Source organism: Williamsia sp. M5A3_1d, from assembly GCF_053345315.1.
The window spans coordinates 799,142-856,812 of record NZ_JBKEZX010000003.1; the positions used below are offsets into that span (position 1 = coordinate 799,142).

Here is a 57,671-nt window from a genome sequence, read left to right on the forward strand (position 1 = left end):
CCGCGGTGCAGTCGATGACGCTCTCCGAAGGGCTCGATGTCCTGTCGGTGACGCAGGTACTGGCCTGGGATCTGCCGAACACCGACGCCCTGCGTGACGACATCGAACGGCTCTCGGCGCAGATGAGTTTCGGTGCCATCAAGCGTGCCTCGACCGATGTCACCACCGATGTGTTGGCGCACTACACGTTTCCCGCGGGCACCCTCGGCGACGCGGCGCTGCTGACGATGGTCCACCTCGTGCTGTCGACCGGCACCGAGATCTCCGGCGAACTCACCAGCTGAGATCGACGCGCGTCGGCGCGCACGAGGTCGACCGGCTCGCGTTGGAGATCAATCCTTGTGGTGATGCGCGGACCGGCGTGCGTCGCTGTACTCGACGTCATGACCACCACGCCGGCCGCCCCGCTGGCACCCGCGCAGCGATCGCTGGCGCCGGACCTCGCCCGCGGGGTGATGCTTCTCGCCATCGCGCTCGCGAACTCGCACTACTTCCTCACCGCGCCCGAGATCCGCGGAGGATATCCGCAGTCCGAGTCGATCCTCGATCGCTCTGTGGCATGGACGTTGTCGACGTTCGTCGACGGACGCGCCTTCCCGATGTTCGGATTCCTGTTCGGTTACGGGGTCGCGCTGTTGGCCCGGCGTCACGGCGAACTCGGTCGCCGCGGGGTCCGACGCCTGCTCCGCAGACGCGCCGCCGCCCTGATCGCCGTCGGGGTGATCGACGGGTTGCTCTTCTTCGTCGGCGACATCCTGGCGATGTACGGCGTGCTGCTCTTCGCCGGCATGTGGGCGATCTGGTGGGGCGACCGGGTGCTCATCGGCCTCGCGGCGCTGGTGTTCGCCATCGGGTGCGTGCCCGGTGGCGTCGGCAGCCCGGTGAGTCCCGACGGTCCGGGTCCGGAGATGCTCCCGCACGACATCACCGCCCTCCTCGCCGAACGCCCGCCGGCGATCGTCTTCGTCGCGTTGCTGGGACCGGTGGGTTTCCTCGGGCCCTTCCTGCTGGGGCTCGTGGCCGGACGACATCGCATTCTCGAACGGGCCGACGAGTACCGAGTGCTCCTGGCGTTCACGTCCACGATCGGCATCCTCGTGGCTGTGCTCGGTGCGCAGCCCGCCGCCCTGTTCGTCTCCGGGGTGACCGGCGAACCGTCGCAGGGTGTGCTCGCCGCCATGTCGACACTGCACGATCAGTCCGGTGTGCTGGGCGGGGTCGGCTACGCGGCGTCGATCGCGGTGGTCGCGTCACGCGTGCGGCGAGGACGAGTCGTCGAAGCGCTGTCCGCGGTCGGACAACGATCCATGTCGTGCTATCTGATGCAGTCCGTGGCCTGGGCGATACTGTTCACGCCGTTCGCGCTCGACCTCTCCGGCACCCTCACCGTCGCGAGCACGGCCGGGGTGGCGACCGCGGTCTGGCTCGTCTCGGTGATCGTCGCCGATGTCCTGCGTCGGCACGACCGCCGCGGACCGTTCGAGGTGTTCCTCCGACAGGTCACCTACGGCCGCAGGTGAACTGAGCGCCGGCGCCGGTGATCTCAGCGACAGTCCGCGCAGACCCCGAAGATCTCGACGGTGTGGGTCGGGTCGGTGTAGCCGTGGCGTGCGGCGACGGTGGCCGCCCACTCCTCGACCGGGTCGGCCTGCACCTCCACGGTGGTGCCGCACATCCGGCACACCAGGTGATGGTGGTGGCCGGCCGAACACCGCCGGTAGCGAGACTCGCCGGAATCGGTGCGCAGCACGTCGATCTGGCCCGCGTCGGCCAGCGCCTGCAGGTTGCGGTACACGGTGGTCAGACCGATGGACTCCCCGTCGGCCTTGAGGCTGTCGTGCAGTTCCTGCGCCGAGCGGAACTCGTCGACGGTGGTGAGCAACGACGCGATCGCGTGGCGCTGTCGCGTGGACCGGACGCCGGTCACCGGTGGTGCGCTCGCCGCCTCAGTGTGGTGGGCGCTCATTCGCCGTGTTCGGTGGCGTGTGCGACCGCGTCGGTGACGATGTGCGAGAGGTGGTCGTCGACGAGTCGGTAGAGGATCTCGCGACCGTTGCGCTCCCCGTGGACCACGCCCGCGGCCTTGAGCACCCGCAGGTGCTGGCTGATCAGCGGCTGCGTGACGCCGAGGTGACCGACGAGTTCGTGGACGCACTGCTCACGCTCGAGCAGCTGCAGCACGATGGCGATGCGCACCGGCGCGGCCAGGGCGCGCAGCAGTTCTCCGGCCGCCTCGAGCGCGGCGCGATCGGCTCGCACCCCACCGGTCGCGACCTCGCCGGAGTTGTCCACCATGGCCTGCCTCTCGTCGTGCGGCTTAATTGAAATCATTTTCATATGCGCTCCCGACCATGTCAAGGCGGCCGGACCGCCGGGGCTAGTCTGGGTCGGTACTTCTTCCCCGAGACCGAAGCTGGAGTGTGCGTTCATCGTGGCCGGAACAGTCGATGCCGTCGTCAACCTGTGCAAGCGGCGAGGGCTGGTGTACCAGTGCGGTGAGATCTACGGCGGCACACGATCGGCGTGGGACTACGGCCCGCTCGGGGTGGAGCTCAAGGAGAACATCAAGAAGCAGTGGTGGCGTTCGATGGTCACCTCGCGCGACGACACCGTAGGACTCGACTCGTCGGTCATCCTCCCGCGCCCGGTGTGGGAGGCCTCGGGCCACGTCAGCGTCTTCAACGACCCGCTCGTGGAGTGCCTGAACTGCCACAAGCGACACCGTCAGGACCACCTGCAGGAGGCCTACGCGGAGAAGAAGAGCACCGCCGCCACGACGGTGGATCCCGACGCGGTCGCCATGACCGACGTCGTGTGTCCCGACTGCGGCACCCGCGGACGGTGGACCGAGCCCCGCGACTTCAACATGATGCTCAAGACCTATCTCGGACCCGTCGAGTCCGAAGAGGGACTGCACTACCTGCGTCCGGAGACCGCGCAGGGCATCTTCATCAACTTCAAGAACGTGATGACCACCGCGCGCAAGAAGCCGCCGTTCGGCATCGGTCAGATCGGCAAGAGCTTCCGCAACGAGATCACCCCAGGCAACTTCATCTTCCGCACCCGCGAGTTCGAGCAGATGGAGATGGAGTTCTTCGTCAAGCCCGGCGACGACGAGCAGTGGCACCAGTACTGGATCGACACCCGCCGCCAGTGGTACATCGACCTCGGGATCGACCCCGAGAACCTGCGGTTGTTCGAGCACCCGGCCGAGAAGCTGTCGCACTACGCCAAGCGCACCGTGGACGTCGAGTACAAGTTCGGCTTCGCGGGCAGCCCGTGGGGTGAGCTCGAGGGTGTCGCCAACCGCACCGACTTCGACCTGAGCACGCACTCGAAGCATTCGGGGGAGGACCTGTCGTTCTTCGACCAGGCATCCGGCGAGCGCTACACCCCGTACGTGATCGAGCCCGCGGCCGGTCTCACGCGGTCGTTCATGGCGTTCCTCTGCGACGCGCTCGTCGACGAGGAGGTGCCGAACGCCAAGGGCGGCACCGACACCCGCACCGTCCTCAAGCTGGACCGGCGTCTTGCGCCGATCAAGGTCGCGGTGTTGCCGCTCTCGCGCAACGAGCAGCTCTCACCGAAGGCGAAGGCACTCGCCGCCGAACTGCGGCAGCACTGGAACGTCGAGTTCGACGACGCGCAGGGCATCGGCAAGCGATACCGGCGCCAGGACGAGATCGGCACACCGTTCTGTGTGACCGTCGATTTCGACTCGCTTGACGACGATGCGGTCACCATCCGTGAACGCGACACCATGAGCCAGCAGCGCATCGCGATCAGCCAGGTGTCGTCGTATCTGGCGGGCGAGCTCCTCGGCTGCTGAGGCGGTCGCTCGCATCGGGCGGTCATCGGGAATGGATGATGCCGCCCATCTCTGCCATAGTCGGGGTCAGAAGTCGCCATGCCGGCACGGGGTCGGCGGGAGAGATGGCGAGACGAGAGAAGTGGGTGTGTCGTGAGTGGTTCGGTGACAGGCAAGGTCGTGCATTACGACGCCAATCGTGGATTCGGTTTCCTGGCGCCCGATTCCGGTGGCGCCGATGTGTTCCTGCACATCAACGACATCGACATCGACGAGTCCGCCCTCAAGCCGGGCGCCCAGGTCAGCTTCGACGTCGAGGCGACCGAGCGGGGTTCGAAGGCGGTGAACGTCGCCGTCACCGGCGCGGGCTCCGACTCGGCACCCCGCGGCGGACGGCGCGACGACCACGGTGACCATCGCGAGCGCGACAACCGTGACCACCGCCCCGAGCGCAACGAACGGAACGATCGCAGCGAGCGTGCTCCGCGCCGCGCGTCGCGTCCGAGCGACGCCGCGGTCCTCGACGCCACCACGTTCGTCGAGGAACTCACCGAGATCCTGCTCGACGCCTCGGGTGACCTCACCGCGACCCAGATCATCGCCATCCGCGGTCGCGTCGCCGATTTCGCCGTCGCGCGCGGCTGGGTCGTCGACTGACCCGTGCTCGCACCGATCGCCGACTACGACGACCACGCGACGGCGCGCATCGTCGTCGAGGCGCCGAAGTCGTCGATCCTGCCCGGCACCCACACCGACCACCGCAGCGAGTTCGCCCGCGACCGTGCCCGTGTGCTGCACAGTGCGGCCCTGCGACGCCTCGCCGACAAGACCCAGGTCGTCGGCCCCCGCGAGGGTGACACGCCGCGAACGCGTCTCACGCATTCGTTGGAGGTCGGTCAGATCGGTCGCGGTATCGCGATCGGTCTGGGGTGCGATCCCGACCTCGTCGAACTCGCCGGCCTCGCCCACGACATCGGGCATCCGCCCTACGGGCACAACGGCGAACGTGCGCTCGACGAGGTCGCCTCGGACCACGGCGGGTTCGAGGGCAATGCGCAGAACCTGCGCATCCTGACCCGCCTCGAACCGAAACTGCTCGATCCCCGCGGTGACTCCGTGGGGCTCAACCTGACGCGCGCGTCGCTCGACGCGACGCTCAAGTACCCCTGGACGCGACCGCGTCCCGGAGCAAAGTTCGGTGCCTACGCTGATGATTCGCCGATGCTCGACTGGGTGCGCGACGGCGTCGACGGGACCCGACAGTGCCTCGAGGCGCAGGTGATGGACTGGTCCGACGACGTGGCCTACTCGGTCCACGACGTCGAGGACGGGATCATGGGCGGTCGGATCGATCTGCGCAGCCTGTCCGACCCCGCCGAGCAGCGCGACCTCGCCGAGATCGGGGTGCGCGAGTTCGACGGACTCGATGCGAACGCGCTCATCGAGGCGGCCGGAAGGCTGGCCGACCTCGAGATCGTCCGTGCCGCACATGGTTACGACGGAACCCTCGCCGGTTCGGTCATCCTCAAACAGCTCACCAGTGAACTGGTGGGTCGTTTCGCCTCCGCCGCGATCGCCGGCACCCGCGAGGCGTCGGGCGACGGCCCGATGCACCGCTACGACACCGATCTGTCGGTACCCGCTCTGGTGGCGTCAGAGGTGGCCGTGCTCAAGACCGTGGCGCTGCGGTTCATCTTTTCCGACGTGCGGCACAGGGCCCACCAGCAACGCCAGCGCGACCGGATCCATCGCGTCGCGGCCTGGCTGCTGCGGGCGGCGCCGGGAGGTCTCGACCCGATCCTGGTCCCCGCCTTCACCGCGGCCACCGACGACGCCGCGCGCATGCGGGTGGTCGTCGATCAGATCGCGTCGATGACCGAAGGACGCCTCGAACGCACCGACCGACAGAATTCCGGGGCGCAGGCGCACCTTGGCTGAGGATGTGGCCGGACGGGTGCCGGGGGACAGGACCGACCTCACGCCCGGGATCGTCTGGCGTGCGGGCGCGTTCGCGGTGGCCGCCATCGTCACCTTCGGTGTGAGCCTGCGCCTGATGTTCGGCAGTGCGTCGTCGCTCATCGACGAGATCCGCGACGGCTACCACCTCGATTCCGTCGAGGTCGCGCTCCTGACGACGGGCCCGGTGGTGTGCCTGGGCCTCGGCGCGAGCGTCGCACCGCGACTGGCGCGGAGGTTCTCCGTGCTGTCGGTGGCGACGGTCGCCATGGCCGTGCTCGCCGTCGGCACGGCACTGCGCGCGATCCCGGGATGGCCGATCCTGCTGATCGGAACCCTGCTCGGTGGCCTCGGTATCGCCGTCGCGAACGTGTTGGGGCCGGTGCTCATCCGACTGCTGTTCCCGCATCGGATCGGGGCCATGACCGGACTGCTCACCTCGTTGATCTGTGTGAGCGCGGGCATCGCGTCGGGCATCACGCCGCCCCTGACGCGCGCCGTCGGGGACAGCTGGCGGATCGGGTTGGGGGTGTGGACGATCCCCGCTATGGTCGCCGCGGCCGCCATGGCCGTGCTGACCGTCGGCCGGGCCCGCGGCCTGCGTCGGGATGCGCTCGCGGCATCCGGGGGACCGGCCGTGCCCCCGCCCGCTCGAACGGTTGCCCTCGGCGCCCGGATGCGCTGGGCGATCACCGGTTTCATGGGGATCCAATCGTTGCTCGCCTACGCCACGGTGGCGTGGCTGCCGACGATCTACCGCGACCGCGGCGTGAGCGCCGACAAGGCGGGACTGATCTTCGCCGTGCTCAGCGTCAGCAGCATCGTCACCGCACTGGGCGTACCGGTCCTCGCGACGCGGATGCGGTCGCAGCGGGTTCTGGCTGTCGCCGTGGTCGTCCTCGCCACGGCCGGCATCCTCGGGGTGCTGAGCACGGGCACCTGGGGAGCATGGCCGTGCGCGGTGCTCATCGGACTCGGACAGGGCGGGGCGTTGTCACTCGCTCTGGTGCTGATGAACCTGCGGACCGCCTCGGCCGCCGAGGCGACGGGGATGTCGGCGTTCGCGCAGACCGTCGGCTACCTGCTGGCCGCCACCGGTCCGATCGCGATGGGAGTGCTGCACTCGCTCACCGACGGGTGGTCGGTCCCGCTGATCGCCCTCGCCGCGACGATGGTGCCCCTGGCGGCGTGCGGTGTCATCGCAGGTCACCCCGGCTCCCACGATCGTAGGACGCCGACGGTCGCGACGCCGGTGTCCTGAACTCCACAGACCGACACGGGCGGGGCCGGCGCGGCCCGCTCACCGATACACTCGTTCAGTGCCCGGCCGAATCCCTGATCGTGACATCACGGCGATTCGCGAGCGCACGAACATCGAGGACATCGTCGGCGACTACGTCGCGCTGCGCCGCGCGGGCGCCGACAGCCTGAAGGGGCTGTGCCCCTTCCACGACGAGAAGTCACCGTCGTTCCACGTGCGCCCCAACCACGGCCACTTCCACTGCTTCGGGTGCGGCGAGGGTGGTGACGTCTACACGTTCCTGCAGAAGCAGGAGCACGTCTCCTTCGTCGAGGCGGTCGAACAGCTCGCCGACCGAATCGGGTACCAGATCAACTACGAGGGCGGTGGGACCAGTGTCGCCCGCGACCGCGGTACGCGCGCCCGCCTCGTCGCCGCGAACGCCGCCGCCCAGAAGTTCTACGCCGAGCAACTCCTCACCCCAGATGCGAAGCCGGCGCGCGACTACCTGCTCGAGCGTGACTTCGACCAGGCCGCATCGGTGCAGTTCGGCTGCGGTTTCGCGCCGTTGTCCTGGGATTCTATGACCAAGGCGCTGCTCGCCCAGGGCTTCGAGTTCGCCGAGCTCGAGGCCGCCGGTCTGTCGCAGCAGGGTCAGCGCGGCCCGCGCGACCGCTTCCGTCGCCGACTGCTGTGGCCCATCCGCAACCTCGCCGGCGACGTCATCGGCTTCGGTGCCCGCAAGTTGTTCGACGACGACACCATGGGCAAGTACATGAACACCCCCGAGACGATGCTCTACAAGAAGTCGCAGGTGCTGTTCGGTCTCGACCACGCGAAGAAGAACATCGCCAAGGGACACCAGGTGGTGATCGTCGAGGGCTACACCGACGTCATGGCGATGCACCTGTCGGGCGTCACCACCGCGGTCGCCGCGTGCGGAACCGCGTTCGGCGAGGACCACCTCGCGTTGTTGCGACGTCTGCTGATGGACGACTCGTACTTCCGCGGCGAGGTCATCTACACCTTCGATGGTGATGCGGCCGGAAAGGCCGCGGCGCTCAAGGCATTCGAGGGGGAGCAGAGCATCGCCGGCCAGACGTTCGTGGCGATCGCGCCCGAGGGGATGGATCCGTGCGAGCTGCGACAGAGCGGTGGCGACGGCGCCGTCCGGGATCTGGTCGCTCGCCGGATCCCGATGTTCCAGTTCGCGATCAAGACGATCATCGCTGGCTACGACCTGGACACCGCCGAGGGCCGCGTGCACGCCCTGCGCGACGCGGTGCCACTGGTGGCGAGGATCAAGGACTACGCCCTGCGCGACGAGTACGCGCGTCAGTTGGCGGGCTGGGTCGGCTGGGACGACGAGCGACAGGTCCTCAATCGGGTTCGCGAGCAGTCGTCGTCGACGTCGGTCACCACCGGCGCGGCGGCACGCTCGCAGGCCCGCTCCCGCGCCGGTGCGCAGCTGGCCGGTGCGGGCTCCGGTGCCGTGGGCGCCGCGCGGCCGTCACCGGGCGATCCACGGCTGTGGCCCCAGCGTGAGGCGCTCAAATCCGCGTTGCAGCATCCGGCGGTCGCGGGCACGGTCTTCGATTCGTTGCCGGTCGAATGTTTCCCCGAGCCCGCATACGCGCTGATCCGGACCGCGATCGCCGGTGCGGGCGGTACGGCCTCGGGACTGAGCGGCGCCCAGTGGGTGGAGACGGTGGGCCGCGAACTCGACAACCCGGTGTTGGCGTCGCTGATCACCGAACTGGCGGTCGAACCCATGCCTGTCGAGGAACACGCCATACCGCGCTACATCGGCAGCGTGCTGGCGCGGCTGCAGGAGATCTGGGTCGGGGAGCAGATCGCCGACATCAAGTCGCGTCTGCGCCGGATGTCACCCGGTGACGACCCCGACGCCTACAACTCGGTGTTCGGCGATCTCGTGGCACTCGAGGCGTACCGACGGAGTCTTCTCGAGCAGGCCGTCGACCCCAACACGCCCGTCGGCTGACTCAGTCGCGCGCGTCGCGGGGTGCGTAGACGGTGGTGGAATCGTCGATCTGGTGCACGCGGGTCAGCGGGGGCTCGGGGTTGATCTTCTCCGACAGCTTCTGGCGACCGATCTCGATCGCCTTGCGCGTGGCCGGCGACTCCGTCACGGCGTGATAGACGCCGTTGATCTGGTCGTAGCGACGCCGACCTGCCTTCGCGCCGAGCACATAACCGACGCCGAGCAGGGCGAGCAGTCGAACCATGCGGTGAGCCTTCCGTGTGGAACACGATGTCCGGGATCTCCGGTGCCGACGCCCACGCGGAGCGGCGGGGCGGGCGCACCGGCGGTGGGTGGGAGTCGCTGACCATCCTGCCCGATGCGGGTGGTGTGCACACCTCCGGGCAGGCGCCGTGACGGCGACCCGACGTCGCGACGGCGCCGATTTGGTGCCGGGCCGACCCCATGGGATAAAGTCGGCCCAGCGGTTCGGCCGCGGGCGGTGCCCGTTGTCGTTCGACAGCATTCCCCCATAGCTCAATTGGCAGAGCTTCCGACTGTTAATCGGACGGTTACTGGTTCGAGTCCAGTTGGGGGAGCCGGTGGTCGCGCCGACCCGGGGCGGTAGCTCAGTTGGTCAGAGCCGGGGACTCATAATCCCTTGGTCGCGGGTTCGAGCCCCGCCCGCCCCACCGCGCCCTTTCTCTCACCGGGTGATCCCGGTCCCATCCACGTCGCCGTCGGCGACGAACTGTCGATATGGGTTCCCCCTCACGCCTCGCCGAACAGGGCGGTGACATCGCATCGGCGCATCCGTTGCCACCGCATGCCTCGCCTCGTGCACGTGTTCAGGTAATGACGTGGGGTAAACAACCACCCCGTTGGTCGCACCTCGCGGGACGGCAGCGGTTATCCTTAGCCGCAGTCATAGGGTCTGCGATCTCGCGTGCGATCACAGGCCTGCCCGTAACGATCCACCCGGACCCGACGACAGTCGTGTGAGCAGACGACACGTCCACATCGGCTCCACGACGAGAAATCTCCGAAAGTTCCACGTCTTTCGCACAGAATGGGAGTCTCACGGTGAGTGTGATCGACCGAGCGGACACGAAGGACCTGGGCATGCAGGCTGACACAGGTCGGGCGGGGTCCGAGGAGCGTTCGCGCCCCCGCGTGGCGATCGCCCACGACTACCTCACGCAGCGCGGTGGCGCCGAGAAGGTGGTGCTGTCGATGGCGCGGGCCTTCCCCGACGCCGTGATCTACACCACGCTCTTCGATCCGGAGAACACCTACCCCGAGTTCTCCGACATGGACATCCGGGTCTCGCCGTTGAACAGGGTCGGTTTCCTCCGCCGCAGCCACCGGGCGGCCCTCCCGCTGCTCCCGGCCGCCGCGTCGTCGATGCACATCGACGCCGACCTGGTCCTCGTCAGCTCCAGCGGGTGGGCCCACGGCTTCCGCACCTCGGGCACCAAACTCGTCTACTGCTACTCACCGGCGCGCTGGCTCTATCAGGCCGAGGCCTACCTGGGTGAGTCGGCGGGCTGGAAGAAGCGCCTCGCGCTGTCGGTGCTGACGCCGTTCCTGCGCCGGTGGGATCGACGTGCGGCAGCCTCGTGCGAGGAGTACCTCGCGATCAGCCACGCCGTCCAGGGGCGGATCACCGCCGCCTACGACCGGCCGTCGATGGTGCTGCCGGCGCCCGCCACGATCACCGTCGAGCCCGAACCCGAGGTCGTCGACGAGGTCGCCGACTGGGCGTCGGACGGCTTCCATCTCTGCATCTCACGCCTGCTGGCCTACAAGAACGTCGACAAGGTGATCGAGGCCTTCCGCGGGACCGACCGTCGCCTCGTCGTCGTCGGACGCGGCCCCGAGGCCGAGCGTCTGCGCGCACTCAAGCCCGACAACGTCGCTATGGTGTCCGATCTCAGCGACCGCCAGATGGCGTGGCTCTACAGCCACTGTTCGGCCGTCGTCGCCGCGTCGTACGAGGACTTCGGCCTCACCCCGATCGAGGGTGCGGCCTACGGAAAGCCCGCCGCCCTGCTCCGCTGGGGTGGCTTCCTCGACACCGCCGTCGAGCACGTGACCGCCGAGTACTTCGACGAGCCCGAGCCCGAGGCCATCCGTGCCGCGGTGACCCGCGTCGAACAGCGTCACTGGGACTCTGAGAAGATCGCCGACCACGTGACGCGCTTCTCCGACGACCACTTCGCCGCACAACTGCACGAGATCGTCGACCGTCTCGCGCCGGACCCAAAGGACATCTGGTGACCCAGAAACGTGCCCTGATCACCGGTATCACCGGACAGGACGGTCTCTATCTCGCCGAGCTGCTGCAGAAGAAGGGCTACGAGGTCTGGGGCCTCGTCCGTGGCCAGAACAACCCCAAGGTGGGTGCGCTCCGCGAGGAGTTCCCCGACGTCAAGATCGTCACCGGCGACCTGCTCGACCTGTCGAGCCTGATGAAGTCGATGACGCTCGCGCGCCCCGACGAGGTCTACAACCTCGGCGCCATCTCCTTCGTCGCGTACTCGTGGGAGAACGCCCGCCTGACCACCGACGTCACCGGCGGTGGCGTGCTGAACATGCTCGAGGCAGTGCGCCTCTACCAGGACATCTCCGACCACGAGGTGCGCTTCTACCAGGCGTCGAGCTCGGAGATGTTCGGTCGCGTGCAGGAGGTCCCGCAGAAGGAGACCACCCTGCTGTGGCCCCGGTCGCCCTATGGGGTCGCCAAGGTCTACGGCCATTACATGACCATCAACTACCGCGAGTCGTACGGGATGCACGCCAGCTCGGGTGTCCTGTTCAACCACGAGTCGCCGCGTCGCGGCATCGAGTTCGTGACCCGCAAGATCAGCAACGCGGTCGCCCGCATCGCGTTGGGCCTGCAGGACTCGATCTCACTGGGCAACCTCGACGCCAAGCGCGACTGGGGCTTCGCCGGCGACTACGTCGAGGCGATGTACCTGATGCTGCAGCAGGACGAGGCCGACGACTACGTCATCTCGACCGGCGAGACCCACTCCATCCGTGAGTTCCTCGACATCGCGTTCACCGAGGTCGGGATCGACGACTGGGAGCGATACGTCAAGATCGACCCGCAGTTCTTCCGGCCCGCGGAGGTCGACCTGCTGATCGGTGACTCCACCAAGGCGCGCGAGAAGCTGGGCTGGACCCCGAGCGTGTCGTTCCCCGAGCTGGTCCGGATGATGGTGGCCGGTGATCTCGAGTCCGAGCGAACCCGAGCACAGTCTGCGCCGCCGGCCGTTCATGCTCGATGACGTTCGCCCCGGACCGCGCGTAGCCCTCGTCACCGGGATCTACGGACAGGACGGTTCGTACCTCGCCGAGCGCCTCCTCGCCGAAGGGTGGGAAGTGCACGGCGCCTACCGTCCCGGCACGGCGATGTCGGAGACCGCACCGGCCGATCTCACCGGTGCACACCTGCACGGATGCGACCTGGTCGACGACGAGGCAGCGGCCGCGCTCGTCACCGAGGTGTCGCCCGGCGTCGTCTTCCATCTCGCGGGTGCCTCGTCGGTGGGGCGGTCGTGGCAGGCGCCGGTGGCCACCGCGCGGGTCAACGCCGTGGCCACCACCGCCCTGCTCGACGCCGCGATGGGCGTCGCCGACCACACCGGTGACCGCGTCGTGTTCGTCAACGCCTCGAGCGCGGAGATCTTCGGGACCGCCGCCGGTCGCCTCGACGAGTCGACGCCCATCTCTCCCTCGTCTCCCTACGGCGCCACCAAGGCATACACGCACCTGTTGGGCGCGGTCTACCGTGATCGTGGGCTGGCGGTGAACAACGCGATCCTCTTCAACCACGAATCGCCGCGCCGCGGAACGGAGTTCGTGACCGGGAAGATCGCCCACGGCGTGGCCGCCATCGCGCGGGGCGACCGTGATCGACTGTCCCTGGGGGACATGACCGCACGCCGCGACTGGGGGTGGGCCCCGGACTACGCCGACGCGATGTACCGGATGGCCGTCCGCTCGGACGCCCGTGGCGACGACTTCGTGATCGCCACCGGCACCTCGCACTCGGTTCGCGATTTCGTGGCCGCCGGATTCGCGGCGGTGGGGATCGACGACTGGGAGCACCTCGTCGAGGTCGACTCCGCCCACATCCGTCCGGTGGACCCGTCGGATTTCGTGGGCGACGCCGCGCATGCCCGAGCGGTCCTCGACTGGGCGCCGACCGTGGAATTCGGCGAGATCGTCCGGAACATGGTCGAATCGCACATGACGCACCCGGTCGCCGCCCGATGACCTGATCGTGGCCGAACACGGCCTGATCACGAGAGCCCGTCGGAGTGGACGACACCCGATGACGAACAAGGAGAAGGTGTGACCGTCAGCAAGCAGTCCGATGCCGAGAAGTCGAGCGCGGCAGGCGAACCCGCGAAGACCCTCACGCTTCCCGATCCGCCCGGATGGAAGACGCGCTGGAGCTTCGAGGAACTGTCGGTGGGCTACAAGATCCGCAACCGGATCGGTGGTCTGCTGTTCAACTCGTTCGTCACCCACATCCCGTTCCACGCCATCCGCCGCAACTACCTGAAGCTGTTCGGCGCCACGATCGGCGAGGGCACGACCTTCCTGCGCGGCCTGCAGGTGTTCGACATCGACCTGCTCAACATCGGTGAGAACTGCTCGATCGGTTTCCGTGTGCTGTTCGACGCACGCAGCGGCATCGCCATCGGCGACAACGTGGTCATCGCGAGCGACACGCAGTTCATCGCAGGCGGCCACGACCCCAACCACAAGGACTTCCCGCCCGTGTTCGCGCCGCTGCAGGTGGGGGACTACGCCTGGGTCGCGACCCGTGCGACCGTGCTCGGCGGCGCCCACATCGGCCGCGGTGCCGTCGTCGGTGCGTGCGCGTGTGTCACCCGCCCGGTCAACGACCTCGAGATGGTCGCCGGTGTGCCCGCCAAGGTGAAGTCGATGCGCGACCCCGACGCGCTGCAGTACACGCCGTACTACCGACCGCTGTTCTTCTGACGGACCGCGGCCGCACGAACATGGTCGACCCCACACAGGAGCCGACGGAGTCCACACGCCTCCGGCCGTCCCGAGTCGTCTACGTCGCACCGGAATCCACCGCCGGTGGTGTCGGGCACTACAGCGACGTCTTCGTCGCCGAACTCCGCCGCCAGATCGACGACGTCATCGAGTTCCGCCACCCCGGTCCCGGCACCGACACCGTCGCCACCCTGCGCCGCCGACATCGCGAGATCCTCGCCGCGGTGGACGTCCCCGGTCGTGTCGCCCTGCACGCCGAACTCTCCGGCGGGTCGGTCGAGTCGTTCTGGCCCACCGCGTTCGTCGAACGCAGGGCGCCGTCGGTGGTGAGCACCGCGACGGTGCACGACCCACCCGGTGTGGTGTGGTTGCCCGGGCGCACCCGGCTGCTGTCGAAGTCGCGGGTGGCGAGCCACGCCCTGCACTATCCCGGTAGGCCGATCACCCGTGCGGTGGAGCGGCGCGTGATCGGCGACCGCTCGATGTTCGCGCTCACCCACGCCGGCGCCGAGGCCCTCGGCGCAGCCTTCCCGCGGGCAACCGTGCACCACGTCCCGCTGCTGGTCCTCGACCGTCCGGAGATCGCCCCCGCCCACGAGCGTCCGCGTGCTGTCGGCATGTTCGGACTCGTGTACCGCGGTAAGGGATTCGAGCACATCTCGCGTATTCGGGCCGCCCTCGACCCGTCCATCGCGTTGCGTGTCGCGGGCCGCGGTACCGAGGCGCTGCCGCCGGTCGACGGGGTCGAGATCCTCGGTGGTCTCGACGGATCCGACCTCGACGACTTCTTCGCGTCGGTGCGTACGCTCCTCGTGCCCTACGGCCAGCGCACCCTGTACGGGCCGGTGTTCCCCGCCTCATCGGTCGCCGCCCACGCGATCGCTTACCTGACCCCGTTGGTCAGCACCGCGCACGGCGCGCTGGCCGAGATGGCCGACGACGGTGGGGCGGTGGTCGTGGGCGGTCCCGACGACGACTCCGATCCCATCCCGGCGCTGAGCGCGGCCGCACAGTCCCTGGTCGACGACGACGCGCGGCTGCGACGGCTCGTCGACGAGTTGACCGTGGTGCGGGCCGACAGGAGTCCGCGCAACGTGGTCGACCGGTTCGTCGACGTCTGGTCGCGATGAGCTCGGCACCCGACTCGAGCTCGACGGATGCGGGTTCACCTGATGCGGGCGCACCGGTGCTGTCCGGTCGCCAGCACATCACCAAGGCCCTCATCGCGGCGCTGTGGACCTACGGCGGTCGCGGGACCGGATTGCTGTGGACCGCCTCGCTGATCGGGCAGGTCGGCGTCGGTGCCTACGGTCAGTACGCGATGGCGTACGCCGCTGGTGCAATCCTCTCCGCGCCACTGGACAACCCCTTCGCGGTCCGCGCGATCCGCGAGAGCGAGGACCGGTTCGTCCGCGAGCGATCGCTACGCGTGCTCATCGCGCTGGCGATGATCGTCCCCGGACTGCTGCTGACGCCGTTCTCCTACATCATCTGGTTCGGTCTGGTCGCCAGCGGCGGCGAGATGATCTTCAGTGCGTTGAAGAGTCGCCGCCTGCGCGACGGCCACCCCGACGTGGTCCAACGCTGGGACACCATCCGTCAGGTGTCGGCGGTCGTCCTCGGCGGTGCGTACCTCTACCTCGCCCCCGATCCGTCGTTGACCGTCGCCAGTGTCCTGTTCGTCATCCCGTACCTCGTGGTGGCGCTGCTGGCGGTCTGGACCATCCGCGGTGATCGGCCCCAGTTCCCCGGCCCGCCGAAGATCGCCGCGGTGCTCTTCGGCGAAAACCTCGCGGTGGCGCTCTACCTGCAGGGTGACGTGCTGCTGCTCGGGTTCCTCACCGACAGCACCACCGTCGGTTACTACTCGATCGCGGTGGTCTGCGCCTGGGCGCTGGCACAGGTGGGTGCGGCCCTGGGCAGCACGTACCACGAGAAGCTGCGCGACGGCGACGGCCGCGTCAGTTCCGGACCGCCGATGCGGCACACGGTGATCCTGGCCGCGGCAGCCGGTTCGGTGCTGTTCGTGGCGGGCTTCGTGGCGCTGTTCCTGCCCGTCGCTACCCAGATCGCCGCCGCGATGATGATCATGTCGCTGTTCGTGTGCCTGCGCGTCGTGATCTTCGTCGACACTGTGATCCTGTCGATGCAGCGGCGCGACATCGTGCGCAGCAGCGCCTACGCCGTCGTGGTCGTGATCAAGCTGGCCATGGTGGCCGGTCTGGTGTGGGCCGGCGCGGTGGGCGCAGCGATCGCCACCGTCATCGCCGACGTCATCCTGCTGACGGTGTTCACGATCGCGCTGCGCAGGCCCGTCGCCGGATCGTCACACGACCCGGGTGGGATCGCGAGCGACACAGACGGGGTCGCGTCCCACCCCGACCACGAGAAGGGCCACTGAGACGATGACCCGTGTCACCTACCTGCTGTCGAAGGATCCGGTCGCCGAGCACGGTGGCGACATCGCGCTGTCGCGCCTCATGATCGAGATCACGAAGACGTTCGCCGACGTCGAGACCATCTGTCTGTCGACCGTGACCGACGCACCGCCGGTGCCGGGGCTGACCCGCGTCGCCAAACCCGCACCGTCGATGCGTATCGTCCCGCGCAGTCTGGTGCACCGTCGCAGCATCGTCCACGAGCGCTACGACCATCCCCAGCTGCGGTCCACCATCGCCGCCCACCACGGTCGATCGGACGTGTGGGTGGCCGAACACAGCTACATGGCCGAGAGTTACCTGCGCGCCCGCGAGCCCGGCGTGCGGTTCGTCATCAACACCGTCAACACCGAGTCGCAGGTGTGGAAGGCGACGCGTGGGGTCATCGGGCGACTGCAGAGCCCGTTCATCCTGCGCGACGAGGTCCGGGTGGCCCGTGCGGCCGACGCCGTCGGCACCTACGACGCCGAGGAGGCGGAGATGTACCGCGCCGAGGGTGCGGCGGGGGCGCGATGGATCGACCTGACGATGCCGCCGGCCGCCCGCCTCGCGCTCGCCGACGCCGGACCGCGATTGGTGTTCATGGGCACCCGCGACTGGCCTCCGAATCAGGAGGCCTTCGAGATCGCGCTGCGTCTGTGGCCACGGATCGCCGAGGGGATCGAGGGGGCCGAGTTGTACATCGTCGGCGCCAAGGCGGCCGGCGCCCCGGCCGTGACCTACCCCGACGGGGTCGTCGACCTCGGTTTCGTCGACGACCTGCAGTCGTTCCTCTCCAGCTGTCGGGCGCTGATCGCGCCGGTCGCGACGGGCGGCGGGGTACGGGTGAAGATCCTCGATGCCGCCAGCCGTGGGCTGCCGGTGATCGGCACCTCGGCGGCGATCGGTTCGCTCGGTCCGGTGTTCGACCTCGACCCGTTCGACGACGAGGCGCGGTTCGTCGAGGAGGCCCGGCGGTATCTGCTCGACGCCGCATACGCCGAGACGCAGTCGCGCACACTGCACGACCGCAATGCGCAACGCTGGGCCGACGGCGTCCCGCAGCGGGCCGTCCGGGAACTGGTGTGTCCCTGACCGCTCAACGGTCGAGCATCCCCACCCCGCCGCGCGTCGGCGTCCACGAGATCGACCCGTTCTGGAACACCACGCGGACGCCCCCGCCGGGAACCGGTGTCTCGTCGGTGGTCGCGAGGCCGTAGCGCGGATCCCACGCCGAGACGATCCCGTTGCCGATCACGTGGGTGCCGGTCGTCGGCGAGCTGAAGATGCGCAGCGCCGCCGCGGTGTCCTGATAGCCGTCGACGAAGAACGCGACGGGGTAGGTGTCGTAGGCCGCCATCCGCTCCACGATCTGGTTGGGCGACGAGATCAGTCCCATCGGCGTCGAGTAGACGGCGACGTTCTCGTAGTAGCGCCCGAGGATGCCGGTCGAGGTCACCGGGACGACGGGACTCAGGATGCGGCCCCACCCGGGTTCGGCGTCGACCGCCCTGATCCGACGGTCGACGACCGCGTCGGGTATCCCGTTGCGTGCGTAGGCCGAGAGCGTCGCGACGACGGGCTTGGGGGTCCCGTCGGAACGCTCTAGGCCGAAGTTGTTCTCGGTGTCGCCGTCGCCGGTCGCCCGGTCGCGGTCGGTGTAGTAGAAGACCGGACCGACGTAGGGCAGTTCGATCCACTTCTGGATGAACTCGGGGATCCGGCGGGCCTGTTCGGCCTCGGAGACCTCGACGGTGGGGATGCCGAATTCGGTCGCCCAGATCTTTTTTCTTTCATCGCCATTAGCGATCATCAATTGTCGGAGTCCCGACAGTTGCCGACCGGGGGAGTTCGGCAGGCGCCATCCGTCGGCGAGGCTGAGGTCGTATTTGTAGGGATGGAACGACAACGCGTCGAAGTTGCCAGCTGCGCCGTTGGCGTACATCGCGGTCAAGAATTTGACAGGATTGATCGTCGATGCGGAATCGATCACCGGGCCCAGGCCGCCGGCGACGACGACGAGGGATCGGTCGACCGCCTTGATGGCCTGATACGACGCCTTCAGCAGGGCGGTATAGGTGACCGGATCCGGCTGCGGTCCGTAGAACAGGCCGGCGTTGGGCTCGTTCCAGACCTCGTAGTCGGCGATCTTCCCCTGATAGCGACGCGCGACCGTCGCGGCGAACGCGGCGAACCGACCCGGGTCGCGTGGTCGGACGTAGGGCCCCTCGCCCCCGGGTGCGGCCGCCCAGACCGGTGTCGAGGACAGGGTTGCGAGGATCTTCACCTTCGCCCGCACCGCGTCGTCGACGATGCGGTCGGTGACCGCCCAGTCGAAGGTGGTCGGGTTGTCGGGCTGTATCAGGCCCCACTGGATGGGCAGGCGGATCGAGTCCAGTCCCGTGCGGGCGGCCAGGTCGTAGCTGCTACGCGTCTGCTCGGCCGAGTCGAAGTAGGGGCCGGTCGACAGGGCTATGCCCTGGGTCGTCTTGGACTCGTCGACGGCGATCGGATTCGCCGACACGCGGTCACTCGGTGCGATGACCACCCCGGGTTCGGCGGTCGGACCACTGCTGCAGGCGGCTGCGCTCAGGCCGACGAGGACCACCGACACGAGGAGGGCGACGCGGGATACGGGGTGCCGTGGCCCGCGCGCCGGAGATGAGTGTGCGGGTGCCCGGCGCGTCACTGCGCCCGGGCGTGGGCGGGCACGCGCGGGGGTGTGGCGTCGACGACGGGTGCCTGCGGCACAGGTCTCGGTAGCGGTGAGGGGACGGGAGGAGGTTTACCCCGTCCGACATCATCGAGTTCCATCGCCAATTCATGCGTGTATTTCAAGAATGTCACCAACAATGACAGGGCCGCGACGGTGGCAGGAATGGTCACCGTGCCGATGTCCAATTGCATGGTGAGGAAGAAGAAACCGATGAACCCGCCGCCATAAAATGCGTAGTTCCACTGCGTGGTTCGTAGGCACTGATATGCGAGATAACTCGCGTACAAAAATGTCAGCACGAAAACCGACGCCACGATCACGCCTCCGCGATATGTCGCGAGAAGGGGCGCGTTGGCCACGAAATTCGTCGCGATCGATTTCGACGGATCCTTGAATTCGATGAGCCCCCAGCCACGGCCGAACACCCATTTGCCGCCCATGTAGGACGGGAAGTCCTTCAGGGCGTCGAGGCGTGCGCTCGAGCCCGCGTCCTGCGACCCGAAGGAACTGAAGATGCGGTTGCGGATCTTGGGTACCGCGATCGCGACGCAGAACCCGAGGAAGAAGACCCCGACGATGCCCAAGCGCTGGCGGGCACGCAGGCTCGCGAAGACCAGCATGAGGATCACCCCGACGACCACCGCGAACAGCGACGCCCGGCTCAGCGTCAGGGCGAGGGCGAGCAGCAGGATCGCGCCGCAGACGACTCGCTGCCACCCGCCGAACACGACGGCGCAGATCAGGGCGGCGATGAGGATGGCGATGCCCGCGGAGTTCGGTTCGAGGAAGGTTCCCGCCAGCCGCGCCACCGCACCACTCTCGGTGTAGACGAAGAAGCTGTTGTCCTTCACGCCGTAACCCAGGATCGACAGGGCGTTGAGCACGCGCCCGCCCGAGTCGCCGAACACGATGCCGATGGCCAGCAGGGATGCCGCGGTCGCCGACACCACATAGATCTGGCCGAACCTGCGCAGCTGGTCGCGGGGGAGGCGCAGCAACACGATGATCAGCAGTGTCGCGGTGGTCCACTTGACGTACTCCATGATGGCGATGAGGTTGAACCCGCTCGCCACCAGCGACACGAACGACACCCCGACCAGGGCCAGAACCCAGCGCTCGAGCGTGCTGAACCCGGTGACCTCCCACGGATGGATGATCGTGGCGAGCAGGGAGCCCATCGCGAAGCTGAACACCATCGGGACGTGCACCCCGGGCAGGTATCCGGCGGGGAACATCCCGGCGACGAAGGCCAGCAACCACAGCAGCCAGATGGGGTGGCGGAGGCCGATGTAGACGCCGACGATCATCGCCAGACCGGCGAGGGCGCCCTTGAGGGCCGACCCGCCGAGGTAAATCGCACCGAATGCGGCGAGCAGAGCGACTGCGACCACGATGACGCGATAGACGACCTTCACGTGAGTGATCTTTGCATCTCGATGAGGGAGTGCAAGTCGGTATGGTCGTACGGGCGTCCCCGGCGCGTCGGGGAACGTCGGGTTACGCTAGTTCGGGCATGGCAGGCGAGTAACGCTCGCGCATTGTCGTATCGTTCGGGCCGGTGGTCATATCGAACGTGACCCCGTCGTGGACGGATCGTGAACACCCGTCGTAGACGGATGTGACCCTGCCGACGACGAATCGTTCATCAGTTTTCTTGCCGGACCGTGTCCGGCCTGAAGGGAGTCCATCGCGTGGCTATTCGCGAGTATGTACGGATATTCGTGAAGTTCTGGTGGGTGATCGTGGTGTTCGCCGTGATCGGCGCGGCAGGTGGATACGCCTACAGCGTCTTCTTCCAGGACTCCGGGTACGCCGCGACGTCACGCCTGTTCGCGACGGCCGAGGGTGGGTCGTCGGTCGGTGAGTCCTACCAGAACAACCTGTTCGCGCAGGAACGCGTCAACTCCTACGCCGCGATCGCCACGAGCGATCAGGTCGCGCGTCGCGCGTCGGCCGCGCTCGGCGGGGCGGTCAGCGCCGACACCCTTCGCGCCCACACCACCGCGGCGGCCATCGACAAGACGGTCATCATGGCCGTGACCGTCACCGACGCCTCGCCCCGTCGCGCCCAGTCCTACGCCAACGCCGTCGCACAGCAGACCGCCGTCGTGGTCCAGGAACTCGAGACCTCGCGTCGCGGCGGCGGTGCCGCGGCCACGGCGATCGTCCTCGACGACGCCGACCTCCCGTCGACCCCCGTCGGGTTCTCGGTCTGGATCCTGCTCATCATGGGTGTCGCCGCCGGTCTGGTCGTGGGCATCCTCGTCGCGGTCGGTCTCGCCCTGCTCGACCGCCGCGTACGCGACAGTTCCTCGGTCGCCACCAGCAGCGGTCACCATCTCCTGGCGGAGATCCCGACGAGTGACCTCTACGTCGAGGCCGCCGTCACCGGCAGCGGCGAGGGCATGGAGCCCTTCCGCACGCTGCGTACCAACATCCGTTTCATCGGTGCCGCCGCGTCGGCCAGCGGGACCTCACCGCGCGTCATCACCGTCACCGGTCCCGGCGCGGGTGTCGGACGGACCACCGTCGCCCTCGGACTCGCCGGCGTGCTCGCCGACTCCGGGCACGACGTGCTGCTCATCGACGCGGACCTCGCGGGCAACGGCGTCGCCCGCGCCATCTCCATCACCTCCGACAAGGGGCTGTCCTCGGCCGTGGTGGGCGAGGGTGACCTGGTGTCGAACGTGGTCCGTCTGCGCGAGAACCTGGCGGTGCTCCCCGCGGGGAAGCGCCCGCCGACGGCCGGCGAACTCATCTCCTCGGAGGGTTTCGACGAGGTGCTGTCGCAGGCCCGTCGTCGTTTCGACTTCGTCGTGCTCGACACCCCCGCGACCGATGCCTCGACGTCGGCGGCGGTGTGCGCCGCCCTCTCCGACGCGACCGTGGTGCTCGCGCGGCTCAACCGGACGACCCGCCCCGGCCTGAAGTCGTCGGTCGAGTCGCTGGTGGCGCTCGGTGTCCAGGTGGTCGGGGTGGCCGTCACCCACGCTGCGGTGTCGGGAGCCACGGAGAAGGTCGCCGCCACCTCGGAGCGTGGATGAGCGGGTCGCGGGCATGACACGACCGCTTCGGCGGTCGACGGACACCGCACCGGTGCGACGCCGTCCGAGTCGTCGGACGGCCCGGTCGATGCTGCTCGGCGCCGTGACGATGCTCGCGGTCACGGTGACCGCGGCCTGCTCGGTGTCGCCGCCCGACGACACCTCGGTCCCGATCAACCCCTCGGTGTCGGAGCCGGCGCTGGTGTCGCAGTACCCGAACGTGACGCTCACCGCTCCCCGCGACTCCAACCGCCCCGGCGGTGTCGTCGCCCTCCAGGACCCGCCCAGCCCCGTCGACCCCGACCTCTCCTCGGTCGGGGTGTCGATCCGGCGGATCATCTACCGGTCGACCTCCGGTCTCGACAACTCGCCGACCCAGGTGTCGGGGATCGTGGTCGTGCCCAACGGTCCGCCGCCCGACGGTGGCTGGCCCGTCGTGGCCTACGGTCGTCCGAACTCGGGCATCCGGCCGGACTGCGCACCGTCGCTCTTCGGCTCGATGCTCGGCAACGCCGAGGTCATGGCCAACATCGCCGTGTCCGGGTACGTGGTGGTGATGTCGGACTACCAGGGCATCGGTCAGACCGGGGCCGTCGTCCCGTTCCTCGACGCGACCACCTACGGCAACAACCTCATCGACGCCGTGCGCGCCGCGCACGCGCTCAACCCCTCCGTGGTCAGCACACGATGGATCTCCTATGGCGGTGCCCTGGGAGGCCTGGCCTCGTGGGCGGCCGGTGACCGATCGGCTGCCTACGGCCAGGGGCTCGACCTGCTCGGCTCGGCCTCGATCGCCCCATGGGCGAACATGACCGGACTGGTCGACCGTGCGGTCAGCGGGACTCTCACACCGGCGCAGTACTCGGTGTACATCTACACGCTGCAGTCGATCGCCGACTCGAACCCGTCGATGAACCTCGACGACTACCGGTCGCCGTACGCACGCAGCATCTGGCCGACCCTGCTGCAATGTCTGCCCACCGCGCAGACCTCGGTGGAGGACATCGGTCGCGCGATCACCTCACTCGGGCCCGACGACCTCAAACCCGACTCGGCGGCGGCAGCGGCCTTCCTCAAGTCGCGGATACAGGCCCGCGCGGCCCCGGTGGGTGCGAACAAGAAGCCGGCGCTCATCATCTACGGCACCGACGACGAGGTCGCCGATGTCGGACCGACCGAGGCCGCCATCACCCAGGCATGCCAGGACGGACAGAGTCTCTTCGTGGTCCGTCGTGAAGGGGAGACCCAGGAGGATCTCAAGGCCGACCAGGCCGTGGACTTCGTGAACACCCTGCGCCTCGGTGGCGGCAACGTGACGAACTGCGGGGACCGGCCGTGAAGTCGCCGTCGACGTCGACCATGAGCGACTACGGTCGCATCCTCTGGCGGTCATGGATCACCGTGCTCGTCGCGGTCGTCGGTGGCATGGCCGTCGGCTGGTTCGCACAGAGCATGGAGAAGCCGGAGTACACGAGTCAGGCCGTCCTCGTCGCCAAGGCGCCGGGCCCGCCGTCGGTGGTCGCGGCGTACGCGAGCGATCTGTCCGGCCGCGCCGAGATCGAGACGATGCGCAATCTCGCCGTCTCGCAGCAGGTGCTGTCGCGGGTCATCGTCGCCGACAGCGCGAAGGCGCTCGGTCCGAACGTGACGACCGCCGACCTCACCTCGCGGATCACCGTCTTCCCGGTGCCCAACAGCGCGGTGTTCCGGATCGTCACCACCGGCGACACCGCCGAGGCGGCCACCACGCTCGCCGCGTCGATGGCCGATCAGATGCGACAGGTGGTGAGCGAACTCGAGCCGGTCGGCACCGAGTCGGTGCAGTCGGAGCTGTTCGTCGTCGACGCCTCCACCCCGGCGGGTGCCGCCACCGAGACCAGCCTGACGCAGGCGATCGGCCTCGGCGGTGCCATCGGTTTCGGTGTCGCGGCGATCGCGCTCATCGCGGCGAACATGATCGGCAACCGGGTCGGGGACGGCCGCGACGCCCTGCACACACTGCGCGATGTCCGAGGACTGAGGAAAACATGACGATGCGGAGACCTGTGACGAAGCGCGACACCCACCGATCGCGCGGACCGCTGACCGGACGTGTCCGCTCGCTCGCCGCGATCGGGTGCGTCGCCGCGGTGCTCGCCACGACCGTCGCGTGTGGTTCGGACTCCGACAGTTCTGATTCCGATCCGGCGCAGTCCACCATCGGCGCACCACTGGCCGTCGACACCCGCGACACCGGGGTCGGGTCGATCGTCAGCGCCAATCAGATGCCGCTGCTCGACCGGCGCGTGAGCGCGGCATCGTCGATCGCCGCCCGCGTGGTCTACCGCTCCACCTCGGGTGTCGACGACAGCCGTACCGAGGTCTCGAGCGCGATCTTCATCCCGTCGGGGACGCCGCCCACCGGCGGGTGGCCCGTCATCGCGCTCGGCCACGGCACCACCGGTGTCCTCGGGGAGTGCGGCCCGACGCTGGATCCGACCCTGCTGGGGATCTCGATCATCGCCAGCGGTCTGGTGAGCGAGGGCTTCGCGGTCACGGTCACCGACTACCAGGGCCTCGGCGCACCCGGTGTGACCGAACCGACACACCCCTACCTCGACGCGGCGACCGAGGGCATGAACGTCATCGACTCGGTGCGCGCGGCGCGGCGCCTGTCGCCGTCGGTGTCCAACCGATGGGCGGCACTGGGCACCTCGCAGGGCGGCCAGGCCGTGTTCGCGGCCAACGAGCTCGCCGGCTCCTACGCGCCCGACCTCGACCTGCTCGGCACCGCGGCCGCGTCTCCGCCCCTCGACATCGCGCCGCTGGCACAGGCCGCGGCCGAGCGCAGGCTCACCGAGGATCAGCGCGGTCTCATGCAGTGGATGCTGCTGGTGCTCAAACACGAGAACCCGGCCTTCGATCTGGACCTTTACCGTCGAGGTGTCGTGGAATCGAACTGGGATCTGTTGTCGCAGTGCAGCGCTGCGTTCACCGAGCGCCGAGCCGCGGTGATCAAGGAGATCAGCCCCGACGACCTCACGCCGTCGTCGACCGAGGCCACGAACGCGCTCACCGACCTCCTCGCGCGGCGCAGTCTGCCGAACCGCCGGGCCGCGGCACCGATCCTGGTGCTCTACGGCGGCCGCGATCAGCTGGTGACGCCGCAGTGGACCACCGACGCCGTCGTGCGGGCCTGCCGCCTCGGCGACACCATCCAGTCGGTGTTGCAGCCCGACCGTGGCCACGCCGACGTCGACATCTCGATCGCGACGAGCTGGTTGCAGAACCGGTTCAACAACCGGGCCGTCGTGAACGACTGTGGCCGCCTGACCTGAGTCGTGCGGTTCGTCCGAGTGGTCACGAGGTCAGACGGCGGTTATGGTGTGCTCGTGAGAAGCGGCAGCCGTCGGTTCTCGCAGGGGGTGGCAGGGGGGCCTGCAGGACAGTTTTTCGGTTGTACCCAACACTCTCGTGACCTCGTCACGGTGACCCACCGGCATTGTGTGTCGCAGCCGTGACTCCAGGACGCCACCGCGCATCGCGTGCGCGATCGGCCGCAGACCGCGAAACGGGCCACATGACCGCGAACACACCACACCGGCCGGGACACCTCCCGGTGATCCCCGCCGCCGCGATCTCCGGGACACCGGTGACGGCGACGGTGGCGCCGCGACGCCGCGGACGCATCAAAGGCCTCGACGGACCTCGAGGCATCGCCTGCATCGCCGTTCTCGTCGTCCACGTCGCCGCGCACTACTCGCCCGACACGACCGTGGCCAGCAAGATCGGCCTGCTCGGTCAGTCGCTCATCTTCTTCTTCGCGCTCTCGGGCTTCCTGCTGTTCCTGCCGTTCGTACGCGCACTGTTCCTCGGTGCGCCGAAGCAGCCCGACGTCCGCCAGTACTTCACCCACCGCCTCCTGCGGATCTTCCCGGTCTACATCGTGATCTTCCTGATCGCGAACTTCGCGTTGCAGGCCGCGTACCTCACCAACGCCGAGAAGTCCCTGGTCGTCGGGTCGCAGTCGGGCACCGGGATGATCACCGACCCGCTCACGTTCATCGCGAACCTGTTCTTGGTCCAGACCTACTTCCCGAGCCTCATCCAGACCGGCGTGAACCCGTCCTGGTCGCTGACGCTGGAGTACGCCTTCTACGTCGCCCTGCCGATCGTCGGCGGGCTCATGTTCTATCTGCGCCGGCGGATGCGGTGGAGCCCGGTCGTCATCGGGATGATCCCGGCGGTCCTCTTCGTGGTGATCGGTGTGGCGGGCAAGGTGTTCGCCTACTACCTGTCCTCGCGCGCGGGCATCACCGATGTCGCCGAACAGAATTTCGGTCCGAACTGGTCGGCGGTGGTGTTGCGCAGCTTCCTCGGCGGCAGCGACGCGTTCGCCTTCGGCATGGCCGCGGCGACGATCTTCGTCGCGGTGGAGGTCGGCGCCGAGGGATCGACACTGGGTCGTCGACTGCGGAAGTGGTCGGTGGTCGGTCTGGTCATCGCGACGTTCGCGATGCTCGCGCTGCTGGTGCTGCAGTCCAACTTCCAGGTCACGGCGACCGGACTGGCGGCCGGACTGTTCATCCTGATCATCGTGCTCCCGCTCGCCGAGGGACGGCGATCCCGGATGGCCGACATCCTCGACTGGAAACCCTTCGAGTACCTGGGCAAGATCTCGCTGGGAATCTATCTGTGGCACTTCCCCCTGCTGATCGCGCTCGGGAAGTGGGGTCTCCTCGGCGGCGATGACATGGTCTCGATGATCCGCAACATCGTGACCGTCGGTGTCGTGTCGGTAGCCTGCGCGGCGGTCACCTACCGATTCGTGGAAGAGCCGGGCCTCAAGTACGCCCGCAAGTTGCGCATTCGGTAGCACTGGTTCGCTACAGTCAACCTATTAGAGAACAGCAACGTAGGTTTCGACGACTTCGCGCCGGTGCTCTCGCCGCCACGGCGGTCGCCGCCGTCGCGGTTTTCGCCGTGATCACCTCCGGTTGCGGGTCTAGTCCGGCCGGGGACGACCCCGAGATGCCGACGCAGTCGACCAGCCCCACACCCGTCGCGGCCGCGCCGCGTCTGGTCCCGATCGGGGTCAACGGCGGCAGCATGCTGATCGTCGAGGACGACGTCGTGCTCGAGAAGTCGCTGTCGGCGATGAACGACCTGCATGTCCGTCAGTTGCGACTCGACATCGCCTGGCCCTTCGTCGAACCCGTCGAGGGCGTCTTCAACTGGGCGCCGGTCGACCGTGTCGTCGACGCCGCGCGGGCACACGGTATCGACATCGTCGGTGTCATCGACTACACCCCGCGCTGGCAGGCCGGAGGATCCTCGCAGTTCACGCGTCGACCGTCGTCGGCGACCGAGTTCGGACGCTTCGCAGGCGACGTTGCCGAGCACTTCTCGGGTCGGGTGTCCACGCTGGAGATCTGGAACGAACCCAATGGCGGGTACTTCTTCCGACCGAAACCCGACCCGGTGTTCTACACCGCGATGCTCAAGGCCGCCTACAGGCAGATCAAGGCGGCCGACCGGCGGATCACCGTCCTAGGAGGTTCGGTCGCGACCGCTGTCGACACCGCCACCACGATGAACGGCCTCACCTTCGTCGAGAAGATGTACGCCGCGGGCGCGGCGGGGTACATGGATGCACTCTCGGTGCACCCGTACTCCTATCCCACGTCGTACTCCACCGACCCCACCGACCCGGACGGGGCCATGCGGATGGTGGCCGGGATGTACTCGGCGATGCGGGCACACGGCGACGGTGACAAGAAGATCTGGGCCACGGAGGTGGGGTTCCCGACCTCGGGCACGCCGATCTCCGACGCCGCGACACAGGCGGCGATCATCACCGAGTCGATCCGCGAGTGGTCGCAGCTGTCGTTCGCGGGCCCGATCCTGGTGCAGGAGCTGCGTGACCGCTCCGACGACTCGTTCGATCGCGAGGACACCTTCGGCATCATGCGGGTCGACTTCTCGCCCAAACCGCTCTACACGTCGTTGAAGAGCCTCATCGCGGGTGATCTCAACGACGACGTGGTCTTCCAGCGGGTGCTCGGGGCGTCGGCGCGCGCGCAGTTCCCGATCGGTGGAGCGGTCACCCCGTGGTACCGGCAGTCGTCGCCCAGGGGGACCCAACAGATCCGCCAGGAGTTCACCGGTGGAGCGGTCACCTGCTGGATGGATCGATGTTTCGCGTCGCCGACCGCGGTGGTCAGTGCCATGGACGCGGCCGGGTCGACACCTGTCGGTCCGATGGTCGACGGACGGCAACCGGTCGACGATCTGGTGGACACCGAGTACTTCTGGTCACCGCGGACGGGCGCGCACGCCCTGTCGGGTGAGATGCTGGACGCATGGCGACCGCAGTTCGGACTACCGATGACCGATGAGTTCCGCGACGGGAACGCGACCGTGGTGAGGTGCCAGTTCGCGACCCTGCGCAGGCCGTCCCGCGGCTCGGTGACCGTGGACCCGGTGTGAGGAGACCTGCAGCGCTCACCCGACCGATCACATGGAGCATCGCGATCATCCTGGTGCTCGTCGTGGCCGTGGTGGTCGTCCTCGTGGTCGGGTTGTCGAACCCCGACGGCACCGACAACCCGGCGCGCGGAGGCGACACCCCTGGATCGGTGATCTCGGCGAAACCCATGGACGACCTCCCGCTGCTCATGAAGCTCGGCAAGGTGAAGGGGTCGGTGGTGCAGTACGTGTCCACCGACTCCTCCGGCCGGCGCACCCGGGTCAGCGGCACGGTCTTCAAACCGGGCGGTGAGGCACCCGAGGGTGGATGGCCCGTCGTCGCGGTCGCGCACGGGACGCTCGGGATCAACACCGAGTGCGGCCCGTCGACGTCGCCGGACCTCCGCGGGCTGATCGGCCTCGCGCAGGGGCTCCTCGGGGCCAAGTACGCGGTCGCGATCGCCGATTATCAGGGACTGGGGGCCGCCGGGGTCCACCCGTACCTCGACTCGGACACCGCGGGCCGCAACGTCATCGACTCGGTCCGCGCCCTGCGTGCGGTCTTCGACGACATCTCCCCGCGATGGGGCGGCTTCGGTTCCTCACAGGGCGGGGGTGCGATCTGGGCTGCCGACGAGGATGCGAAGTCCTACGCGCCCGAACTCGACCTCGTCGGCGTCGTCGCCGGTGTCCCGGCCGCCGACGTCGTGGGCCTCGTCGCCAAGGCCCGTGCCGGCACCCTGACCCGCGACCAGGCCCCGGCGCTGCAGTGGGTCGTCGAGGCGGCCGCCCGCTCACATCCCGACATCGTCCGTGACGACTACCGCAGCGGCAGCGCGATCACGAACTGGGACGTCCTGTCGGCGTGTGCGGGCTCGCTCGTGAGTCGCCGCGACGCCGCCGTGGACGCGCTCGGACCGTTCGACCTCGCACCCCGCACCGACGCCGCCGCCGCACGCCTCACCGATCTGCTCCGGTCGTATGCGTTGCCGCGCAAGGCCGTCAGTGCACCGATGTATGTGCTCTACGGCGACGCCGACACCTACATAGACAAGTCGTGGACGAAGGCGGCGGTGGCGAGAGCCTGCGGGTTCGGTGACCGTCTCACCATCAGCGAGCAGGCGGGCAAGGGGCACGGCGACATCAACCTCGACAACGCCCTGCCGTGGTTGCAGTCGCGGTTCGCGGGTGCGACCTCCGAGCAGGACTGCTGACGGCCGTGTCGGCGGCAGTCGGGGGCGGACGGACCGAGCCCACCGCACGCGATGTCGCCAAGGCGGCGCGCCGTGCCGAGATACTGCGTGCCGCAGCGCATCTCATGGCGCGTCGCGGGTACGCGGCGGTCCGTCTGGAGGACATCGGCGCCGAGGTCGGGATCAGCGGGCCGGCGATGTACCGGCACTTCGAGGGCAAACACGATCTGCTCGCACAGTTGCTCATCGACGTGTCCGCTCGACTGCTCGTCGGCGGACGGGCCGCGCGCGCCGCGCCCGGGGCCGCCGAGGTCCTGCGCGCGCTGATCGACCGCCACGTCGATTTCGCGGTGTCCGAACCCGACCTCATCGAGGTGCAGTTCCGCGATCTGTCGTCGCTCGACTCCGATGCCCGCCATCTCGTGCGCCGTCTGCAGCGCGACTACGTCGACATCTGGGCCGAGGTCCTCGTCGAGCACCTCGCGGTCGCCCGGGACGAGGCGCGGACCAGGGCACATGCGGTCTTCGGCCTGATCAACTCCTCGCCACGGCTGCGCGACGTGCCCACCCCGCAGGTGCGTGACCTGCTCGTCGCGATGGCCCTCGCCGCCGCCGAGCAGCGGGTCTGATCCGGGTCACCCGGGCCAGTTCACCCGGTGGGGTCCCTGATGGACGCCTGTACGTAACGCCGATCACCCAGAATCAGATGTAAGCGTCGAGACCTCGTGCAAGCACGCTCGCGACGCGGGGAAACCAGTTAGGCTGTCAAACCAGTTCGTGACGAATCGGTTCGTCGCACACCAGTACGTCGGTGGCCGCCCTGAAGGGAGTGTCGTGACCTCGTTGCCGTTCCGCCCGCACGCACGCCCCACCGTTCCCGCCTCCGACGCCCGCTTCGTGCAGCCGCGTTCGCAGCACTGGATGTACAAGTACGCCGCCCGAGCCCGGATCGTCGATCTCGTCGTCATCACCGTGGCCGTCGCGACCGCACTGATCGTCCGCTTCGGCTACCACCTCACCCACACCCTGGGTCGCTTCAGCTGGCCCGCCATCTTCGTCGCGGGCGCGATCGTCGTCTGGTGGTTCGGGATGCTGCGCATCACGCAGAGCTCGGACCGCCGTGTGCTGGGCAGCGGCCCGAACGAGTACAGCCGCGTGCTCACCTCCTCGGTGACCACGTTCGGCGTGTTCGCCATCGTCGATCAGTTGATGGCCCTGAGTGTCGCGCGGGGCTTCCTCGCCATCGCGTTCCCGCTCGGTACGGCGCTGTTGCTGCTGAGTCGCTGGAGCATGCGGCGCTACCTCGTGAGCATGCGACGGTCCCGCAAGTACCTCGAACGCGTGCTCATCATGGGCGGTGTGCGTTCGGCACGGCCGCTGATCGACCGACTCGAGGCCAACCCCGAGCTCGGGTACGAGGTCGTGGGCCTGTGCGTGCCGGTGGAGAAGCCGACCGATCCCGAGATCATCGAGTCGCGTGGCCGCCTCATCCCGGTGTTCGGGGACTTCTCCGATGCCCGCAGCGCTGTCGCACTGTCGGGCGCCACCACCGTCGCGGTCACCTCGGCCGAGGTCCTCGGCCACTCCGCGATGCGGGAACTGTCGTGGGATCTCGACGACATGGACGTCGAGATGCTGGTGTCGCCGGGCGTCACCGACGTCGCCGGCCCGCGGATGATGGTGCGGCCCGTCGCAGGGCTGCCCCTGCTGCACATCGACAAGCCCGCCTACGAGGGCGCGAACCGTTTCCTCAAATCGGCGTTCGACCGCAGCGCCACCGCGGTCCTGCTGATCCTGCTGTCGCCGGTGCTGCTCGCCTGCGCGATCGCCGTCAAGGTGAGCTCGCCGGGTCCCGTCTTCTACCGCGGAGAGCGTGTCGGACTGGGCAACGAGCCGTTCCCGATGTGGAAGTTCCGGTCGATGGTCGTCGGCGCCGACGCACAACGTCAACTGCTCGCCGATCAGAGCCAGGGCAACGGTGTGCTGTTCAAGATGGCCGACGACCCCCGCGTCACCCGCGTCGGCAAGTTCCTCCGCAAGTACAGCCTCGACGAACTGCCTCAGTTGTTCAACGTCATGGGTGGCTCCATGAGTCTCGTCGGGCCGCGACCGCCGCTGCGGGAGGAGGTCGAGACCTACGACCACGTGGTCACCCGCCGGATGCTGGTGCGACCCGGCATCACCGGTCTGTGGCAGGTCTCGGGCCGCTCGGACCTCTCGTGGGAGGAGTCGGTGCGTCTCGATCTCTCCTACGTGGAGAACTGGTCGATCATGCAGGACATCCTCATCCTGTGGCGGACCGCGAAAGCCGTCGTCTCCCGCGACGGCGCCTACTGAAACCCTCGTACGCCCGCCGCGCCGTCGCCGCCCTCACCCCTGCGGTGGCCTCCGCCGACTGACCGGCACCGGTGTCGGGTTGCGGAACACCCGCAGGATCACCGCCACGGCCGCGTCCTCGTCGAGACCGAACCCCCGTCGGAGTCCTCGGTCGATCGTTGCCAGCGCGCCACCGTGGGCCTGCGAGACCGTCTGTCGTTCATCGTCGTTCGCGGCGTAGAGCGACGGCGGCACCATCGGGGCGACCGCGAGGCCCAGGGCGGTGGCCCGCAGCCACACCGCCTCCATGAGCATGCCGCCGCGCACGAAACTCTCGCGGTCCCAGTCGGCGAGGCCGATCGCGATCAACGCCGACGCCGATCGCGCCGCGCCCGCGGTGGGGGCGCCGAGCACCGATCCCGCACCCCAGGCGTCGAGGTGGGCCATCACGTCGGGTCGGGACACGAGATCGAGCATCCCGCGCGCCGCGGGTGGCACCCCCAGTGACTCGATGTCGACACCGGTGTCGGGGTCGCTCGAACCCGGTCGTCGGGTCGCCGCCGTCATCTCGGCGTGCAGGGCCGGTGTGAGGTGCCGGATGCGCGCGCCGTCGCCCAGCAGCGCGGCGCAGGTCTCCAGGCGCGCGCGGTCGTGCAGTACGTGGACACCCGCCCCCGTGGCGGCGAGCGATTCGATCTCGGCGGTCTGCAGGGGTGAGGCGTCCCCGGGGAGTCGTGACGTCGCGCGCCGCATCACGAGGTCGATGTCGACGGCGCGCTCGTCGGTGCCGGTGCCCAACTCGTGGTGGACGGCCATCCCGTCGTCGTGGATCGTGGTGCGCCCCAGACGCCCCCGTGCCGACGCCGCGACCTCCATGTTGTGGGCGAGCGCACCGAGGGCGACCGCGCTCATCCTGCGCTCGAGATCGGTGGTGCGCGGCGGGTCGGTCACCCGGATGCGGGCGTCGATCCCGTCTGCTCCGATCGCGATCGACCAGGGCTGGCCGTTGTAGGGCGATGGTGCGCGCGACCCGGCATGGGCGATGGCCTCGGTGTCGGGCAATCGTCGGAAGGTCGAGGCGACATCCGGGTCCCCGGGCGTCGGCGGCGGTGCGGCCGGGAGGTCGTCGAGGGGGTCGCGTACGCGATCGAGGACGGCGTCGAGGTCGATGCGAACACGTCCCGACGGCAGGGGGAGGCCGAGTCCGAGACGGCGCACCGCGGCCGCACACGACGCGCCGCCGAGCGCGACGTCGCCGCCGAGTTGCGGCCAGGTCGCGAGTGTCGCCCCCACCTCGAGGGCCGAGGCGGCCATCCGCGCGGTGACGCGGGTGGGGTCGAGCAGGGCCAGTGCCAGCGGCACCTTCTCGCCCGCGGTCAGTCCGGCGAGGCCCGCCGCGTCGATGTCACCGAGCAGTCCGTGGAACAGCGGGCGGTCGGGCGACAGGTCGTAGCGCTCCACGTCGAGCACGCCGCCGTCGCTGGTCTCCATGATCACGGGTATCCCGGCCGCGCGTGCCCGGTCGCGGATCAGCACCTTGGCGTCGAAGGAATCGCATTCCTCGGCGACGAGATCGAGTCCGTCGAGAAAATGTGCGGCGGTGGTCTCGTCGATACCGACCGGCATGATCTCGACGGTCAGATAGGGGTCGATCTCGGCGATCCGCCGTGCGGCCACCACCGCTTTGTTGATGCCGATGTCGAAGACGGTGGCCGGGACACGGTTGAGATTCGACAGATCGATCTCGTCGAAATCGGCGAGTCGTAACGTGCCCGCGAGCCCCTCGATCGCGATGGTGTGGGCGACGCAGTGTCCGACGCTCAGTCCCACGACCCCGACCCGGCGCGTACGCAGCACGGCGTCCTCGGCGAGGGTGATCTTGTTCTGGTTCCGGTCGAGACGCAGGCGGCGGAAGCCGCTGGGCGCCAACAGGTGTACGAGAGTCGACCGCCACGGATAGTGGACCCACCGGGAGTCGCCGAGCTGGTGGTCGTCGGCGGCGGGGACCACCTCGCGGAGCGAGGACCGTTGCGCCGCCAGGGTGTCGGTCACCTGAACGGAGGGGTCGTCCCGGAGTGATGAGATTCGGATGCGATCGCGTTCGTCCGACGGGTCGAGGATCTCCACCGTGGCGAGATCAGATGTGGGACGCGATGAATTCGTCGACGAATGATCGGACATTGCCGTGCCTCATTTCCCGCAGGTGTTTAATGTTTGTCGGGCGATGTCGAGAATCATCATCGACTGTCGTACAGGGGTTGTCGGGGGACATTCACGAACGCATATTGCGTATGTATTCCGTCGAATTCTGTGCATTATTCGGCATCATCGGGTGATTTTTCTGCCGATATCGTCGCCGTGTCATGCCCCCGGAGTTCTCTCGACGCTGAAAGGTTCTCGATGTCTGTCGCAACAGCTGTGCAGTCTTCCTCCCGTCCGGCCGACCGGCTTCCCCTGGCCGAGGCGACGACGATGATCGACCCGTCGACCGGATGCCGACTCACGATGGCCACCCCCGACGCCGCACCGGAGCTCTGGATCCGCTACCTCGACGGCGCCCGCGCGGTGTACCGGGCCCATCAGGTCTCTGCGGCCCTCGACTACGACACCGTCGTGGACGGGACCTCCACCAGCATGTTCTTCGCCGTGACCGACGACCACGACGACCTGCTGGGCGGATTGCGTGTGCAGGGCGCGTACGTCTCGGTGGATCAGACCCACGCGGTGCAGGAGTGGTCGGGGTGCGTCGGTCGCGACGCGTTGATCGACGCGATCGAGCGGCGCCTCGACCACGGGGTCGTCGAGGTGAAGACCGCGTGGGTCAACCCCCTGGCCGACGACCCGTCGGGGGTGTCGTCGCTGCTGGCGCGGGTCGCCCTGCCGATCATGTGCGCCACGGGCGCGCGGTACATCATGGCCACCGCCGCCGAACACGTCCTGCGTCGATGGTCGACGTCGGGGGGGCGGGTCGACCGGAGCGTCCCCGCGTCGCCCTACCCCGACGACCGCTACCGGACGAGTCTGATGTGGTGGGACGCCGCAACGCTCGCCGCGCAGGCCGACCCGACCGTGTACGCCCAGATGCGCCACGACACCGCGGGTCTGCTCGGTCCCGACGCCCTGCTCGCCGCGGCGCAGCAGACCGACGCGATCGACCGGAGCCGTCACGCGGCCTGATCCGTCACGTCATCCAGCGGGCGGGCACGGCGGAATCGCCGTCCACGAAGTGGATCGGCGACGACGACAGGCACACCACACGGTCTCGGCCTGCGCTCTTCGCCACATAGACCCATCGATCGGCGAGATGGGTGAGGTGGTCGATCACGTGCGAGATGTTCGGGCGCCCCGATCGGGTGCTCGACAGCGGCGCCGCCACGGCACCGATGCTCACGGTGACCGTCGATCCCGCGGCCACCGCCTCGCGGATCCGTTCGGCCGTGGCCGACAGTGCGGACTGGCCGGTGGTGCCGCAGAGCACCACGAACTCCTCGCCCCCGAACCGTCCGATGAGGCTGCGCTCGGGTGCGGCGGCGGTGATCGCGGCGACGGTGTCGACGAGAACGGTGTCGCCGACGGCATGGCCGAGGCGGTCGTTGATCGCCTTGAAGTGGTCGACGTCGATCAGCAGGAACCCGACCTGGTCACCCGCGGTCGCGACGGTCGCCAGCAGATCGCCACTGCGGGCGAGGAATCCACGTCGGTTGAGCAGCCCCGTCAGCGGGTCGGTGTCGCCGAGGACCGCGTAGCGCTCCATCGTCACCTCGAGGGAGTTGCGCAGCGCGGCGACGATGAAGACCGGGACCATCACGTTGGCCACGCCGGCGCCGCATCGCACTATGACCCCGACGACGGAGGTGACGTCGATGAACGCCAGGCCGATCGCGAGCGCGACGGCGAAGATCGAGAACGACACGACCACGCGGCGTGGCGACGACATGGCCGCGATCGCCGGTATCGCCGCGAGCAGGGTGATGATGACCCCCGACGCGGCGGGCTCGGTGACCACGTAGGCGGCCACCGCGATCCCGACCATGCCGATGAAGCCGAAGACGGCGAACAGTCGATCGCTGAGCCGGCCGACGACCAGTGTCGTGCTGAAGACCAGCAGTGTGAACATCCAGACGGTCACGAGCCAGGGCAGGCCGCCGTCTCGGATGAAGGCGGGCTGCAGGAAGCCCAGGACCGGAAGGGGGAGTGAGCCACTGGTGCTCAGCAGCACCGCGGCCGATCGCGCGTCGAACCGCCGCAGCAGTGTCGTGGTGGAGGAGCGGCGTCCGACGGCGACCTCGGTCCGTGGATCGGTGTCGAGTTGGGAGATGGAGTGCATCCGGCGTCGCCGGGACTCGGCGACCGCGGCGTCGGCGTGTGCGTCCGGCTCGCGCGGCGGGGCCGACGGCGGACGCGGGGTCATCACGGGGGGCATCGGATCGGGGTTCGCCGCACGACCGCGCGGCGTCTCGGGGTCCGTGTGCACGTCGTCAACTATGCCCTGTTCATCGCGGTTTCGTCACAGGTCGCCCGCGCCGGGGACCGGCGGTGGTGAGGGCGGCGTCGATCGTTGTCGGAGAGGTCCACACAGAGGTCGCCGATGCTGTGACAGCACACAAATCAGTCGGCCGACGGCCACGGGTAGTCCGCGCTGTGCATGACGATGTCGCAGCGACCACAGATCCAGATGCGCTGTGGTGGGTCGCTCCGGTTGTCCCAGCCGACCAGCATCCTTCGGCCGCCCAACCGGTGGCCGAGCGGGCAGTGCGAGGGGAATCGCTCGATCAGGGGCGCCATCATCCACTCCAGACTCGGCCCGCGACGAGATCGCTCGCGACACTACCGGTGTCCCCCGACGGCGCGTCACCGACGAGCCGTACCGACAACGCGTCACGGCCCGGCGGACCCGGAAGTAGAACACGTTCCATTTCCGTGTCGGAGTGACTAGTGTCACCGCTAGGACGCGTCGGGTCATCACCGGCGACGACGATGTGGAGGCTGTTCGTGAAGACCAAAGGTGCACTGCTCAGGAACTTCAACGAGAAGTGGGCGATCGAGGAGATCGAGATCGGGGAGCCGCGTGCGAGCGAGGTGCGCATCCGGATGGAGGCGGCCGGCATGTGCCACTCCGATCATCACCTGGTGACCGGCGGTATCCCCATGGCCGGGTTCCCCGTTCTCGGTGGACACGAGGGCGCCGGTGTCATCGAGGCCGTCGGCGAGGGTGTCACCGACTTCGTCGTCGGTGACCACGTGGTGCTGTCGTTCATCCCGTCGTGCGGCAAATGCCCGTCATGTCGCTCCGGGTTGAGCAACCTCTGCGACTTCGGCGCGATGCTGCTGCAGGGTGAGGCCGTGTCCGACAACACGTTCCGGGTGCACACCGCGGCGGGGGAGAACGTCTACCCGATGACGTTGCTCGGTACGTTCTCGCCCTACATGGTGGTGCACGAGACGTCGGTGGTGAAGATCGACCCGTCGATCCCCTTCGAGGTGGCCTGCCTGGTCGGCTGCGGTGTGCCCACCGGGTTCGGGTCGGCAACGCACAGCGCCAAGGTGCAGGTGGGCGAGGACGTCGCGATCGTCGGCTGTGGTGGCGTGGGCATCTCCGCTCTGCAGGGCGCGGTGCTCGCCGGCGCGCGCAACGTGTTCGCCATCGACCCGGTTGAGTGGAAACGCGAGCAGGCCATGAAGTTCGGCGCCACCCACGCCTTCGCGAGTGTGGAGGAGGCGGCGATGACCATCGCGGAGGTGACCGAGGGCGGCATGGCCAAGAAGGTCATCGTCACCGTCGGCGAGGTCCACGGCTCCGACGTCGACCTGTGGATGGGCATCACCGCCAAGGCGGGCACCTGCGTGCTGACCGGCATGGGGTCGATGATGGAGACCGACGTGACGCTCAATCTCGCGATGCTCACCCTGCTGCAGAAGAACCTGCAGGGCACCATCTTCGGCGGCTCGAGCCCGAAGCTCGACATCCCGATGCTGCTGTCGCTGTACAAGACCGGCAAACTCAACCTCGACGACATGGTCACCCGGCAGTACCGCCTCGAGCAGATCAACGAGGGCTATCAGGACATGCTCGACGGCAAGAACATCCGCGGCGTCATCCGCTTCACCGACGAGGATCATTGACCGTCTCCGACGAGGGACCACTGACCCGCAGCCGCGTCTGACACCATGATCGGGTGTCCGACATCGACAAGTCCGTACTCGATCGACTCGACGACTGGCCGGTGGACTCCGTGTCGGCCGCGGTGGTGGTCGGCGGCGAGGTCGTCGCCACGCACGGCGACACCGGGCGGAGGTATCGACTCGCGTCGGTGACCAAACTGCTCAGCGCCTACGCGGTGCTGGTCGCCGTCGAGGAGGAGGCCGTCACCCTCGACCGGCCCGCCGGCCCGTCCGGGTCGACGGTGGCGCATCTGCTGGCCCATGCCTCCGGTCTGGCCTTCGACGCCCCCGACGGCGGCGACGTGCAGATCGAGGCCGGGGTGGGGGAGAAGCGGATCTACTCCAACGCCGGCTTCGCCGTGCTCGCCGACGAGGTCACCGGTGCAACCGGCATCGGGTTCGCCGACTACCTGCGCGAGGCGGTCTGCGAACCACTCGGGCTGGGGTCGACGGTGTTGGACGGTCCGGCCGGACACGGCGCGGAGTCGTCGGTCGACGATCTCGCGCTCTTCGCCGCCGAGTTGCTTGCGCCCCGGTTGCTCGCCGAGGCGACCGTCGCCGAGGCGACGTCGGTGCAGTTCCCGGGTCTCGACGGCTTCGTGCCCGGCTATGGGAGGCACCGTCCGAACGACTGGGGTCTCGGGATGGAGATCCGGGGCGAGAAGTCGCCGCACTGGACCGGGGCGTCGAACTCGACGTCGACGTTCGGCCATTTCGGGCAGTCCGGCACGTTCCTGTGGGTCGATCCCACGATCGACTCCGCGTGCGTGGTGCTCACCGATCGCGACTTCGGGGCGTGGGCCAAGCCGCTGTGGTCGGAGTTCAACGACGACGTGGTGGCCTGGATTCACGATCGATAACTCTGTGCACTGGCGCAACACAGGTCACATGAGGCACACTTGTGGTGCGCAGTGTGCTATCGCCGGATGTCGCAAGGTCGTTGGGGAAGACGCTCCTCGTCGACATCCCGGAGGTTGGAACAGTGCGCACTCTCGAACAGTTCGCGGACCGGACGACGGGCGTGGTCTACATCCACTCGTCGCCCACCGCGTTGTGCCCGCATGTGGAGTGGGCTCTGTCGTCGACCCTCGACGCCCGCGCGAACCTGAAATGGTCGGCGCAGGAGGCGGCGCCGGGTCTACAGCGCGCGTCCGTCGACTGGACCGGTCCCGTCGGTACCGGCGCGCGACTGGCCAATGCGCTGCGCGAGTGGTCACCCCTGCGCTTCGAGGTCACCGAGAACGCCAGTGACGGCGTCGACGGTGAACGCTTCTGTCATGTTCCCGGGCTCGGTCTGTGGCGGGGCTCGATGAGCGCCAACGGTGACGTGATGATCGGCGAGATGCAGCTGCGCGCCATGCTCGACGCCCAGGCCGACGGCATCGGACTCGCCGGACGTCTCGACGCGGCCCTCGGCACCGCCTGGGACTCGGCCCTCGAGGAGTTCCGCATGGGTGGCGCCGGCGCCGAGGTCACCTGGCTGCACCAGCGCGTCGGCTGACCCCGGCCACTCGACGGACGCCCATACGCGGACGCCCACACGACACGACAAAGGCCCCGGACCGTGGTCCGGGGCCTTCGTCGTGTCGTGTCAGAGCGCGAGCTCAGATCACAGGGGGATGTTCTTGTGACGCCCGCGTCGCGCGGGTGCCGAGGCCAGCGCCTCGGCGATCATGCTGCGTGTCTTCGCCGGATCGATGATCTCGTCGACGACGCCGATCGACTGTGCGCGACCCACGCCGCCGGCGATGGCCTCGTGCTCGACCGCGAGGCGATCGTGCAGTGCCTCGCGCTCATCGTCGGCCGCGGCCGCCAGCGCCTTCTTGTGCAGGATGCCGACAGCGGCCTTCGCACCCATGACCGCAACCTCGGATCCCGGCCATGCGAACACCGCGGTGGCCCCCAGCGCACGGGAGTTCATCGCGATGTAGGCCCCGCCGTAGATCTTGCGGGTGACCAGCGTGACGCGGGGAACGGTGCACTCGGCGAACGCGTGCAGCAGCTTCGCGCCACGACGCACGACGCCATCCCATTCCTGACCGACGCCGGGCAGGTACCCCGGGACGTCCGTGAGCACGATCAGCGGGATCCCGAAGGCGTCACACAGACGCACGAACCGGGCCGCCTTCTCGGCGCTGAGCGAGTTGAGGCATCCACCCATGCGTAGCGGGTTGTTGGCGACGACGCCGACGCTGCGTCCCGACAGCCGACCGAAACCGACGACGATGTTCGGCGCGTACTTCGCCTGGATCTCCTCGAAGCTGGAGATTTCGGTCTCGCCGTCGGCGGCGAGGTCGGTGTCGAGCAGACCCGCGACCACCGGGTGTACGTCGTACGCCCGTCGGTTCGACTCCGGCAGGAGCGCCTTGAGGTCGGTGTCGCCGGCCTCGGCGCGCTGCCTGCTGAAATGTCCCTGCTGGCTGAACGTCGCGATGAGGCGACGGGCACGCCACAGGGCGTCGGGCTCGGAGTCGGCGGTGATGTGGCTGACGCCCGACTTCTTGCCGTGGGTCAGCGGGCCGCCGAGCGACTCCATGTCGACCTGCTCGCCGGTGACACTGCGGACGACGTCGGGGCCGGTGACGAACACCCGACCGGCCGGCGCCATGATCACGATGTCGGTGAGCGCCGGTCCGTACGCCGCGCCGCCCGCGGCGAAACCGACCACCACGGAGATCTGCGGGACGTACCCCGAGGCCCGCACCATGGCCTCGAACACCTTGCCGACCGCGTGCAATGCCTCCACGCCCTCGGCGAGGCGTGCGCCTCCCGAGTGCCAGATCCCCACGATGGGGGCCTGTTCGGCGATCGCGGTGTCGATGGCGTTGACGATGTGCGCACACCCGACGACACCCATGGCGCCGCCCATGACGGTGCCGTCGGTGCAGTACGAGATGGTGCGCACGCCGTTGACGCGACCGACGGCGGCCTGCACACCCGACTTGTCGCGGGAATGCAGCAGCGACATCGAACCCTCGTCGAAGAAGTTCGTCAGTCGCAGCAGCGGGTCACGAGGATCTGCCGAGTCCTCGTGCGAGGTGATCGGAGCCATGGTTGTCATCGTTTCTCCTAACAGTTCCGGCGAGTCACTCACCACACGCAACTGTGTCGTTGGTGACGGGTGTCAGTAGCGCCCAAAGGCGAGCGCCACGTTGTGCCCACCGAATCCGAACGAGTTGTTGATGGCGTAGTCGATGTGCCCATAGCGCGGCTCACCGGCGACGACGTCGAGGTTGCACTCCGGGTCCATGTTGTCGAGGTTCAGCGTCGGCGGGATGACCCCGTCTTCGATGGCCTTGACGGTCAGGACCGATTCCAATGCACCCACCGCGCCGATGGAGTGCCCGAGCGCGGACTTCGGTGCGTACACCGCAGCGTGCTCGCCGATTGCCGAGTTGATCGCCATCGCCTCGGCGGTGTCGCCGATCGACGTCGACGTCGCGTGGGCGTTGACGTGCGTGATGTCGGTGCGCTGCAGACCTGCGGTCTCCAGTGCGCGCGCCATCGCGCGTGCCGCACCCAGTCCCTCGGGATGGGGTGCGACGAGGTGGTACCCGTCGGACGTGATGCCCTGGCCGAGCAGACGCGCGTGGATGTGCGCGCCGCGGGCCCGGGCGTGATCCTCGCGCTCGAGGATCAGCAGTGCGGCGGCCTCGCCGAAGACGAAGCCGTCGCGGTCCTTGTCGAACGGACGCGACGCCGCGGCGGGGTCGTCGTTGCGTGTGCTCATCGCCCGCATCATCGCGAAGCTGGCGATCGGCACGGCGTCGATGAATCCCTCGACTCCGCCGGTGACGACCATGTCGGCGTCACCGAGGACGATGTGGCGCCACGCGTGGGCGATCGCCTCCGAGCCTGACGAACACGCCGAGACCGGGGTGATGACGCCCGCGCGGGCCCCGACGTTGAGGCCGATGACCGCGGCGGGTCCGTTCGGCATCGTCATCGGGACGGCCAGCGGCGACACCTTGCGGTAGTTGCCGGTCAGCGTCATCGCGTCGTGTGCGGCGATGAGTGCATCGCCGCCGCCGAGACCGGTGCCGAGAACGACCGCGAGGCGGTCCTTGTCGACATCGGGCTCGCCGGCCTGCTCCCAGAGGCGCTTGCTCATCACATGGGCCATGCGCTCGACATAGCTCATGCGCCGGGCCTCGACGCGGGACACCTCTTCGGTCGGGTCCTTGACGAGCTTCCCGCCGATACGAACGGGGAGTTCGTATTTCGTCAGGAACTCGTCGGTGAGGGTCTTGATACCGGTCTCACCGGCCAGCAGACCCTTCCACGTGGAGTCGAGATCTTCACCCACCGACGTCGACGCGACCATCGAGGTCACGACGACGCTGGGGAAGTTCCCGGCTGCCGTGGAGAATTCACGAAGAGTGGAGGTCAATTACGTCACTCAGCCTTCTTGGCGGCGTCCACCTGAGCCTGGATGGCCGCAGCGGCCTCGGGGTTCTCGGCCTCGAGCTTCTGGATGTAGCCCACCGCGTCACCGACGGTGCGCAGACCGGCCAGATCCTCATCGGGGATCTTCACTCCGTACTTGTCCTCGGTCTGCACGGCGATCTCGACCATCGACAGCGAGTCGATGTCCAGATCGTCGACGAAGGACTTGTCGAGCGTGACCTCGGAGGGCTCAATACCGGTGACCTCTTCGATGATCTCCGCGATGCCGGCAATGAGTTCTTCCTGAGTCGCCACGGGGTGGCTCCCTTCTTGTCGTGTTCGTCCTGACGTGTTCCGGAACGATGGCCTGGCCATCGTCTGGACGGGCGCCAGCGGCGCCTTTCCGGGTACTCCCGCGTGTGCGGGAGCAACTATCCAAGTCCTGTGATGCCCTCGAGATCGTCGGGCGTCTTGCATGCGCGAGTGGGCGTGCCCTTCAGCTCGCGCTTGGCGATCCCGGTGAGTGCCCCGGCGGGTGGTAGTTCGACGAGCGAATCGACGCCGAGTTCACGCATCGTCGCCGAACAGAGATCCCATCGGACGGGATTGGTCACCTGGGAGACGAGACGCGCGAGCGCCTCGACGCCGGAGGTGACCGGCTTGCCGTCGAAGTTGGACAGGAGCACAGCGGTGGGATCCTGCGGGGTGATGGCCGCGGCCGCCGCGGCGACCGCATCCTGGGCCGACGCCATGTAGTGCGTGTGGAACGCCCCGGCCACGGACAGCTTACGGGTCCGCGCCTTCTCCGGCGGGTCGGCGATCAGCGTGTCGATCGCCTCGACGGTGCCGGCGGCAACGATCTGACCGACCGCGTTGCGGTTGGCGGGCACCAGGTCCAGTTCGGCGAGGCGGGCGAGCACCTGCTCCTCGTTGCCACCGAGCACCGCGGCCATGGTGGTGGGCACCTCGGCGCACGCCTTGGCCATCTCGGCTCCGCGGATCGCCGCGAGCGACACGGCCTCGTCGCGGGTGATCACGCCGGTGATGGCGGCGGCGGCCAGTTCACCGACGGAGTGTCCGGCGACGACGACGTCGGCGGGGATCCGGTGGCGCTTTCCGAGCTCGTCGAAGGCCAGCAGTGCCGAGACGACGACGAGGGGCTGGGTGACGGCGGTGTCGGTGATCTCCTCGGCGGTCGCGGTCGTCCCGAGTCGCTCGAGGGGGAGCCCGGTCAGCTTGGACCACGTGGCGACCTGGTCGGCCGCGCCGGGGAGCGCGAGCCACGGCTCGAGCATTCCGGGAGTCTGGGAGCCCTGTCCGGGCGCAAGCAATGAGAGCACTTGATCAGAGAACACCCTCCGGGCCCCCGATGCTGGTGTGGAGGGCACCGAACCTTGTCGCCGCGTTTTGTGTGGTTCCTACAAACGACTGTGCGGACGTATCCACTTCGTCACCGGTTCGAGATTCGTGATCCGCAACAGGGTCATCTCGCCGTAGGTGGGAAAATACACACAAATTTGTGACGTACGTTACTCATGGGGCTCATGAGAGGGTTCCTTGGTGCACCTGAGCCAGGCGACCAACCGTCGATGCGACTCGCAACACGTAGGCGTCACGCGGGTTGGTCGGGTCTCGACCCGTCACCTCGGCGATCCGTTTTAGTCGATATCTGACAGTATTCGGATGAACGAACAGTTCCCTCGCGCACGATTCGACCGATCCGCCCGAATCGAGATACGCATCGAGGGTGTTGGTCAACGTGTCACCGCCCTTGGCCAACGGCGTCACCAGGAAATCGTTGAGTGTCCGCACCGCGGCCCGGTCGCCGAGGAGTGCGCGCTCGGGCAGGAGTTCCCAGCTGTGCACGGGCCGCGGCGCCCCGGGCCAGCCGGCGACGGCCTCCATCCCGGCCAACGCCTCCACTGCACTGCTGTGGGCCGCGCCCAGCGACGGCGTGGTGTGACCGATCACGACCGGGGCATCGGCGAAGTGTGTCAGCAGGGTCGTCACGAACGGGTCCGACGAGTCCATCTCGCCGCTGACGATGGCGACGAGCAACGTGCCCTGCACCACCGACAACGCCGACCGGTCATGTCGCCGGGCGCTGTTGTGGATCGCCAACGGCACCGACACGTTCTGTTCCGGCGGTGGGTAACCGACCACCACGGTGGCCGTCGCATCGGAATCCCAGTTCAGGGCGGCTGCCCGCGACAGCAGGGTCGGACCGGTGTCGCCGCGGACGACCGCGTCGACGACCAGCGCCTCCACCCGCGAGTCCCAGGCGCCGCGCGACTCGGCCGCCGAGGCGTAGATGGCGGCCGCGGCGAACCCGATCTCGCGTCCGTAGCGCAGTACCGACTCGGTCAGCGCGCGCAACTGCGCGTCGTTGCGCGCGAGCAGCGGCAGCCACTTCTCGAAGAACTCCATCGCGACGCGCACCATCTCCACCGACTGCAACAGACTGATGCGTCGGGTGAGGTCCTGCGGGACCACCTGGAAGGCCTGCACGGTGAACTTGAGGTTGCCGTCGGGATCCTGCAGCCACTCGACGAAGTTGACCACCGCGGTCTGCACCACCAACTGCACGCTCGCGCGCTGACCGGCCTCGAACTCGGCGAAATACGGCAGCTGGTCCTGCATGGAGTGGACGGCCTCGGTCGCCAGACGGCCGCTGTACTGCTTGACCCGCTTGAGGAGCGTGTCGGGCAGGGCGTCGTGGACGTCGGCCGGCGCCGGTACCCGAGCCCCCCGCTCGCTGAACAGGTCACCCGGACTCTGTTCGGGTGCGTGAGGGGTCTCGGTCACCGGTTCACACTAGTGCGCCCCGTGGTGACGTCGCACCGACTCACGCCACGCCCGGATCGCTGGTCTGCTCGGGTGCGGCGAGGACGTCGGTGATGTCGTAACGCTGCGCCGCCTCCGCCACGACCGAGGTGTCGAGATGACCGTCGCGGGCCAACCCCGCCAGCACACCCACGGCGATCGACTCGGCGTCGACGTTGAAGAAACGTCGGGCCGCGGGACGGGTGTCGGAGAAACCGAACCCGTCGGTGCCCAGGGTCAGGTAGGTGCCGGGCACCCACGCGCGGATCAGCTCGGGCAGCCCGCGCATGAAATCGCTGACCGCGACGAACGGGCCCTGTGCCGACGACAGCGCCGAGGTGACGAACGGCTGTTCGTGCTCGCCGTCCGGATCGCGCAGCGACGCCTTCTCGTAGGCGACGCCGTCGCGGGTCAGCTCACCCCACGAGGTCACCGACCAGATGTCGGCCGCGACATCCCAGTCCTGCGCCAACAGCTCCTGCGCCCGGACCGCGTCGGTCATCGTGACGCCGGACACCAGGATGTTCGCCGGGTACTGCTTCTCCTCGGGTGCGGGGTGGCACTTGTATATGCCCTTGAGCACACCGGCGACGTCGAGGTCCTCGGGCTGCGGCGGCTGTGAGATCGGCTCGTTGTAGACGGTGATGTAGTAGTAGATGTTCTCCGGGTCGTCGCCGAACATGCGCCCCAGGCCGTCGACGATGATGTGCGCCATCTCGTAGGCGTAGGCCGGGTCGTAGGCCACCACCGCGGGATTCGTCGACGCCAGCACCAACGAGTGTCCGTCGGCGTGCTGCAGGCCCTCGCCGGTCAGCGTGGTCCTACCGGCGGTCGCGCCGATCACGAAGCCGCGCGCCATCTGATCGGCCGCCGCCCACAGGCCGTCGCCGGTGCGCTGGAAGCCGAACATCGAATAGAAGATGTACAGCGGGATCATCGGCTCGTCGTGGGTCGCGTACGAGGTCCCGACCGCGGTGAACGACGCCGTCGACCCGGCCTCGTTGATGCCCTCGTGCAGGATCTGCCCGACCTCGCTCTCCTTGTAGGCGAGCATCAGATCGGCGTCGACCGAGGTGTAGAGCTGGCCGTTGCGGTTGTAGATCTTGAGCGACGGGAACCACGAGTCCATACCGAAGGTGCGCGCCTCGTCGGGGATGATCGGGACGACCCGCTTGCCGACCTCCTTGTCACGCATCAGCTCCTTGAAGATGCGGACCAGCGCCATGGTCGAGGCGACCTGCTGCTTGCCCGAGCCCTTGGCCATGGCCTTGATGACGCCGTCGGTCGCGGGCTTGAGCGCCTTGCTCTTCGTGCGTCGTACGGGCAGGAAGCCGCCGAGCGTCTTGCGACGGTCGAGCATGTACTGGATCTCCGGCGCGTCGGCTCCAGGGTGGTAGTACGGCGGGAGGTACGGATCCTTCTCGAGCTGGGCGTCGGTGATCGGGATGCGACAGCTGTCGCGGAAATCCTTGAGATCGTCGAGGGTCAGCTTCTTCATCTGGTGCGTCGCGTTACGGCCCTCGAAGTGCTTGCCGAGGGTGTAGCCCTTGATGGTGTGGGCCAGGATGACGGTCGGCTGCCCCTTGTGGGCCATCGCCGACGCGTAGGCGGCGTGCACCTTGCGGTAGTCGTGGCCGCCGCGCTTGAGCTTCCAGATGTCGGCGTCGCTGATGTCCTTGACCAGTTCCTTCGTACGCGGGTCGCGCCCGAAGAAGTGCTCACGGACGAATGCGCCGTCGTTGGCCTTGAACCCCTGGAAGTCGCCGTCGGGGGTGGTGTTCATCAGATTGACCAGGGCGCCGTCGCGATCGGCGTGCAGCAGCGCGTCCCACTCGCGCCCCCACACCACCTTGATGACGTTCCAGCCGGCGCCGCGGAAGAACGACTCGAGCTCCTGGATGATCTTGCCGTTGCCGCGCACGGGGCCGTCGAGCCTCTGCAGGTTGCAGTTCACGACGAACGTGAGGTTGTCGAGGCCCTCGGTGGCCGCGACGTGCGCGAGACCGCGCGACTCCGGCTCGTCCATCTCGCCGTCGCCGAGGAACGCCCACACGTGCTGCTCGGAGGTGTCGGAGATGCCGCGGTCGTGCAGGTAGTGGTTGAACCGCGCCTGATAGATCGCGTTCATCGGGCCCAGCCCCATCGAGACCGTCGGGAACTGCCAGAAGTCGGGCATCAGTCGCGGGTGCGGGTACGACGGCAGGCCGCCGCCCTCGCCGGCGTGGCTGTGCTCCTGACGGAATCCGTCCATGCGGTGCTCGTCGATGCGCCCCTCGAGGTAGGCGCGGGCGTAGATGCCGGGCGAGGCGTGGCCCTGGATGAAGATCTGGTCGCCACCACCGGAGTGGTCCTGGCCGCGGAAGAAGTGGTTGAAGCCGACCTCGTAGAGCGCGGCCGACGACGCGTAGGTGGAGATGTGCCCGCCGACACCGACCCCGGGTCGCTGGGCGCGATGCACCATGATCGCGGCGTTCCACCGGATGAACGCGCGGAACCGACGCTCGACCTCCTCGTCACCGGGGAACCACGGTTCGCTCTCGGTGGGGATGGTGTTGACGTAGTCGGTGGAGGTGAGCGCGGGGATCGACACGCGCCGTTCGCTGGCGCGCTCGAGCAGGCGCAGCATCAGATAGCGCGCACGGCCCGGACCCGCGTGGTCGAGCAGGCCGTCGAACGAGGCGAGCCACTCGTCGGTCTCCTGCGGATCGATGTCGGGGAGGTACGAGGCGACGCCCTCGCGGATGACGCGCACCCGGTCGCTGCCGGTCGTCTTCGGTGCGTCCTGGGTGCTTTTGTCGGTCACTGGTGAGTGTCTCCTCGAGTCGTCCGGCGCAGGGGAGTGGCGGCCGGTGCGTGCAGTGGTCGGAGCGGATGGTGTGTGTATCTGCGCCGCGTGACCTCGGTGCGGGCATGGGTGCGCCCGGATGGGAGGTACGTCACCAATCGTGCCGTATGTGACGCAGGATTGGTGAAGGTGTGGCGCACCTCGCCGACTCCGACATCGATCGCCCAGGTGAGACCCACTCGGCGGTGGTGTTGTGACCGTGGGGAGCGCTGGTGCACTATCTCCTGTGTGAACCGACTCCGGGGGTGCGGGTGGGTCCGCGCCCGCGCCGTCGGCGCCGTCGCGACCGGCATGGTGATCGTCGCGCTGTCGGCGTGCGCCACGACGGTGGACGGGGCCGGCCGTGTCGATCCGGTGCAGGTGTCGGACTATCTCGCGACCCGGTCCTCGGTCGCGGAGCGTGCGAGTGCCGACGCGCAGACCGCCGCCGACTACGCGACCTGTGCCGCGGTGACGTCAGCGGCCGCCACGGCGTCGCGCGCCTACAACGCGTTCGTGGCGCGATTGAACTCCACGCAGTCGTTCGACGACCTCGCCCGCACCGACGGTGCCGCCGTCGATGCACTGAATCGGGCGGGCGCAGACGTGACCGGCGCGGTCACCGGTGAGACCTCCGAACAGGTCCGATCCACCGCAGGCGGGTTCGCGGCACGCAGCACCGACCTCGCGCGCGTGGTCGCGGGCAAACAGCGCGACGCGCTCAACGCCACCTCCACCGCGTGGGAGCGCGCCCGCGACACGGTGTTGTCGGCGTGCGGCCCCGTCTCCGGCGGCGGGCCCGTCGCCGCCGAGGCGTCGGCCGCCACACCCGGCGGCTGATCACCACACCGACACCCTCGGACCCGACCACTTCTGCAGACGCGCCGTGCGACATCGGACTCGGCTTGCAACTTCGCCATGCAGACTGTTCTCTAGAAGCAGTCGAACCGGTACACCGCTGTCGGGTCGAACCGACCGGGTGGAGCACACGGTCATGACACGTCACAGGAGGTCATTCGCGTTGGTTGCCGCCGCGCACGGAAGTCGCGCCGAGAAGCTCGGGTTCACCGCCGGGATGGTGGTGCAGGAGCTCGGGTGGGATGACGACACCGACGACGAACTACGCGCCGACATCGAGGATGTCGTCGGTGCGGAGATGCTCGACGAGGACTCCGACGACGTCATCGACGTGGTGGTGCTCTGGTGGCGCGAGGACGACGGCGATCTCGTCGACGCCCTGATGGACGCGATCGGACCCCTCGCCGACGACGGCTACGTATGGGTGTTCTCGCCCAAGACCGGCACCGACGGTTACGTCGACCCGGCCGAGATCGCCGAGGCCGCGCCGACCGCCGGTCTCACCCAGACCTCCGCGATGAACCTCGGCGACTGGTCGGGTTCGCGGCTCGTGCAGCCCAAGGCGCGCACCCCGAAGCGTTCATGACCGGTTCGCCCACCACGCCGTTCCTCGACCCCGTGTCCCGCATCGTCGACGACGCCGAGATGCCCGTCGGACCGCTGCAACCCGGCGCGCTCGCACCGGATTTCGAACTGCGCGACCAGAACAACCAGAAGGTCGCCCTGCACGCCCAGGTCGGGGCGAAGAAGGTCGTCGTCGTCTTCTTCCCGCTGGCGTTCACCGGCACCTGCGAGGGTGAGCTCGGCGCTCTCCGCGATCGGCTGCCCGAGTTCGACAACGACCGGAGCACCGTGGTCGCGGTCTCGGTCGGACCGCCGCCCACCCACAAGGTGTGGTCGGCCGCTCAGGGGTTCCTGTTCCCGATCCTGTCGGATTTCTGGCCGCACGGGGCGACCGCGCGCGACTACGGGGTGTTCAACGCCCACGCCGGTTACGCCAATCGCGGGACCTTCGTCGTCGGTCTCGACGGTGTCATCGCGTTCTCCGACATGGTCGGCCCGGGCGAGGCCCGTGACGACGCCCTGTGGACCCGCGTCCTCGAGGCCCTGCGGACCTAGAGGCGCCTACTCCGCCGATTTCGACTCACCGACCACGCAGGCTAGATTCGTCTGCGTCGTCGCCCCGTGGGTCGGCATACGAGCGCGCATAGCTCAGTGGTTAGAGCTCTGGTCTTACACACCAGCGGTCGGGGGTTCGAATCCCTCTGCGCGCACCCACAGCCTGCACGCGCAGGCGCGCCGGGTCGGCGCATCGTGCTCAATCGGTCCCGGCCGGGCGGGGCGGGTGTAGCGTGAGTGACAGAACACGGTTCGCATCGCATCTCGAGGAACCGATTGCGCCGGCGATGGAAATCCTTCGATCGCCGCCTGTACGCCCCGTCGGATCACGCTTTCAACGTCGACGCGACGAGGGCACGCTCGTGAGGACACCAATGGACTACACAGAACTCTTCTCGCACACCTCGGATTCCGAGGCCCCGGCGACGACCGGCGACGCGCCGGCCCACATGCCGGTGTTCTCGGACTCCGATTCGACCAGGGCCCAGCAGGATTCGTCCGACCGGCGCTGAGACTCACTCCACCTCAACGGCATCGAGGTAGCGTTGTCCGATGTCGCGGTGTCGCTGCGCCAGAACGCGACACTCGTCTCGTAGTGCGGCGGGCTCCATCACGGTGAATCCCGCCTCGAAGCGGTGCAGCCACCACGCGATCGACTCCATCGTCCATCCGAACAGCCGTATCTCGCATGATGTCTCGTCGCCGGCCTCGATCGTCCCCCACTCGTCGTAGACCATCGGGGCGATCTCGCTCGCCGGCGCGTGCACCCGGATCCTCGCCACCGCGGCTCGGGCGATCGCCCCGAGCCCCGCCGTCACGTGCGCCGCGGCCCCGCCCTCGGGAAGCGCTCGCGGGGTGAATCGCGGACCGGTGGGTATCACCGGGGTCAGCCGATCGACGCGAAACGACCTCCAGTCGTCGCGCCCGAGATCCCAGGCGAACAGGTACCACCGAGAACCGCTCCGCACCAACCGGTACGGTTCCACCTCCCGCCGCGAACGCGTCCCCGCATGGTCTGCGTAGTCGAAACGCAGGCGCTCACCCCGATGGCACACGGCCGCGAGATCGGACAGGACGGTCGCATCGACCGACGACCGCGGCGGACTCGCCGCGACGGTGTCGACCTGGAGTGCGTCGAGCCGATGGCGCAGACGCGACGGCATGACCTGCCGCAGTTTGGCCATCGCGCGCGCGGCGGCGTCATCGAGACCGGTCACCGAAGCCGTTGCCCCCGACTGCAACCCGACCGCGACGGCGAGCACCTCGGAGTCGTCGAGCAACAGCGGCGGCATCTGCGCTCCTGCGCCCAATCGGTAACCGCCACCCACGCCCACCGTCGCATCGACCGGGTACCCCAGTTCCCGCAACCGGTCGACGTCGCGGCGAACGGTTCGCGTGGTCACGTCGAGTCGGTCCGCGAGGTCGGCACCCGACCAGTCCTGACGCACCTGGAGCAGCGAGAGCAGACGGAGCAGTCTCGCGGAGGACTCGATCACCATGCGGGCAGTCTTCCAGACATTGCGGACAGTTTCGGTCCTCGATCGTCGTCGGGCGGACACGGTCAGCACGCGTGCTGCACGCCACGCCGCGTCGATGCCCACCTGTGACGACTCCGTGTCACTTCTGAGCTCATTGGTCACTTCAGCCTCAGTAGCCTCCTTGTTGTCTCTCTGTGTCGCCCGAGGGGTTCGGTCGTGGGTCGCACAGGGACGGATTCGGGGAACGAGAGGAACACCGCATGCACATGTGGACGCGTCTGCGGAACATGGCGGCCGCTCTCGGTGTGGTCCTGGTGTGCGCGGCCGGCCTCGGGGTCGGCCAGGCGCTGCTCGTACCCGCGGTGGCCTCGGCGGCGCCGACCACCTCGCTGTTCAACTCCGCCCAGTACAAATTCGCCCACCGTGATGTCCCGGGCGGGCTGGGTGACATCGCGGCCCTGCTGCGGATCGCGCCCGACGATGCGCAGGCGCTTGCGCTGCAGGCGATCTGGGCCGACTACGTGTACGACTTCCCGCTCAAGGCCGCAGCGCAAGGCCGTCTGAACGCGGTCTCACCGGCCACGGCGGCCGGTGTCAACCGAGTGTTCGGTGCGATCGGCGCAGGTGTCGCGACCCTTCCCAACCCGTTCCCGAGCGTGGTCGGCCCGCAGACGGCGATCGTGGCCCTCGGATACGGCCTGCTCGACAACGGTGCGATGCGGCCCGAACTCGAGCAACGCATGGGCGCGGTGTGGCGCCAGGCGATCATCGCGCCGTTCTCGCCCATCGTGGTGACCGGCGGCGCGCCCCACAACGGCGTCACCGAGGCCGCAGCGATGCGCAACTGGTTGGTGGCGCGGGGGATTCCCGCGTCACGCATCCTCACCGAATCCCGGGCCGGCTCGACGGTGCAGAACGCCTTGTTCACCGCCGCGATGGTCCGGCCCCGAGGAGTGGTCAACGCCGTCGTGGTCAGCAGCTCGAACCACGTCCGCCGTGCGGTCACCGACTTCGTCCTCGCCGGCCTGCCCGTCATCGGTGTCTCGTCGCAGGTCGAGGGCTGGCTGGACGCTGTCCTACCACCTCTGCGGGATGCGCAGCTGTCGATCTATGTCGACGCCACACGCACCTTCGGGGTGCCCGCCACCCGCTGAGGGAACCGTGGGCCGCCGAGGTCAGCCCGTGACGAGCCCGGACAACGCGATCCGCGGCAGGTGGATCCATCCCTCGCGCGCCGCGACACCGGCCATCTCCGCGGAGGGGAGACCGGTGGCGCCGAGCGCCACCGCGCGGGCGAGCAGTGCGGCGACGACCGCGTCGACGGCGTCGTCGCTGGCATGACACAGCGCCCCGAAATCGCCGAGATCGAGCCACGGCGCCTCGACCGCGAGGTCGGCCAGCAGGGCTGCGCGGGCGCCGATGTTGGCGGAGCCCTTGTACCCCCGCGAACGCAGACCCCATGTGCGCAGCGCGGCCGCCGGATACACCTCGGCGGCGATGCCGTGCACGCGGTCGGACACGCCGAGCGCACCCAGCACACTCGAACACCGCAGTGCCACATGGGCGATCAGATCGGCCGACACGCTCAACGGGATCAGTCCGGTCTCGACGCGCACCACCTCGTCGGTGTGTCGCCGGACCAACGGACCACGCGCCGCACGGGTGTTCAACGGTCCGGTGGTGGGGGCGGCGCCGTGGTGGTGGGCCACCACGAACTCCACGAACGCATCGGGCCAGCCGAACGGCGCGTCGATCCCCACACGGTCGGCGCCGTCGGCCGCGGCGATCAGATCGGCATCGTTCGCCCCCAGTCGCAACGCGCTCACCGTGGCGCGGTCCGACTCCCACTCGACGACCGCGCACGCCGTCTTCGCGGGCTCGGCGGCGAGGTCCACCCCGACCGTTCGCATCGGCCCACCGTAGCGATCGGATCGATCAGGCGGCGTCACGCACCATGATCCGCACCGCGGCGGCGAAGACGGCGTAGAGGGCGTCCCAGCTCGCCGATGAGTCCAGTGCCTCCGCGGCCCCCTCGACGTCACCGGATGCAGTGGCGGCGTCGGCGCGGTGGAGCCACTGCAACGACCTGATCCGGCAGACCTCCATCGAGTCGACAGCGGCGCCGCGGTCGGTGCCACACAGCTCGGCCACATCAGCGGCGTCGGGGAGCAGTCCGGCACGACCGCGGTCCACCGCCACACGCAGCGCGGCCGGCATCGAGACGTCGGCGGGATCCGACGGTGCGGTGAGAGCCGCGGTGAGGGAGGGCAGTTCGTCGGTCATGAACGTGTGCCACCGATCGATCGCCTCACCGATCGTGGTGCGCGGATCGGCGCCGAGGTCGACGGCGAACTCCACATCGACCACCGATCCGTCGACGACCAGCTCGAATCCCGCCCAGGTGCCGATCACCGCGCGAGCGTGGTCGACGGTGTCGGGATCGACGGCGCCACGGATGGTGGTCCACAGCATGGCGCTGCGTTGCGGTCCCCACACCTGCAGGTGGGCGGTGGCGTCGGGGTAGGTGAGTTCGACCGCGTCGTGCACGTCGATGCCGACCACTCCGGCGAGCCGGTCACGCACCACACGACCGACCACGCGCGAGACCCCGGCCGAGGGGTGATCGGCCATAGACTGCGCGCGCGCACGAATCGACGCGTCGTCGCGCAGAAAACTCGGATGCGGCAGTGCCAACAGCGTGCGGGCCAGATCGACGGCCTCGGCGACGAGTGCCGCGATCTCGTGGTGCTCCACGATTCGTACGAGGTGGCCGCCCTCGGCGTCGGACCATCCCGCCGGGACCGCGGGGATCTTCGCCCGTCCACCGGCCGGGACGGCCACGATCGCGCACACCATGCCGGTGGGCAGGCGACGGAAGCGCAGATCACTCGCCGAGCCGCGCGCGACGTGCTCGCGGCTCAGGTCGATCGCCTGGTCGTCGCGGGGTCCGCGCAGCCGTTCGGTCAGCGCCGCGGTGAACCCCGCCCAGGCGCGGTCGATCACGTCGTCGAAGTCGACGTCGGTGGTGGGCGACGACATGGCGGCTCCTCTGCAGCAGTGCGACGCCACCGGCAACGGCGGGACGCGAATGGTCGATCGTGGCCTGAGACTAGGTGGGGGTACCGACAGACCGCGGTGTGCGACAGTGGCGGGGTGCTGTTCCCTCTCCTGACACCGGGTTTCGTCGCCGACCGGCCAGATGTCCCGGCCTTCGTGACCGTGGGCGACGAGACGTTCTCCCACGCCGACATCGTCGGGGCGGCGACGTCGGCCTCCGAGCGCCTCGGCGGGCTGAACCGCGTCGCGGTCGAGGCCGTGCCGTCGATGCAGACCGTGGTCGCGGTGGTCGCCGCGCTGCTCGCCGGTGTGACCGTGGTGCCGGTCGCGCCCGACAGCGGCGGCACCGAGCGACGGCACGTGCTCGACGACTCCCGCGCGCAGGCCTGGCTGGGGGCGACGCCCACCGACCCCTGCGACCGGCCACACCTGCCGGTGCGGCTCTACGCGCGATCGTGGCACCGACATCCCCAGCCGCCCGCGGACACCGTGGCGATGATCATGTACACCTCCGGCACCACCGGGGCCCCCAAGGGCGTCGTGAGCACCCACGGGTCGCTCGCCGCCGGCATCGACGCCCTCGCCGACGCCTGGGCGTGGACCGCCGGCGACACCCTCGTGCACGGTCTGCCGCTGTTCCACGTGCACGGTCTGATCCTCGGGCTCGTCGGCCCGCTACGCATCGGCAGTCGACTGCACCACACCGTCGCGCCCCGGCCGCAGGCGTACGCATCCGCCGCGCAGGGCCCGTATCCGGGTTCGATGTACTTCGGTGTCCCGACCGTGTGGTCGCGGATCGTCGCCGAACCCGACCACGCACGTGCCCTGTCCGGTGCCCGCCTGCTGATCTCGGGCAGCGCACCACTGCCGCCGACGGTGTTCGATGCCGTGGCCGAGCTGACCGGACACCGACCGGTCGAGCGCTACGGCATGACCGAGACGCTCATCACCCTCAGCGCCCGCGCCGACGGTCCACGCCGGGCGGGCTGGGTCGGTACACCGCTCGCCGGGGTGGAGACCCGATTGCGCGACGAGTCCGGTGCCGACCTCCCACACGACGGGGAGGCGGTGGGGGAACTCCTCGTGCGCGGTCCGATGCTGGGGGAGGGATACCTCGACCGTCCCGAGGCGACGGCGGGTTCGTGGCTGCCCGACGGGTGGTTCGCCACCGGCGACGCCGCACTGATCGCACCCGACGGGATGCACCGCATCGTGGGGCGGCTGTCGACCGATCTGATCAAGTCCGGCGGCTACCGGGTCGGCGCGGGGGAGGTCGAGGCGTCGCTGCTGGAACATCCGACCGTGTCCGAGGTGGCCGTCGTCGGGCCCGCCGACGACGATCTGGGTCAACGGATCGTGGCCTACGTCGTCGCCCATCCCGACGCGGCGACCGACGCCGCTGCGGCGCAGGGCCTCATCGACCACGTCGCGGACGCCCTGTCGGTGCACAAGCGACCGCGCGAGGTGCGATTCGTCGATTCCCTGCCGCGCAACGCCATGGGCAAGGTCGTCAAGAAGGTGTTGCTGGAGACGTAGCGCCGGGGTCGTCGCCCCGTCCCTCGTCACCCCTTCCCTCGTCACCCCGTCCCTCGTCACGCAGAACGGTTGCGCCGGCGGCGAATCGGCGGGTGTCGGCGTCGTCGCGGATCGACGCGGGGACGGCGCCGGCGAGCAGTGACTTGACCACCGCGGCCGAGGTGGCGATCTCGTCGTCACTCGCGACGATGATGATGTTCCCGTAGCGCCTGCCCTTGAGCATCGCAGGGTCGGCCACCAGCGCGAGGTGCGCGAATCGTGCACCGATGGTGGCGATCTCGGCGCGGGCGCCGGCGAGATCGCGGGTGTCGGCACAGTTCGCGAGATAGAGCCCGCCCGGGCGCAGCACGCGATGCACCTGCTCGGTGAACTCGGCGGTGGTCACGTCGGTCGGCGTCGTCGCACCCGCGAACACGTCGCGGATCACGATGTCGCGACTGTCGGTGTGCAGCGCGGTCGTGACCTCGCGGGCGTCGCCCACACGGAGTCGCAGCACCGGCGCGCGCGGCAGGTCGAAGCGGTCGCGCACCAGCGTCGCCAACGCGGCATCGACATCGACGGCCACGTGCCGCGACCGTGGGTAGGCGGCGGCGAGGCGGCGGGCCAGCGAGCACGCGCCGGCCCCCAGGTGCAGCACCCGCAGCGGGTCGTCGGGGTGATGGCGGTCGTCGATGACGGCCGCGATCCAGCGCATGTACTCGAACTCCAGGCGCAGGGGGTCGTCGGTGACGATGTGGGAACTCTGCACGCCGTTGACCTCGAGCAGCCAGCCGGTGCCGTCGTCGTCGGCGGTGATGCGCGCGGTGCCGGTGTCGATGGGGTGGACGCCGGCGGGCGCGGTCGACGCCTCGTCGGTGATCGGGGCACCCGCCGCGGTCCGGGCGGGTGGTCTGCGCGGGTGTCGTCGTCCGGCCACATCGACGACCCTACGGGCGGACCGCGGAGCCGGCGCCGCGTGGCAGGGTGGTGCCGGTGATCACCCCTTCGCCCGACCGCCGTGCCCCACGTGCACTCGGGCTGATGCTCGGCGTCGCCGCCGACCTGATGTTCGCCGACCCGAGGCGTGGGCACCCGGTGGCCGGCATGGGCACCGTGGCCGGGCACATCGAGCGCGTCGTGTACCGCGACAACCGATGGGCCGGAGTCGTGTTCGTCGGTGGGTGCCTGGCGTCGGTACTGGCGATCGCCGAACCCCTGCGTCGTGTCGGTGGAGCCCGTGCGGTGGCCGCCACAGCGGCCGCGACGTGGACGGTGCTCGGCGGGACCGGAC

At 68.7% G+C, this 57,671-nt stretch carries 53 protein-coding genes and 3 tRNA genes (2 of these 56 running past the window's edge); 38 read left to right on the top strand and 18 right to left on the bottom strand.

Annotation, left to right across the window (positions count from 1 at the left end):
• Together ACLBW1_RS16005 and ACLBW1_RS16010 are read left to right on the top strand one after the other, a co-directional pair.
• A protein-coding gene (locus tag ACLBW1_RS16005; RefSeq protein ID WP_447812781.1) for a hypothetical protein crosses the window boundary here: on the top strand, positions 1-284 show its 3' portion. Its footprint begins 136 nt before the window's first position; only the last 284 of its 420 coding nucleotides appear in the window; its start codon lies off the left edge, out of view; its stop codon occupies positions 282-284.
• Between the two features lie 99 nt (positions 285-383).
• Positions 384-1,520, top strand: a complete 1,137-nt coding sequence (locus ACLBW1_RS16010; protein WP_447812782.1) for a DUF418 domain-containing protein — start codon at positions 384-386, stop codon at positions 1,518-1,520.
• 23 nt (positions 1,521-1,543) lie between these two features.
• On the opposite strand, the gene ACLBW1_RS16015 is transcribed toward ACLBW1_RS16010, so the two are convergent.
• A complete protein-coding gene (locus tag ACLBW1_RS16015) occupies positions 1,544-1,966 on the bottom strand; it encodes a Fur family transcriptional regulator (RefSeq protein ID WP_447812783.1) in 423 nt (140 codons plus the stop codon).
• On the bottom strand, positions 1,963-2,295 hold the full coding sequence (locus ACLBW1_RS16020; protein ID WP_447812784.1) for an ArsR/SmtB family transcription factor: 333 nt from the start codon (positions 2,293-2,295) through the stop codon (positions 1,963-1,965). Before ACLBW1_RS16020 ends, ACLBW1_RS16015 begins: the two co-directional genes overlap by 4 nt.
• Positions 2,296-2,431: 136 nt before the next feature.
• Between ACLBW1_RS16020 and ACLBW1_RS16025 the strand changes: the two genes are divergently transcribed.
• From ACLBW1_RS16025 to dnaG, 5 genes are all read left to right on the top strand, one after another.
• Positions 2,432-3,829 (top strand): glycine--tRNA ligase, encoded by a 1,398-nt coding sequence (locus tag ACLBW1_RS16025; RefSeq protein WP_447812785.1) that lies wholly within the window; start codon positions 2,432-2,434, stop codon positions 3,827-3,829.
• 144 nt (positions 3,830-3,973) lie between these two features.
• Positions 3,974-4,465: a cold-shock protein gene (locus ACLBW1_RS16030; RefSeq protein ID WP_447812786.1), complete on the top strand. Its 492-nt coding sequence runs from the start codon at positions 3,974-3,976 to the stop codon at positions 4,463-4,465.
• Positions 4,466-4,468: 3 nt separating this feature from the next.
• A complete protein-coding gene (locus ACLBW1_RS16035; protein ID WP_447812787.1) occupies positions 4,469-5,746 on the top strand; it encodes a deoxyguanosinetriphosphate triphosphohydrolase in 1,278 nt (425 codons plus the stop codon).
• A gap of 16 nt (positions 5,747-5,762) precedes the next feature.
• Positions 5,763-7,025 (top strand): MFS transporter, encoded by a 1,263-nt coding sequence (locus ACLBW1_RS16040; RefSeq protein WP_447812788.1) that lies wholly within the window; start codon positions 5,763-5,765, stop codon positions 7,023-7,025.
• Positions 7,026-7,083: 58 nt separating this feature from the next.
• Positions 7,084-9,006 (top strand): DNA primase, encoded by a 1,923-nt coding sequence (gene dnaG / locus ACLBW1_RS16045; protein ID WP_447812789.1) that lies wholly within the window; start codon positions 7,084-7,086, stop codon positions 9,004-9,006.
• Position 9,007: 1 nt separating this feature from the next.
• Here the strand turns inward: dnaG and ACLBW1_RS16050 are convergent, their stop codons facing one another.
• A complete protein-coding gene (locus ACLBW1_RS16050) occupies positions 9,008-9,250 on the bottom strand; it encodes a hypothetical protein (protein WP_447812790.1) in 243 nt (80 codons plus the stop codon).
• 14 nt (positions 9,251-9,264) lie between these two features.
• On the opposite strand from ACLBW1_RS16050, the gene ACLBW1_RS16055 reads away from it, so the two are divergent.
• The 10 genes from ACLBW1_RS16055 (at position 9,265) to ACLBW1_RS16100 (ending at position 17,537) form a co-directional block, all read left to right on the top strand.
• Positions 9,265-9,402: a hypothetical protein gene (locus tag ACLBW1_RS16055; protein ID WP_447812791.1), complete on the top strand. Its 138-nt coding sequence runs from the start codon at positions 9,265-9,267 to the stop codon at positions 9,400-9,402.
• Between the two features lie 109 nt (positions 9,403-9,511).
• Positions 9,512-9,584, top strand: a tRNA-Asn gene (locus ACLBW1_RS16060).
• 19 nt (positions 9,585-9,603) lie between these two features.
• A tRNA-Ile gene (locus ACLBW1_RS16065) sits at positions 9,604-9,677 on the top strand.
• 430 nt (positions 9,678-10,107) lie between these two features.
• Complete coding sequence (locus tag ACLBW1_RS16070) at positions 10,108-11,265, top strand: glycosyltransferase (RefSeq protein WP_447812792.1); 1,158 nt, start codon at positions 10,108-10,110, stop codon at positions 11,263-11,265.
• Entirely contained in the window at positions 11,262-12,278 is a 1,017-nt protein-coding gene (locus ACLBW1_RS16075) for a GDP-mannose 4,6-dehydratase (RefSeq protein ID WP_447812793.1), read from the top strand. Before ACLBW1_RS16070 ends, ACLBW1_RS16075 begins: the two co-directional genes overlap by 4 nt.
• The gene (locus ACLBW1_RS16080; protein ID WP_447812794.1) at positions 12,217-13,269 is read left to right on the top strand and encodes a GDP-mannose 4,6-dehydratase; all 1,053 of its coding nucleotides are present in this window, start codon (positions 12,217-12,219) and stop codon (positions 13,267-13,269) included. Before ACLBW1_RS16075 ends, ACLBW1_RS16080 begins: the two co-directional genes overlap by 62 nt.
• Before the next feature lie 78 nt (positions 13,270-13,347).
• On the top strand, positions 13,348-14,004 hold the full coding sequence (locus ACLBW1_RS16085; protein WP_447812795.1) for an acyltransferase: 657 nt from the start codon (positions 13,348-13,350) through the stop codon (positions 14,002-14,004).
• A gap of 20 nt (positions 14,005-14,024) precedes the next feature.
• Complete coding sequence (locus tag ACLBW1_RS16090) at positions 14,025-15,155, top strand: glycosyltransferase (protein ID WP_447812796.1); 1,131 nt, start codon at positions 14,025-14,027, stop codon at positions 15,153-15,155.
• Positions 15,152-16,426, top strand: a complete 1,275-nt coding sequence (locus ACLBW1_RS16095) for a lipopolysaccharide biosynthesis protein (protein WP_447812797.1) — start codon at positions 15,152-15,154, stop codon at positions 16,424-16,426. Before ACLBW1_RS16090 ends, ACLBW1_RS16095 begins: the two co-directional genes overlap by 4 nt.
• A 4-nt stretch (positions 16,427-16,430) precedes the next feature.
• A complete protein-coding gene (locus tag ACLBW1_RS16100) occupies positions 16,431-17,537 on the top strand; it encodes a glycosyltransferase (protein ID WP_447812798.1) in 1,107 nt (368 codons plus the stop codon).
• A gap of 4 nt (positions 17,538-17,541) precedes the next feature.
• Here ACLBW1_RS16100 and ACLBW1_RS16105 read toward each other — a convergent pair whose 3' ends face one another.
• Together ACLBW1_RS16105 and ACLBW1_RS16110 are read right to left on the bottom strand one after the other, a co-directional pair.
• Positions 17,542-19,050 carry a cellulase family glycosylhydrolase gene (locus tag ACLBW1_RS16105; protein ID WP_447812799.1) on the bottom strand — a complete coding sequence of 503 codons (1,509 nt, stop codon included), beginning with the start codon at positions 19,048-19,050 and terminating at the stop codon, positions 17,542-17,544.
• Between the two features lie 77 nt (positions 19,051-19,127).
• Positions 19,128-20,573 (bottom strand): O-antigen ligase family protein, encoded by a 1,446-nt coding sequence (locus ACLBW1_RS16110; protein ID WP_447812800.1) that lies wholly within the window; start codon positions 20,571-20,573, stop codon positions 19,128-19,130.
• Between the two features lie 276 nt (positions 20,574-20,849).
• On the opposite strand from ACLBW1_RS16110, the gene ACLBW1_RS16115 reads away from it, so the two are divergent.
• The 9 genes from ACLBW1_RS16115 to ACLBW1_RS16155 all read left to right on the top strand — a co-directional run bounded on the left by ACLBW1_RS16115 (position 20,850) and on the right by ACLBW1_RS16155 (position 32,179).
• Positions 20,850-22,202 (top strand): AAA family ATPase, encoded by a 1,353-nt coding sequence (locus ACLBW1_RS16115; RefSeq protein ID WP_447812801.1) that lies wholly within the window; start codon positions 20,850-20,852, stop codon positions 22,200-22,202.
• A gap of 13 nt (positions 22,203-22,215) precedes the next feature.
• The gene (locus ACLBW1_RS16120) at positions 22,216-23,541 is read left to right on the top strand and encodes a lipase family protein (protein WP_447812802.1); all 1,326 of its coding nucleotides are present in this window, start codon (positions 22,216-22,218) and stop codon (positions 23,539-23,541) included.
• A 20-nt stretch (positions 23,542-23,561) separates the two neighbouring features.
• On the top strand, positions 23,562-24,233 hold the full coding sequence (locus ACLBW1_RS16125; RefSeq protein WP_447812803.1) for a Wzz/FepE/Etk N-terminal domain-containing protein: 672 nt from the start codon (positions 23,562-23,564) through the stop codon (positions 24,231-24,233).
• 14 nt (positions 24,234-24,247) lie between these two features.
• Positions 24,248-25,519 (top strand): alpha/beta hydrolase, encoded by a 1,272-nt coding sequence (locus tag ACLBW1_RS16130; RefSeq protein WP_447812804.1) that lies wholly within the window; start codon positions 24,248-24,250, stop codon positions 25,517-25,519.
• 242 nt (positions 25,520-25,761) lie between these two features.
• Entirely contained in the window at positions 25,762-27,057 is a 1,296-nt protein-coding gene (locus tag ACLBW1_RS16135) for an acyltransferase family protein (RefSeq protein WP_447812805.1), read from the top strand.
• Between the two features lie 155 nt (positions 27,058-27,212).
• Positions 27,213-28,670: a cellulase family glycosylhydrolase gene (locus ACLBW1_RS16140; protein WP_447812806.1), complete on the top strand. Its 1,458-nt coding sequence runs from the start codon at positions 27,213-27,215 to the stop codon at positions 28,668-28,670.
• Positions 28,667-29,863: a lipase family protein gene (locus ACLBW1_RS16145; RefSeq protein ID WP_447812807.1), complete on the top strand. Its 1,197-nt coding sequence runs from the start codon at positions 28,667-28,669 to the stop codon at positions 29,861-29,863. Before ACLBW1_RS16140 ends, ACLBW1_RS16145 begins: the two co-directional genes overlap by 4 nt.
• A gap of 5 nt (positions 29,864-29,868) precedes the next feature.
• Positions 29,869-30,471, top strand: coding sequence for a TetR/AcrR family transcriptional regulator (locus ACLBW1_RS16150; protein ID WP_447812808.1), 603 nt, complete (start codon positions 29,869-29,871; stop codon positions 30,469-30,471).
• Positions 30,472-30,763: 292 nt separating this feature from the next.
• Positions 30,764-32,179 (top strand): sugar transferase, encoded by a 1,416-nt coding sequence (locus ACLBW1_RS16155; RefSeq protein ID WP_447812998.1) that lies wholly within the window; start codon positions 30,764-30,766, stop codon positions 32,177-32,179.
• A 33-nt stretch (positions 32,180-32,212) separates the two neighbouring features.
• Here the strand turns inward: ACLBW1_RS16155 and ACLBW1_RS16160 are convergent, their stop codons facing one another.
• Entirely contained in the window at positions 32,213-34,339 is a 2,127-nt protein-coding gene (locus ACLBW1_RS16160; RefSeq protein WP_447812809.1) for an Rv1355c family protein, read from the bottom strand.
• Positions 34,340-34,558: 219 nt separating this feature from the next.
• On the opposite strand from ACLBW1_RS16160, the gene ACLBW1_RS16165 reads away from it, so the two are divergent.
• Positions 34,559-35,335: a hypothetical protein gene (locus tag ACLBW1_RS16165; protein ID WP_447812810.1), complete on the top strand. Its 777-nt coding sequence runs from the start codon at positions 34,559-34,561 to the stop codon at positions 35,333-35,335.
• A gap of 4 nt (positions 35,336-35,339) precedes the next feature.
• Here ACLBW1_RS16165 and ACLBW1_RS16170 read toward each other — a convergent pair whose 3' ends face one another.
• Both ACLBW1_RS16170 and ACLBW1_RS16175 read right to left on the bottom strand, forming a co-directional pair.
• Positions 35,340-36,632, bottom strand: a complete 1,293-nt coding sequence (locus tag ACLBW1_RS16170; RefSeq protein ID WP_447812811.1) for a diguanylate cyclase — start codon at positions 36,630-36,632, stop codon at positions 35,340-35,342.
• A 134-nt stretch (positions 36,633-36,766) separates the two neighbouring features.
• Positions 36,767-36,946 carry a hypothetical protein gene (locus tag ACLBW1_RS16175; RefSeq protein WP_447812812.1) on the bottom strand — a complete coding sequence of 60 codons (180 nt, stop codon included), beginning with the start codon at positions 36,944-36,946 and terminating at the stop codon, positions 36,767-36,769.
• 204 nt (positions 36,947-37,150) lie between these two features.
• Between ACLBW1_RS16175 and ACLBW1_RS16180 the strand changes: the two genes are divergently transcribed.
• The 3 genes from ACLBW1_RS16180 (at position 37,151) to ACLBW1_RS16190 (ending at position 39,821) form a co-directional block, all read left to right on the top strand.
• Positions 37,151-38,281 carry an NDMA-dependent alcohol dehydrogenase gene (locus ACLBW1_RS16180; RefSeq protein WP_447812813.1) on the top strand — a complete coding sequence of 377 codons (1,131 nt, stop codon included), beginning with the start codon at positions 37,151-37,153 and terminating at the stop codon, positions 38,279-38,281.
• A gap of 53 nt (positions 38,282-38,334) precedes the next feature.
• Positions 38,335-39,180: a serine hydrolase domain-containing protein gene (locus ACLBW1_RS16185; protein WP_447812814.1), complete on the top strand. Its 846-nt coding sequence runs from the start codon at positions 38,335-38,337 to the stop codon at positions 39,178-39,180.
• Positions 39,181-39,302: 122 nt separating this feature from the next.
• On the top strand, positions 39,303-39,821 hold the full coding sequence (locus ACLBW1_RS16190) for a DUF3145 domain-containing protein (protein ID WP_447812815.1): 519 nt from the start codon (positions 39,303-39,305) through the stop codon (positions 39,819-39,821).
• 108 nt (positions 39,822-39,929) lie between these two features.
• Here ACLBW1_RS16190 and ACLBW1_RS16195 read toward each other — a convergent pair whose 3' ends face one another.
• From ACLBW1_RS16195 to aceE, 6 genes are all read right to left on the bottom strand, one after another.
• Positions 39,930-41,381, bottom strand: coding sequence for an acyl-CoA carboxylase subunit beta (locus ACLBW1_RS16195; RefSeq protein ID WP_447812816.1), 1,452 nt, complete (start codon positions 41,379-41,381; stop codon positions 39,930-39,932).
• 63 nt (positions 41,382-41,444) lie between these two features.
• Positions 41,445-42,710 carry a KasA/KasB family beta-ketoacyl-ACP synthase gene (locus tag ACLBW1_RS16200; protein WP_447812817.1) on the bottom strand — a complete coding sequence of 422 codons (1,266 nt, stop codon included), beginning with the start codon at positions 42,708-42,710 and terminating at the stop codon, positions 41,445-41,447.
• Positions 42,711-42,715: 5 nt separating this feature from the next.
• Positions 42,716-43,021: a meromycolate extension acyl carrier protein AcpM gene (acpM, locus tag ACLBW1_RS16205; RefSeq protein WP_447812818.1), complete on the bottom strand. Its 306-nt coding sequence runs from the start codon at positions 43,019-43,021 to the stop codon at positions 42,716-42,718.
• Between the two features lie 116 nt (positions 43,022-43,137).
• A complete protein-coding gene (locus ACLBW1_RS16210) occupies positions 43,138-44,046 on the bottom strand; it encodes an ACP S-malonyltransferase (protein ID WP_447812819.1) in 909 nt (302 codons plus the stop codon).
• Positions 44,047-44,248: 202 nt separating this feature from the next.
• Positions 44,249-45,511 (bottom strand): PucR family transcriptional regulator, encoded by a 1,263-nt coding sequence (locus ACLBW1_RS16215; RefSeq protein ID WP_045823147.1) that lies wholly within the window; start codon positions 45,509-45,511, stop codon positions 44,249-44,251.
• A 40-nt stretch (positions 45,512-45,551) separates the two neighbouring features.
• Entirely contained in the window at positions 45,552-48,332 is a 2,781-nt protein-coding gene (aceE, locus tag ACLBW1_RS16220) for a pyruvate dehydrogenase (acetyl-transferring), homodimeric type (protein WP_447812820.1), read from the bottom strand.
• 270 nt (positions 48,333-48,602) lie between these two features.
• Here aceE and ACLBW1_RS16225 point away from each other — a divergent pair, with 270 nt between their 5' ends.
• The 5 genes from ACLBW1_RS16225 (at position 48,603) to ACLBW1_RS16245 (ending at position 50,842) form a co-directional block, all read left to right on the top strand.
• A complete protein-coding gene (locus tag ACLBW1_RS16225) occupies positions 48,603-49,193 on the top strand; it encodes a hypothetical protein (RefSeq protein ID WP_447812821.1) in 591 nt (196 codons plus the stop codon).
• Positions 49,194-49,374: 181 nt separating this feature from the next.
• Positions 49,375-49,797 carry a DUF3052 domain-containing protein gene (locus ACLBW1_RS16230; protein WP_447812999.1) on the top strand — a complete coding sequence of 141 codons (423 nt, stop codon included), beginning with the start codon at positions 49,375-49,377 and terminating at the stop codon, positions 49,795-49,797.
• Between the two features lie 59 nt (positions 49,798-49,856).
• Complete coding sequence (locus ACLBW1_RS16235) at positions 49,857-50,330, top strand: peroxiredoxin (protein WP_447813000.1); 474 nt, start codon at positions 49,857-49,859, stop codon at positions 50,328-50,330.
• 82 nt (positions 50,331-50,412) lie between these two features.
• Positions 50,413-50,485: transfer RNA gene (locus ACLBW1_RS16240), tRNA-Val, on the top strand.
• 219 nt (positions 50,486-50,704) lie between these two features.
• Complete coding sequence (locus ACLBW1_RS16245; protein WP_447812822.1) at positions 50,705-50,842, top strand: hypothetical protein; 138 nt, start codon at positions 50,705-50,707, stop codon at positions 50,840-50,842.
• A gap of 3 nt (positions 50,843-50,845) precedes the next feature.
• Here the strand turns inward: ACLBW1_RS16245 and ACLBW1_RS16250 are convergent, their stop codons facing one another.
• The gene (locus ACLBW1_RS16250; RefSeq protein WP_447813001.1) at positions 50,846-51,826 is read right to left on the bottom strand and encodes a helix-turn-helix transcriptional regulator; all 981 of its coding nucleotides are present in this window, start codon (positions 51,824-51,826) and stop codon (positions 50,846-50,848) included.
• A gap of 242 nt (positions 51,827-52,068) precedes the next feature.
• Between ACLBW1_RS16250 and ACLBW1_RS16255 the strand changes: the two genes are divergently transcribed.
• Complete coding sequence (locus ACLBW1_RS16255; RefSeq protein WP_447812823.1) at positions 52,069-52,962, top strand: YdcF family protein; 894 nt, start codon at positions 52,069-52,071, stop codon at positions 52,960-52,962.
• Between the two features lie 21 nt (positions 52,963-52,983).
• Here ACLBW1_RS16255 and ACLBW1_RS16260 read toward each other — a convergent pair whose 3' ends face one another.
• Both ACLBW1_RS16260 and ACLBW1_RS16265 read right to left on the bottom strand, forming a co-directional pair.
• Positions 52,984-53,718: a DUF429 domain-containing protein gene (locus ACLBW1_RS16260; RefSeq protein ID WP_447812824.1), complete on the bottom strand. Its 735-nt coding sequence runs from the start codon at positions 53,716-53,718 to the stop codon at positions 52,984-52,986.
• A gap of 25 nt (positions 53,719-53,743) precedes the next feature.
• A complete protein-coding gene (locus ACLBW1_RS16265) occupies positions 53,744-54,847 on the bottom strand; it encodes a hypothetical protein (RefSeq protein ID WP_447812825.1) in 1,104 nt (367 codons plus the stop codon).
• Between the two features lie 114 nt (positions 54,848-54,961).
• Here ACLBW1_RS16265 and ACLBW1_RS16270 point away from each other — a divergent pair, with 114 nt between their 5' ends.
• Positions 54,962-56,401, top strand: a complete 1,440-nt coding sequence (locus ACLBW1_RS16270; RefSeq protein WP_447812826.1) for an acyl-CoA synthetase — start codon at positions 54,962-54,964, stop codon at positions 56,399-56,401.
• Here the strand turns inward: ACLBW1_RS16270 and ACLBW1_RS16275 are convergent.
• Entirely contained in the window at positions 56,376-57,317 is a 942-nt protein-coding gene (locus tag ACLBW1_RS16275; protein ID WP_447812827.1) for a spermidine synthase, read from the bottom strand. The genes ACLBW1_RS16270 and ACLBW1_RS16275 overlap by 26 nt on opposite strands.
• 56 nt (positions 57,318-57,373) lie before the next feature.
• Between ACLBW1_RS16275 and ACLBW1_RS16280 the strand changes: the two genes are divergently transcribed.
• Positions 57,374-57,671, top strand: the beginning of a protein-coding gene (locus ACLBW1_RS16280) for a cobalamin biosynthesis protein (protein WP_447812828.1). The gene runs 638 nt beyond the window's last position; 298 of the gene's 936 nt are visible here — the first part of the coding sequence; its start codon is at positions 57,374-57,376; its stop codon lies off the right edge, out of view.

Excerpts from the sequence above, each read along its gene's own strand:
- ACLBW1_RS16120 (WP_447812802.1), top strand. The coding sequence starts at position 22,216 with ATGACACGACCGCTTCGGCGGTCGACGGACACCGCACCGGTGCGACGC.
- ACLBW1_RS16020 (WP_447812784.1), bottom strand. The coding sequence starts at position 2,295 with ATGGTGGACAACTCCGGCGAGGTCGCGACCGGTGGGGTGCGAGCCGAT.
- ACLBW1_RS16155 (WP_447812998.1), top strand. The coding sequence starts at position 30,764 with ATGTACAAGTACGCCGCCCGAGCCCGGATCGTCGATCTCGTCGTCATC.
- ACLBW1_RS16235 (WP_447813000.1), top strand. The coding sequence starts at position 49,857 with ATGCCCGTCGGACCGCTGCAACCCGGCGCGCTCGCACCGGATTTCGAA.
- ACLBW1_RS16175 (WP_447812812.1), bottom strand. The coding sequence starts at position 36,946 with ATGATGGCGCCCCTGATCGAGCGATTCCCCTCGCACTGCCCGCTCGGC.
- ACLBW1_RS16260 (WP_447812824.1), bottom strand. The coding sequence starts at position 53,718 with ATGCGAACGGTCGGGGTGGACCTCGCCGCCGAGCCCGCGAAGACGGCG.
- ACLBW1_RS16135 (WP_447812805.1), top strand. The coding sequence starts at position 25,762 with ATGACCGCGAACACACCACACCGGCCGGGACACCTCCCGGTGATCCCC.
- ACLBW1_RS16010 (WP_447812782.1), top strand. The coding sequence starts at position 384 with ATGACCACCACGCCGGCCGCCCCGCTGGCACCCGCGCAGCGATCGCTG.
- ACLBW1_RS16070 (WP_447812792.1), top strand. The coding sequence starts at position 10,108 with ATGCAGGCTGACACAGGTCGGGCGGGGTCCGAGGAGCGTTCGCGCCCC.
- ACLBW1_RS16195 (WP_447812816.1), bottom strand. The coding sequence starts at position 41,381 with ATGACAACCATGGCTCCGATCACCTCGCACGAGGACTCGGCAGATCCT.
- ACLBW1_RS16245 (WP_447812822.1), top strand. The coding sequence starts at position 50,705 with ATGGACTACACAGAACTCTTCTCGCACACCTCGGATTCCGAGGCCCCG.
- ACLBW1_RS16255 (WP_447812823.1), top strand. The coding sequence starts at position 52,069 with ATGCACATGTGGACGCGTCTGCGGAACATGGCGGCCGCTCTCGGTGTG.
- ACLBW1_RS16140 (WP_447812806.1), top strand. The coding sequence starts at position 27,213 with ATGCCGACGCAGTCGACCAGCCCCACACCCGTCGCGGCCGCGCCGCGT.
- ACLBW1_RS16160 (WP_447812809.1), bottom strand. The coding sequence starts at position 34,339 with ATGTCCGATCATTCGTCGACGAATTCATCGCGTCCCACATCTGATCTC.
- ACLBW1_RS16100 (WP_447812798.1), top strand. The coding sequence starts at position 16,431 with ATGACCCGTGTCACCTACCTGCTGTCGAAGGATCCGGTCGCCGAGCAC.
- ACLBW1_RS16050 (WP_447812790.1), bottom strand. The coding sequence starts at position 9,250 with ATGGTTCGACTGCTCGCCCTGCTCGGCGTCGGTTATGTGCTCGGCGCG.
- ACLBW1_RS16125 (WP_447812803.1), top strand. The coding sequence starts at position 23,562 with ATGAGCGACTACGGTCGCATCCTCTGGCGGTCATGGATCACCGTGCTC.
- ACLBW1_RS16090 (WP_447812796.1), top strand. The coding sequence starts at position 14,025 with ATGGTCGACCCCACACAGGAGCCGACGGAGTCCACACGCCTCCGGCCG.
- ACLBW1_RS16165 (WP_447812810.1), top strand. The coding sequence starts at position 34,559 with ATGTCTGTCGCAACAGCTGTGCAGTCTTCCTCCCGTCCGGCCGACCGG.
- ACLBW1_RS16015 (WP_447812783.1), bottom strand. The coding sequence starts at position 1,966 with ATGAGCGCCCACCACACTGAGGCGGCGAGCGCACCACCGGTGACCGGC.
- ACLBW1_RS16095 (WP_447812797.1), top strand. The coding sequence starts at position 15,152 with ATGAGCTCGGCACCCGACTCGAGCTCGACGGATGCGGGTTCACCTGAT.
- ACLBW1_RS16265 (WP_447812825.1), bottom strand. The coding sequence starts at position 54,847 with ATGTCGTCGCCCACCACCGACGTCGACTTCGACGACGTGATCGACCGC.